Origin of the sequence: Marinovum sp. 2_MG-2023, from assembly GCF_030548265.1 — a bacterium.
Lineage (GTDB): Bacteria > Pseudomonadota > Alphaproteobacteria > Rhodobacterales > Rhodobacteraceae > Marinovum.
The window spans coordinates 54,513-110,106 of record NZ_JAUOSD010000008.1 but is presented as its reverse complement, the minus strand read 5'-3'; the positions used below and the strand labels follow the sequence as shown (position 1 = coordinate 110,106).

At 60.1% G+C, this 55,594-nt stretch carries 58 protein-coding genes (2 of these 58 only partly in view); 34 read left to right on the top strand and 24 right to left on the bottom strand.

The genetic code is table 11. The annotated features are described in order from the left end of the window. Window positions 1–594: the 3' end of an Hsp70 family protein gene (locus tag Q4577_RS11465; RefSeq protein ID WP_303468100.1), read on the top strand. 624 nt of this gene lie to the left of the window's left edge; 594 of the gene's 1,218 nt are visible here — the last part of the coding sequence; the start codon falls outside the window, past its left edge; the stop codon is at window positions 592–594. Window positions 595–642: 48 nt separating this feature from the next. Beyond that, complete coding sequence (locus tag Q4577_RS11460) at window positions 643–1,557, top strand: rhodanese-related sulfurtransferase (protein ID WP_303468098.1); 915 nt, start codon at window positions 643–645, stop codon at window positions 1,555–1,557. Here the strand turns inward: Q4577_RS11460 and Q4577_RS11455 are convergent. From Q4577_RS11455 to Q4577_RS11410, 10 genes are all read right to left on the bottom strand, one after another. Continuing rightward, a complete protein-coding gene (locus tag Q4577_RS11455) occupies window positions 1,554–1,976 on the bottom strand; it encodes a DUF302 domain-containing protein (RefSeq protein ID WP_244691880.1) in 423 nt (140 codons plus the stop codon). The two genes, Q4577_RS11460 and Q4577_RS11455, sit on opposite strands and share 4 nt — an antisense overlap. After that, window positions 1,973–2,968, bottom strand: coding sequence for a c-type cytochrome (locus Q4577_RS11450; protein ID WP_303468095.1), 996 nt, complete (start codon window positions 2,966–2,968; stop codon window positions 1,973–1,975). The genes Q4577_RS11455 and Q4577_RS11450 overlap by 4 nt, the downstream gene beginning before the upstream one ends. Then, the gene (gene soxC, locus Q4577_RS11445; RefSeq protein ID WP_303468093.1) at window positions 2,952–4,223 is read right to left on the bottom strand and encodes a sulfite dehydrogenase; all 1,272 of its coding nucleotides are present in this window, start codon (window positions 4,221–4,223) and stop codon (window positions 2,952–2,954) included. Before soxC ends, Q4577_RS11450 begins: the two co-directional genes overlap by 17 nt. Window positions 4,224–4,282: 59 nt before the next feature. After that, a complete protein-coding gene (gene soxB, locus Q4577_RS11440) occupies window positions 4,283–5,980 on the bottom strand; it encodes a thiosulfohydrolase SoxB (RefSeq protein WP_303468091.1) in 1,698 nt (565 codons plus the stop codon). A 96-nt stretch (window positions 5,981–6,076) separates the two neighbouring features. Next, a complete protein-coding gene (gene soxA / locus Q4577_RS11435) occupies window positions 6,077–6,925 on the bottom strand; it encodes a sulfur oxidation c-type cytochrome SoxA (protein WP_303468089.1) in 849 nt (282 codons plus the stop codon). 87 nt (window positions 6,926–7,012) lie between these two features. Then, on the bottom strand, window positions 7,013–7,342 hold the full coding sequence (gene soxZ, locus Q4577_RS11430) for a thiosulfate oxidation carrier complex protein SoxZ (protein WP_244691891.1): 330 nt from the start codon (window positions 7,340–7,342) through the stop codon (window positions 7,013–7,015). Window positions 7,343–7,362: 20 nt separating this feature from the next. Then, the gene (gene soxY / locus Q4577_RS11425) at window positions 7,363–7,779 is read right to left on the bottom strand and encodes a thiosulfate oxidation carrier protein SoxY (RefSeq protein ID WP_244691893.1); all 417 of its coding nucleotides are present in this window, start codon (window positions 7,777–7,779) and stop codon (window positions 7,363–7,365) included. 47 nt (window positions 7,780–7,826) lie between these two features. Further along, complete coding sequence (soxX, locus tag Q4577_RS11420) at window positions 7,827–8,306, bottom strand: sulfur oxidation c-type cytochrome SoxX (protein ID WP_244691896.1); 480 nt, start codon at window positions 8,304–8,306, stop codon at window positions 7,827–7,829. Window positions 8,307–8,423: 117 nt separating this feature from the next. After that, a complete protein-coding gene (locus Q4577_RS11415) occupies window positions 8,424–9,002 on the bottom strand; it encodes a thioredoxin family protein (RefSeq protein WP_303468087.1) in 579 nt (192 codons plus the stop codon). Between the two features lie 21 nt (window positions 9,003–9,023). Further along, the gene (locus Q4577_RS11410) at window positions 9,024–9,764 is read right to left on the bottom strand and encodes a cytochrome c biogenesis CcdA family protein (RefSeq protein WP_303468086.1); all 741 of its coding nucleotides are present in this window, start codon (window positions 9,762–9,764) and stop codon (window positions 9,024–9,026) included. A 52-nt stretch (window positions 9,765–9,816) separates the two neighbouring features. On the opposite strand from Q4577_RS11410, the gene Q4577_RS11405 reads away from it, so the two are divergent. Both Q4577_RS11405 and Q4577_RS11400 read left to right on the top strand, forming a co-directional pair. After that, on the top strand, window positions 9,817–10,212 hold the full coding sequence (locus Q4577_RS11405) for a hypothetical protein (protein WP_303468085.1): 396 nt from the start codon (window positions 9,817–9,819) through the stop codon (window positions 10,210–10,212). 77 nt (window positions 10,213–10,289) lie between these two features. After that, on the top strand, window positions 10,290–10,637 hold the full coding sequence (locus tag Q4577_RS11400; protein WP_303468420.1) for a helix-turn-helix transcriptional regulator: 348 nt from the start codon (window positions 10,290–10,292) through the stop codon (window positions 10,635–10,637). Window positions 10,638–10,679: 42 nt separating this feature from the next. On the opposite strand, the gene Q4577_RS11395 is transcribed toward Q4577_RS11400, so the two are convergent. The 3 genes from Q4577_RS11395 to Q4577_RS11385 form a co-directional block, all read right to left on the bottom strand. Next, window positions 10,680–12,227, bottom strand: coding sequence for a heme biosynthesis protein HemY (locus Q4577_RS11395; protein ID WP_303468083.1), 1,548 nt, complete (start codon window positions 12,225–12,227; stop codon window positions 10,680–10,682). Between the two features lie 10 nt (window positions 12,228–12,237). Further along, a complete protein-coding gene (locus tag Q4577_RS11390) occupies window positions 12,238–13,725 on the bottom strand; it encodes a COG4223 family protein (RefSeq protein ID WP_303468082.1) in 1,488 nt (495 codons plus the stop codon). Between the two features lie 61 nt (window positions 13,726–13,786). Next, window positions 13,787–14,503 (bottom strand): uroporphyrinogen-III synthase, encoded by a 717-nt coding sequence (locus tag Q4577_RS11385; protein ID WP_303468080.1) that lies wholly within the window; start codon window positions 14,501–14,503, stop codon window positions 13,787–13,789. Between the two features lie 73 nt (window positions 14,504–14,576). On the opposite strand from Q4577_RS11385, the gene tsaD reads away from it, so the two are divergent. The 5 genes from tsaD to Q4577_RS11360 all read left to right on the top strand — a co-directional run bounded on the left by tsaD (window position 14,577) and on the right by Q4577_RS11360 (window position 17,829). Continuing rightward, window positions 14,577–15,671, top strand: a complete 1,095-nt coding sequence (gene tsaD / locus Q4577_RS11380) for a tRNA (adenosine(37)-N6)-threonylcarbamoyltransferase complex transferase subunit TsaD (protein WP_303468078.1) — start codon at window positions 14,577–14,579, stop codon at window positions 15,669–15,671. Beyond that, the gene (locus Q4577_RS11375) at window positions 15,668–16,633 is read left to right on the top strand and encodes an NAD(P)H-dependent glycerol-3-phosphate dehydrogenase (protein WP_303468077.1); all 966 of its coding nucleotides are present in this window, start codon (window positions 15,668–15,670) and stop codon (window positions 16,631–16,633) included. Before tsaD ends, Q4577_RS11375 begins: the two co-directional genes overlap by 4 nt. 1 nt (window position 16,634) lies before the next feature. Next, window positions 16,635–16,904, top strand: a complete 270-nt coding sequence (locus tag Q4577_RS11370; RefSeq protein ID WP_244691909.1) for a YciI family protein — start codon at window positions 16,635–16,637, stop codon at window positions 16,902–16,904. Then, a complete protein-coding gene (locus Q4577_RS11365) occupies window positions 16,904–17,317 on the top strand; it encodes an EVE domain-containing protein (protein ID WP_244691911.1) in 414 nt (137 codons plus the stop codon). The genes Q4577_RS11370 and Q4577_RS11365 overlap by 1 nt, the downstream gene beginning before the upstream one ends. Before the next feature lie 116 nt (window positions 17,318–17,433). Continuing rightward, complete coding sequence (locus Q4577_RS11360) at window positions 17,434–17,829, top strand: DUF1761 domain-containing protein (protein WP_303468076.1); 396 nt, start codon at window positions 17,434–17,436, stop codon at window positions 17,827–17,829. 388 nt (window positions 17,830–18,217) lie between these two features. Here the strand turns inward: Q4577_RS11360 and Q4577_RS11355 are convergent, their stop codons facing one another. The 4 genes from Q4577_RS11355 to Q4577_RS11340 all read right to left on the bottom strand — a co-directional run bounded on the left by Q4577_RS11355 (window position 18,218) and on the right by Q4577_RS11340 (window position 21,399). Next, window positions 18,218–18,559 carry a DUF2853 family protein gene (locus Q4577_RS11355; RefSeq protein ID WP_303468074.1) on the bottom strand — a complete coding sequence of 114 codons (342 nt, stop codon included), beginning with the start codon at window positions 18,557–18,559 and terminating at the stop codon, window positions 18,218–18,220. 272 nt (window positions 18,560–18,831) lie between these two features. After that, on the bottom strand, window positions 18,832–19,368 hold the full coding sequence (locus Q4577_RS11350; protein ID WP_244691918.1) for a hypothetical protein: 537 nt from the start codon (window positions 19,366–19,368) through the stop codon (window positions 18,832–18,834). Window positions 19,369–19,610: 242 nt separating this feature from the next. Then, window positions 19,611–21,002, bottom strand: a complete 1,392-nt coding sequence (ahcY, locus tag Q4577_RS11345; RefSeq protein WP_244691920.1) for an adenosylhomocysteinase — start codon at window positions 21,000–21,002, stop codon at window positions 19,611–19,613. 73 nt (window positions 21,003–21,075) lie between these two features. Beyond that, window positions 21,076–21,399 (bottom strand): hypothetical protein, encoded by a 324-nt coding sequence (locus tag Q4577_RS11340; protein WP_303468073.1) that lies wholly within the window; start codon window positions 21,397–21,399, stop codon window positions 21,076–21,078. A gap of 198 nt (window positions 21,400–21,597) precedes the next feature. Here Q4577_RS11340 and Q4577_RS11335 point away from each other — a divergent pair, with 198 nt between their 5' ends. Further along, entirely contained in the window at window positions 21,598–22,194 is a 597-nt protein-coding gene (locus tag Q4577_RS11335; RefSeq protein ID WP_244691924.1) for an HD family hydrolase, read from the top strand. Further along, window positions 22,191–22,685 carry a GNAT family N-acetyltransferase gene (locus Q4577_RS11330; RefSeq protein WP_303468071.1) on the top strand — a complete coding sequence of 165 codons (495 nt, stop codon included), beginning with the start codon at window positions 22,191–22,193 and terminating at the stop codon, window positions 22,683–22,685. The genes Q4577_RS11335 and Q4577_RS11330 overlap by 4 nt, the downstream gene beginning before the upstream one ends. A gap of 45 nt (window positions 22,686–22,730) precedes the next feature. On the opposite strand, the gene Q4577_RS11325 is transcribed toward Q4577_RS11330, so the two are convergent. Then, window positions 22,731–23,285, bottom strand: coding sequence for an ActR/PrrA/RegA family redox response regulator transcription factor (locus Q4577_RS11325; RefSeq protein ID WP_244691929.1), 555 nt, complete (start codon window positions 23,283–23,285; stop codon window positions 22,731–22,733). Between the two features lie 152 nt (window positions 23,286–23,437). Continuing rightward, on the bottom strand, window positions 23,438–24,061 hold the full coding sequence (locus Q4577_RS11320) for an SCO family protein (protein ID WP_303468068.1): 624 nt from the start codon (window positions 24,059–24,061) through the stop codon (window positions 23,438–23,440). Window positions 24,062–24,156: 95 nt separating this feature from the next. Between Q4577_RS11320 and regB the strand changes: the two genes are divergently transcribed. The 8 genes from regB (at window position 24,157) to trxA (ending at window position 36,146) form a co-directional block, all read left to right on the top strand. Continuing rightward, a complete protein-coding gene (gene regB, locus Q4577_RS11315) occupies window positions 24,157–25,554 on the top strand; it encodes a sensor histidine kinase RegB (RefSeq protein WP_303468419.1) in 1,398 nt (465 codons plus the stop codon). Between the two features lie 118 nt (window positions 25,555–25,672). Continuing rightward, window positions 25,673–27,247 carry a PAS-domain containing protein gene (locus Q4577_RS11310; RefSeq protein WP_303468067.1) on the top strand — a complete coding sequence of 525 codons (1,575 nt, stop codon included), beginning with the start codon at window positions 25,673–25,675 and terminating at the stop codon, window positions 27,245–27,247. Window positions 27,248–27,352: 105 nt separating this feature from the next. Continuing rightward, a complete protein-coding gene (gene tsaE / locus Q4577_RS11305; protein WP_303468418.1) occupies window positions 27,353–27,850 on the top strand; it encodes a tRNA (adenosine(37)-N6)-threonylcarbamoyltransferase complex ATPase subunit type 1 TsaE in 498 nt (165 codons plus the stop codon). Then, window positions 27,847–28,809: an aminoglycoside phosphotransferase family protein gene (locus Q4577_RS11300; protein ID WP_303468066.1), complete on the top strand. Its 963-nt coding sequence runs from the start codon at window positions 27,847–27,849 to the stop codon at window positions 28,807–28,809. Before tsaE ends, Q4577_RS11300 begins: the two co-directional genes overlap by 4 nt. Beyond that, on the top strand, window positions 28,806–29,489 hold the full coding sequence (locus Q4577_RS11295) for a nucleotidyltransferase family protein (RefSeq protein WP_303468064.1): 684 nt from the start codon (window positions 28,806–28,808) through the stop codon (window positions 29,487–29,489). Before Q4577_RS11300 ends, Q4577_RS11295 begins: the two co-directional genes overlap by 4 nt. Continuing rightward, window positions 29,482–32,412, top strand: a complete 2,931-nt coding sequence (gene addB, locus Q4577_RS11290) for a double-strand break repair protein AddB (protein ID WP_303468062.1) — start codon at window positions 29,482–29,484, stop codon at window positions 32,410–32,412. The genes Q4577_RS11295 and addB overlap by 8 nt, the downstream gene beginning before the upstream one ends. Further along, window positions 32,409–35,756: a double-strand break repair helicase AddA gene (addA, locus tag Q4577_RS11285; RefSeq protein WP_303468060.1), complete on the top strand. Its 3,348-nt coding sequence runs from the start codon at window positions 32,409–32,411 to the stop codon at window positions 35,754–35,756. The genes addB and addA overlap by 4 nt, the downstream gene beginning before the upstream one ends. A gap of 69 nt (window positions 35,757–35,825) precedes the next feature. Further along, a complete protein-coding gene (trxA, locus tag Q4577_RS11280) occupies window positions 35,826–36,146 on the top strand; it encodes a thioredoxin (RefSeq protein WP_303468058.1) in 321 nt (106 codons plus the stop codon). Here trxA and Q4577_RS11275 read toward each other — a convergent pair. Then, complete coding sequence (locus Q4577_RS11275; protein ID WP_303468056.1) at window positions 36,143–37,120, bottom strand: aminoglycoside phosphotransferase family protein; 978 nt, start codon at window positions 37,118–37,120, stop codon at window positions 36,143–36,145. The genes trxA and Q4577_RS11275 overlap by 4 nt on opposite strands. A gap of 76 nt (window positions 37,121–37,196) precedes the next feature. Here Q4577_RS11275 and hslV point away from each other — a divergent pair, with 76 nt between their 5' ends. Beyond that, window positions 37,197–37,754 (top strand): ATP-dependent protease subunit HslV, encoded by a 558-nt coding sequence (hslV, locus tag Q4577_RS11270; protein WP_244691746.1) that lies wholly within the window; start codon window positions 37,197–37,199, stop codon window positions 37,752–37,754. A gap of 44 nt (window positions 37,755–37,798) precedes the next feature. Next, window positions 37,799–39,106 carry an ATP-dependent protease ATPase subunit HslU gene (hslU, locus tag Q4577_RS11265; RefSeq protein ID WP_244691748.1) on the top strand — a complete coding sequence of 436 codons (1,308 nt, stop codon included), beginning with the start codon at window positions 37,799–37,801 and terminating at the stop codon, window positions 39,104–39,106. A gap of 59 nt (window positions 39,107–39,165) precedes the next feature. Here the strand turns inward: hslU and Q4577_RS11260 are convergent, their stop codons facing one another. Beyond that, window positions 39,166–40,710, bottom strand: coding sequence for an ABC transporter substrate-binding protein (locus tag Q4577_RS11260; protein WP_303468054.1), 1,545 nt, complete (start codon window positions 40,708–40,710; stop codon window positions 39,166–39,168). A gap of 140 nt (window positions 40,711–40,850) precedes the next feature. Continuing rightward, complete coding sequence (locus Q4577_RS11255) at window positions 40,851–41,606, bottom strand: IclR family transcriptional regulator (protein ID WP_303468052.1); 756 nt, start codon at window positions 41,604–41,606, stop codon at window positions 40,851–40,853. A gap of 216 nt (window positions 41,607–41,822) precedes the next feature. Between Q4577_RS11255 and Q4577_RS11250 the strand changes: the two genes are divergently transcribed. The 10 genes from Q4577_RS11250 (at window position 41,823) to Q4577_RS11205 (ending at window position 50,449) form a co-directional block, all read left to right on the top strand. Further along, entirely contained in the window at window positions 41,823–42,659 is an 837-nt protein-coding gene (locus Q4577_RS11250; RefSeq protein WP_303468050.1) for a cyclase family protein, read from the top strand. A 73-nt stretch (window positions 42,660–42,732) separates the two neighbouring features. Then, on the top strand, window positions 42,733–43,077 hold the full coding sequence (locus tag Q4577_RS11245; RefSeq protein WP_244691819.1) for a cupin domain-containing protein: 345 nt from the start codon (window positions 42,733–42,735) through the stop codon (window positions 43,075–43,077). A gap of 3 nt (window positions 43,078–43,080) precedes the next feature. After that, a complete protein-coding gene (locus tag Q4577_RS11240) occupies window positions 43,081–43,875 on the top strand; it encodes an SDR family NAD(P)-dependent oxidoreductase (protein WP_303468048.1) in 795 nt (264 codons plus the stop codon). A 3-nt stretch (window positions 43,876–43,878) separates the two neighbouring features. Beyond that, entirely contained in the window at window positions 43,879–44,808 is a 930-nt protein-coding gene (locus Q4577_RS11235) for a 3-hydroxyacyl-CoA dehydrogenase family protein (RefSeq protein WP_244691815.1), read from the top strand. Window positions 44,809–44,847: 39 nt separating this feature from the next. Then, window positions 44,848–46,131 (top strand): ABC transporter substrate-binding protein, encoded by a 1,284-nt coding sequence (locus Q4577_RS11230; protein ID WP_303468047.1) that lies wholly within the window; start codon window positions 44,848–44,850, stop codon window positions 46,129–46,131. A 48-nt stretch (window positions 46,132–46,179) separates the two neighbouring features. Further along, window positions 46,180–46,908, top strand: coding sequence for an ABC transporter ATP-binding protein (locus Q4577_RS11225; protein WP_303468046.1), 729 nt, complete (start codon window positions 46,180–46,182; stop codon window positions 46,906–46,908). Continuing rightward, the gene (locus tag Q4577_RS11220) at window positions 46,901–47,608 is read left to right on the top strand and encodes an ABC transporter ATP-binding protein (protein WP_303468045.1); all 708 of its coding nucleotides are present in this window, start codon (window positions 46,901–46,903) and stop codon (window positions 47,606–47,608) included. Before Q4577_RS11225 ends, Q4577_RS11220 begins: the two co-directional genes overlap by 8 nt. A gap of 1 nt (window position 47,609) precedes the next feature. Continuing rightward, the gene (locus Q4577_RS11215) at window positions 47,610–48,473 is read left to right on the top strand and encodes a branched-chain amino acid ABC transporter permease (protein ID WP_303468044.1); all 864 of its coding nucleotides are present in this window, start codon (window positions 47,610–47,612) and stop codon (window positions 48,471–48,473) included. Then, window positions 48,470–49,507 (top strand): branched-chain amino acid ABC transporter permease, encoded by a 1,038-nt coding sequence (locus tag Q4577_RS11210; protein ID WP_303468043.1) that lies wholly within the window; start codon window positions 48,470–48,472, stop codon window positions 49,505–49,507. Before Q4577_RS11215 ends, Q4577_RS11210 begins: the two co-directional genes overlap by 4 nt. A 3-nt stretch (window positions 49,508–49,510) precedes the next feature. After that, window positions 49,511–50,449 (top strand): 3-keto-5-aminohexanoate cleavage protein, encoded by a 939-nt coding sequence (locus Q4577_RS11205; RefSeq protein ID WP_303468041.1) that lies wholly within the window; start codon window positions 49,511–49,513, stop codon window positions 50,447–50,449. Between the two features lie 122 nt (window positions 50,450–50,571). Here Q4577_RS11205 and Q4577_RS11200 read toward each other — a convergent pair whose 3' ends face one another. Together Q4577_RS11200 and Q4577_RS11195 are read right to left on the bottom strand one after the other, a co-directional pair. Then, window positions 50,572–50,964, bottom strand: a complete 393-nt coding sequence (locus tag Q4577_RS11200; protein WP_303468040.1) for a hypothetical protein — start codon at window positions 50,962–50,964, stop codon at window positions 50,572–50,574. Next, a complete protein-coding gene (locus Q4577_RS11195) occupies window positions 50,964–51,695 on the bottom strand; it encodes a DUF599 domain-containing protein (RefSeq protein WP_244691797.1) in 732 nt (243 codons plus the stop codon). Before Q4577_RS11195 ends, Q4577_RS11200 begins: the two co-directional genes overlap by 1 nt. 142 nt (window positions 51,696–51,837) lie before the next feature. Here Q4577_RS11195 and Q4577_RS11190 point away from each other — a divergent pair, with 142 nt between their 5' ends. From Q4577_RS11190 to glcF, 3 genes are all read left to right on the top strand, one after another. Continuing rightward, entirely contained in the window at window positions 51,838–53,286 is a 1,449-nt protein-coding gene (locus tag Q4577_RS11190; protein ID WP_244691795.1) for an FAD-linked oxidase C-terminal domain-containing protein, read from the top strand. A gap of 66 nt (window positions 53,287–53,352) precedes the next feature. After that, complete coding sequence (locus Q4577_RS11185) at window positions 53,353–54,516, top strand: FAD-binding protein (protein ID WP_303468039.1); 1,164 nt, start codon at window positions 53,353–53,355, stop codon at window positions 54,514–54,516. Window positions 54,517–54,518: 2 nt separating this feature from the next. Then, window positions 54,519–55,594 carry the 5' portion of a glycolate oxidase subunit GlcF gene (gene glcF / locus Q4577_RS11180; protein ID WP_303468038.1) on the top strand. 211 nt of this gene lie beyond the right edge of the window, so 1,076 of the gene's 1,287 nt are visible here — the first part of the coding sequence; the start codon lies at window positions 54,519–54,521; the stop codon falls past the right edge of the window.

The following is a 55,594-nucleotide window of genomic DNA, read 5'->3' as shown; positions in this document are numbered from 1 at the left end:
TTTGACCGCAGTCTCAGCCTGGGGCATGTGATGCCGCTTTTGGGCCATGGCGCAGAAATCGGGGCGGAATTTGGTGACAAGGTTCACAGCGCGCCGCGCGCCCTGTTCAACGATCTGGCCAGTTGGGAAAAGATCGCCTTTGTCTATGATCCGGCGACGCTGCGCGAGGTGAAACGCTGGGTGCGGCTGGCGAAAAAACCGGAATTATTTGAACGGCTTGCCGAGGTGCTGGATATGCATCTGGGCCATGACATTGCCTATGCGGTCGAGGCCGGCAAAATCGCGGCCAACGACAGCGAACGTGGCGATATCCGGCTGGATGTGATCGAACGCGGCCTGCATGTGGATCTGTGGAACCTGCAAATGCAGACAGAACTGGCCGAGGCCGCCAATCGCATTGGGGACATGGCGCTGGCCACCCTGCGCGACGCAGATTGCGCCCCGGATCAGGTGGATATGGTGGTATTCGTCGGCGGCTCCAGCCTGTTGTCGGGCGTGCGCCAGGCGCTGGCCAGCCGCATCCCCGAGGCCCGTCAGGAAACCGCCGAAGTGTTCACCGCCGTGGTGCATGGGCTGGCGATTGCCGCGCAATAGCCGCCAACCCCATTGTCCTTTTGTCATGACAGGATTATGCGAAACCCCATGTTTACCGTTGCCGCGCTTTATCACTTTACCCGATTTGACGATCCCGCCGCATTGCAGGGGCCGCTGAAAGATCTGTGTCACACACAGGGCGTCACCGGCACCCTGTTGTTGGCGCAAGAGGGGATCAATGGCACCATCGCCGGCACGCGCGATGGCATTGACGCGGTGCTGGGCCATATTCGCGCCCTGCCCGGCTGTGCCGATCTGGTGCATAAGGAAAGCAGCGCCAGCGCACCGCCCTTTGCCCGGATGAAAGTGCGCTTGAAACGTGAAATCGTGACCATGGGCCAACCCGACGTCGATCCGCGTGCTGGCACGGGCCAATATGTCGATCCGGCGGATTGGAATGCACTGATCCAAAGCCCCGATGTCGCCGTGATCGACACCCGCAACGATTACGAGGTGGCGATTGGCACCTTTGAGGGCGCGGTCGATCCCGAAACCGCCAGTTTCCGGGATTTTCCAGCATGGTGGGAGGCGAACAAGCAGCGTTTTCACAACAAGAAGATCGCGATGTTCTGTACCGGCGGCATACGTTGCGAAAAATCGACCAATTACCTGATGGGTCAGGGGGTCGAGGATGTATTTCACCTGCGCGGTGGTATCCTGAAATACTTGGAAGAGGTGCCCGAAACCGACAGCACATGGCAGGGCGATTGTTTTGTCTTTGATGGCCGGGTTTCCGTGGGCCATGGCCTGCGCGAGGGGCCGCATCTGTTGTGCCATGCCTGCCGTCGGCCGATCCTGCCCGAGGATCGCGACCACGCCGATTACGAACACGGCGTATCCTGTCACCAGTGTATTGATGAAACCAGCGATGCCGACAAGATCCGGTTCCGCGAGCGCCAGAAACAGATCGAACTGGCGCGCAAACGGGGCGAAAAGCATCTGGGCGGGGATTACGGCGTTTAGAACGCCAGCGCCTCTTGCGCAATTGTGTCCAACAGATCCTCGACCGCGTCCATCGGCCCGTCGGGATAGGTGCGATAGCCGATTTCGACGCTGCCGTCGCGGTCGGTGACAAACATCGCATAGGGGCAAAACGCGATCAGATCCGGGTCTTGTTCCATCACCTCGCGCGATACCGTGGCCGAGCAGAACATGAAAATTTCCGCCCCATCAAACAGTTTTGCCCCCCCGACATCCGCGCGGGTGCGTTCCAGCATCTCGCCGGTGTGGCTGCGGTGATCAATCACCAACCCCGCACCGATAATCGCGCTTTCGACGCTGAACAGCGCGTCCTCGAAACTCCCGTCATAGGGATAGGTCACGGCGTAATCGCTGGCCCATGCCGGGGCTGCGGCCAACGCACAGGCAAAAAGCCATTTCATCTGGTGTCTCCTTGGGCCGAATGTGATTTCAGATAGGCGATTACCGCTTTGCGGTCCTCTTGGTTCGTAATTCCGGCAAACACCATTTTGCTGCCGTTCAGATAATCTCTGGGCGCGGCCAAAAACCCGTCCAGGGCACGCTCGTCCCAGATCAGCCCGTCACCGGCCGCGGCTATCAGCGCCTTGGAATATCGGAACCCATCGACCGCGCCCGCCGCCCGGCCAACGATCCCGGTCAGCATGGGGCCACTGCGGTTTTTCGCACCTTCGCCGATTTCATGGCAGGATTTGCATGTGCTGAACAGCCTTTGGCCCTTGGCGATCAGATCGACAGGTGCCGCCGTGGCCACGTCATCCCTGGGGGTCACATCCAGCGCCGTGGCGCGCATGGTGATGGTGACGCTGTCCTTGCATTCCGCCATACAGGGCGCAACGCGCCACACATCATATTCGCGGACGGCACGGTCATCGACGACAAAACCATCGGCATTTGGCATCGTGATCCCGGTGAAATTCGTGGCGTTCAGGCTAAATTCCTCATCCACGATGTCATTAGAATAGAGGATATAGGCGGCGATGGCATAGACCTCATCCGGCGAAAGCGTCTGGGCCGCGCCATAGGGCATCGAGCGGTGGACATAGTCCCAAAGCGTTGACAGATAAGGCCAATAGCTGCCGACAGTTTTGACCGGGTCTTTGTTGGCAAGGGTGCCCTGCCCGCCGGCCACCTCTGGCCAATTGCCCACCCCTTCACCGAAATCACCATGACAGGTGGCGCATTTTTCGGCAAAAACGCCCTCGCCTGTCAGGACATCCCCGGAACCGGGCGGCAGGCCCGTGCCATCGGGGCGGACATCCAGATCCCAGGCGGCGATTTCTTCGGCCAAAGCAGGACGGCCAAGCCCCAGGGTATCGGCGCTGGCGCCCCCAGCCGCCAAAGCCAGACCAAGCCAAAGCATATGCAGCAGGCCGACCTCAGGTGACTTCGACATTTTCGACCTCGCCGCTCGTCGCCACATGCCAGGTCTGGATACCGTTGTTGTGATAGACCGAATTTTCGCCGCGCACCGCACGAAGCTGGTTCTTGGTTGGCTGGACATATCCGGTTTCGTCCATCGCGCGGGATTGCAACAGCATCTCGCCGCCGTCCCATGTCGTATCAAGGTAAAACCGACATAGCGCCTTGGCCTCGCCGGCGCGGTCCAATCGCGCGATTTCCCACGTTTTGCCACCGTCTATTGACACATCGACCCGGGTGATCCGCCCATGCCCGGACCACGCCATGCCAGTAATGACCAGCGGGCCGGTGCCGTACTGGACCGGCATTTGCGGCGATGGGGCGGTGATCACCGATTTCGCATCCATCACCCAGGTCCATTTGCGGGCGGTGCCATCGGCCAGCGTATCGGTATATTTGCTGGTTTCCTCGCGGCTTTCGACCGGGGCATTCGTCACCTCGATCCGGCGCAGCCATTTGATCCAGAGGTTGCCTTCCCATCCCGGCACCACAAGCCGCACAGGATAACCATGTTCGCGGCGCAGCGCCTCGCCATTGGCCTTGAACGCGACAAGAACATCGTCGAGCGCCTTGGCCAGCGGGATCGACCGCCCGTTCGAGGCCGCATCCGCCCCTTCGACATAGATCCACTTGTCCGACAGTTCGCCGCTGATCCCGGCCTCGTTCAGCAGCGCGCGCAGGGGCACGCCGGTATATTCCATATTGTGGATCATGCCGTGGGTATATTGCGCGCCGTTCAACTGGGCCCCGGCCCATTCCATGCCACTGTTCGCAGCGCATTCGCAGAAATAGACGTGATTTTCGCGCGGAAACCGCTCCAGATCCGCATAGGTGAACACCAACGGCCGCTCGACCAGCCCATGCACCATCAGGCGATAGTCGTCTTTGTGCAGGGTGATCGCGCCGGAATGGTGCCGTTCAAAACCACAGCCCTGTGGGGTGATTGTCCCGTCCAGCGCATGAATTGGGGTAAAATTGACCGAAGATTTCGTGTCGGCAGTCAACCAGGGCACATTGCGGCGTCGCACGTCGGCCTCGAATTCGATCGGCAAACCATAAGGCACCTCGTCCACACCGGTGCCCAGCCCGCTGGCCCAATCCTGAACCTCTGTAATCAGCGGGTCCGGGGTTTCGGCCCGCATCGGTCCGGCGGCCACCGCCCCGGCGGCGGCCCCCCCCCCACGCAGAAAGGCGCGGCGCGACGTGCCTTTTGGTCGCTTTTCTGACATCTCGACCCTCCTTTCGACCCCTTCGGAGTGAAACTGGCGAGGCGCGCGTTTGGTCGGCCTCAGCCGCCGACCACTTGCACCGATGTGTTTGGCTCCACTGCGACACTGCCCTTGGCGCGAATGTGGTTTTCCACCACATCCCAGATCGGCGGCCCTTCTGTGCCCTCATTGACCGAGGCCCAGCCGGCCACAACGTAATTGCGCGCTGGATCAATCGCTTCGCCGGTTTTCAACAGCGTCATGTCGCTGATCCGCGAGCCTTGTGGTTTGGTGATGTCGATCCGATAGCCCATGCCACCGACCCGCACCATATCGCCGCCCTGTTGGTAATAGGGATCGGGGTTGAAGATGTTGTCGCCCACATCCTCTAGCACCACTTTCAAGAATTCCCCGGTCATTTCCGTGCGATAGGCGTTAGGATAGGTCATCGACGTGACGTTCCAGATGTCTTCGCGGGTGATGTCCTGACCGGGCAGGATCGACGGCCCCCAGCGCACACCGGGCGACAGGGCAATCTCTGCCTCACGCTCGCTCAGCAATGCGTCGCAAATCAGATCATCCCAGGAACCGTTGAAATTGCCCCGGCGATACAACAGGCTTTCGGACTGGCCGATCACCTCTTCCAATTGCGATTTGAACGGGGCGCGCTCGGCCTCGATCAAGGTCGCGATTTCGGGATCGGGGGTGATGACATCGGAAAAAATCGGGATCAGCTTGTGCCGAAAACCCAGCAAATGGCCATCGCGCACATCCAGATCGACGCGGCTGACAAATTTGCCGTTTGACCCGGATGCGACAATGATCGTGTCATTCACCAACACAGGCTCTGGCAGGGCGTCATGGGTATGGCCGGACAGGATCACATCAATGCCGGTCACAACGCCGGCCATCTTCTTGTCAACGTCAAACCCGTTGTGCGACAGACACACCACCAGCTCGGCGCCTTGGGCGCGCACCTCGTCCACCATCGCCTGCATATGCGCATCGCGAATGCCAAAGCTGTATTCCGGGAACAACCAGCCGGGATTGGCGATCGGCATATAGGGAAAGGCCTGACCAATCACCGCGATTTTGGTGCCGCCACGTTCAAAGAATTTGTACGGCGGAAACAGTTCCGCCGGCTCATCCCATTCGGCGTCAAAAATGTTCTGGCCCAGCGCGGCAAATGGCAGACCTTCGACAATCTCGTGCACGCGATCAGAACCAAGGGTGAATTCCCAGTGAAACGTCATCGCGTCCGGTTTCAACGCGTTCATCACGTTGACCATGTCCTGACCCTGAGTCTGGAAACAGGTGTAAGACCCGTGCCAGGTGTCGCCGCCATCCAGCAACAAGGCATCGGGCCGTGCGGCGCGAATGGAATTGATGACCGTCGCCACCCGATCCAGCCCGCCAACCCGGCCATAGGCCCCGGCCAGCGCCGAAAAATCGCCCGAAGACAGCGCATAATGTGACGCGCTGCCATCTTCGATGCCATAAGCACGGCGGAAATCTGCGCCGGTCAGATGCGGCACCGCCCCCCGGTTTTCACCAACGCCAATATTGACCGAAGGTTCCCGGAAAAAGATCGGTTTCAACTGGGCATGAATATCGGTCACATGGATCAGGGACACGTTGCCGAAGGTATCGAATTCCAGCAATTGATCCTGGGTCAGGCGCTGTTGCGCCGCCAACCGCGACCAATTGCCAAAACCCGAAGCCCCCAGCATCGCAGAGGCCGCCATCGACACCTGAAGAAAATCACGACGAGAGATCATGCGGGGTTCCCTTTGTCAGCAGAGTCACATGCGCATATGTGAATTCATATTGGGCGTCAAACCCCGCGCCACTTCATCCGGCGCGGGGCAAATGGGTTACTGACGCACCGCCGGCGTTTCCAGCGAAAGCCCGTTGCCGCGCGACGCGACATAAAGCTCAAGAGCGCGGAATTCGTCCGAACCTTCGGCAAATGTTTCCGCACGGGTATCGCGGATACAGCCCCGGAACCGGTTGTGCTTGGATATCAGTTTGGCCTGTTTCAAACGATAGACCGGGAAACCATTGGTCTGGCCCTGAGACAGGTGATCGGCGCGGATGTAATTGCCATAATTGTCTTCATGGCAATTGGCGCAGCTCAGCTCCAGCTGGCCATAGCGCGTATAATACATCTCTTTGCCCTGCTCCCAGAACGGGGCCGCTTCACCGTCGATTGCCACGCTCATCGGCATGCCGCGCGATTGCACACCAATCAGCGCCACCATGGCCTGCATATCGGCGCCGGACCATTTCCATGCATCCGCCTGCATCCGATCGGTACGGCATTCGTTGATCAGATCTTCCATCACAACCAGATTGCCATCCGCATCGACCTTGGGCATCGCCGCGGTCAGACCTTTGAATGTTTCGACATCCCCATGACAAGAGGCACAGCTTTCGCCGGCCGCACCTTCGACGACATCATAGGCGTCAATCGCCTGATCGACGAAAATCATGGCTGGATTGTCGAAATCATCCAGTTGCAGCGCCTGGGTTTCATCGGTGCGGAAGTGCCAGCCCGAAATCACCTCGTCAAAGGCATCCGAAAGATGCTCTGGCGCGGCAGTTTTCGATGTCATCTCCAACTCTTCGTTGATCACCAGCTTGTCGTCATCGGCGCCCCCCGCAATCAGCGGTGTCGCGGCGATCAGCAGTGCAGCTATTGCCGTCATTGCCTTGGTTGTCATCTGTTCCCTCCCTTTGGCTGTTCCGCCCCTGTGTCAGGGGTCAGATGGCGCGCCCGCCCCGGCAAATCCCGGAACGGACTGGGGTATTTAGCCGACCGAAATCGACTTGGTTTCTTCATAGACCGAGCCGTCGTCGTCGTACCAAGTGAATTTGAATTCACCGGCTTCGGGAACTGTGGCTTCGAATTGAAAATATGGATTGGTCGAAATCGCCGGTTCCATCGCGATGTCGATCACGTTCTGGCCGTTGAAATCACAGGTAAACCGATTGATGATCGACCGCGGAATGACATTGCCATCGCCATCCTTGCGCTGACCGGATTCCATGATGTGGCTGATCAGGGTCTTGATTTCGATTGTCTCGCCTGCGCTGGCGGATTTTGGTACTTTGACGCGGGGTTTTACACCGTCTGCCATGATATTGCTCCCTTTGTCTCTTAGCCGCCGCAGCCGCCGATAGTGACCTTGACGGTCTTGGAGGTTCGCACAAAGCTGCCGTCGGCCATCTGCGCCACGGCAATCACATCCTGTGTCCCGGCCAGACGAATGCGGGTTGATGCATTCTGGCTTGCGGCCAGCGGGCCGAATTTGAACACGCCCACCGGGGGGGCCGGGTTGCCCGCCGCATAAATCGAAATCGCCACTGCGCCGGGGGCCGACACGGCGATTGGCACCGTATTGCCGTTTTCCGCGATTTCCGGCGCTGTCAGCTCCAGCCCGCCTTCGCCTGTCTCGGCACCGCCGGTGAATTCGGCAATCAGATCGTCCACCGCCGCAAAGGCACGGAACGGCAGGACGGTCAGAAGCGCAGCACCGGCAGCCAGCGCCAGCGTTTCGCGTCGTGTAAAGTCCATTTTTGCTCTCCTTGATCTCTCAGATGCGGCAATTGGCCGATCTGGCGTCATTCGTCTTGCAGCGTCATCAGGAAGGCGACGACATCTTCGATGTCCTGCGCCGTCAGAAGCGGCGGCAAGGGTTCGGTGCCTGCCTTGCCGCTGAACGCGTTACCGGGGCGGATATAGCCGCTGGTTTTGTAGAATGCCGGCATCATTGTGCCGTCGTAGGTCATCTTGGCATTGGCGACGATGCCGCGAATTTCGGCCTCTTCCCAGCGCGACCCAACCCCATCCAGACCCGGCCCGACCTCGCCATGGAAGGGCGCATCGGCCAGTTCCGTGACCGCGTGGCAGGAAATGCAATTGCCCTTGGATTTGGTTTTCATGATCAGCGCGCCATTGGCGGCATCACCGGGCGCACCGGACAAAGAGACCGATATTGCGCCATAGTCGTCATATTGGACATCACCCGGTGCGATCTCTCCGGCAAAGGCCGCTGGCACTGCCAGTGCGGCAATCGCCAGTGTAATGGTCATAAACCTCATGTTCCCTCCCTGGGTCGCTGCCTTGTCGTCTTTATTTCGGCTGGCTGGACATAGCCTAATGTAGAAATCTGCCTTCGCACAACGTCAAATCCACAAGGTCACGCTGCACCGCCGACCTCAGTCAGTAGAGCCGTTGTTGCGTTCCTGAATGCGGCGGGCGTGGTAGCGTTGGAAATCCTCTTCGTTATCAAGCAGGTATCTCTTTTCTACCACCCATGTAAACATGTCCAGCGTTGTTCCGGCCCCAAAAGCCCCCGGCATGACGGCGACGGCGGCGCGCGGGGCGCTGGTGTCTTCGGGCACCTCTTCCGGCAGGAACATCAGCGTCGGGGTGAACAAAAGCCCCCATTTGCGCGCCATGTTCTTTTCGCTCAGAACCTCGCCGTCGAAATCGGTCACTTCGATATCGCCATGCAGGTTCAATTGCACAACAAAGTAATTGTCTTCGATCATCTTGGTGATGTCGTCGCGCGGGAACACCTCTTCATGCATCTTGGTGCAATAGATACAGCCGCGTTGTTCGAACATCAGCACAAGCCGCTTGCCCTCGGCACCCGCCTCTTCCAGATCTTCGCGCAGATCCTTGAACGTGTCGCGCATCCAATCGGCCTTGTGCAGACCATCATCGCCCAGCTCGGCCGCGGCCACCGGCAGCGCCAGCAGCGTGGCGGTCAAAATCGCTATCAGGTGTTTCATGGCTCCCCTCCCCGGCTCGCCTTAGCCGATTTTCATGAAGACCGGAAAGGTCTCCAACATCCATTGGGCAATGTAGCTAATGGAATTGGTGGCGATCAGCACGCCAAAAACAATCAACAACACCCCCATTAGCCGTTCCACCAGCGGCAAATGCCGGCGGAATCGCGCCATCCAGGCCATGAATGGCCCGATGAACATCGCCGCCACGATAAACGGCAATGTCATGCCCAAACCATATACAAACAACAGCATCGCGCCAGTCCCCGCCGTATCCTGCCCCGCAGCGGTGAACAGAATCGCCGCCAGAATCGGCCCGACACAGGGCGTCCAGCCAAAGGCAAAGGCCAGCCCGATCACATAAGCCCCAACAAGGCTGAGATTGCTGGTTTCCCCGGCATCGGCGCGAAATTGGCGATAGAGAATGCCAATGCGGACCACCCCCAGGAAATGCAGCCCCATCACGATGATGACCGCCGCCGCCAACCAGCGCAGAACATCGAAATAGTCGCGCACCACCTGGCCAAACAGGCTGGCGGTTGCGCCCAGCCCCATGAACACCGTGATCACCCCCAGCGAAAACGCCAGCGCCGCCAGAACGGCGCGCAGCCGCACCGCGCCCGACAATTTCGCGTCCGCGCGGACCTGGTTCATACTGACCCCGGCCAGATAGCTTAGGTAAAATGGCACAATCGGCAGGATACAGGGCGACAAGAAGGACAAAAGCCCAGCCAACATCGCCCCCATGATTGTGACGTCGAACATCACCCACCGCCTTGCTTGTAAAATTCACATATTCAAATTATGTTGTTTGTCAATGTTCGGTCAATTGCAACCCTCTGTGATCTTCGGATTTCTATGCGCAATCCTGTCGGCGCTTTGGCTGTCGGCGGGGCCGTTGCGTGCGGACATGTCCCTGATCATGGTCGAAGAGCCGGGGTGCATCTGGTGCGCCCGTTGGAATGCCGACATCGCGCCGATTTATCCCAAAACACCCGAGGGGCGCGCCGCACCGCTGATGCGGATCGACATTCGCGACAATCCCCCCGAGACAATTGAATTTGCCCGTAGCTTTCAGTTCACACCGACCTTTGTTCTGGTGGTCGACGGACAGGAAAGCGCGCGGATCGAGGGTTATCCCGGCGAAGACTTCTTTTGGGGGTTGCTGGGCCGGATGATCCGGGACGCCACGACAACAGAGACCGCAGGATAATGCACACCACAGATCACCTTGGCGACGCCGACGCACCCGCGGATATCAACGGGCTTCCGCCCACGGACCCGGCCGATATGACGGCCAATGCCACCCGCGCGGCAAATTTCCTGAAGGCGATTGGCCATGAGGGGCGATTGATGATCCTGTGCCATCTGGCCACCGGCGAAAAATCGGTGACCGAGCTGGAGGCTCTTTTGTCTGCCCGTCAGGCTGCGGTGTCGCAACAATTGTCGCGCCTGCGGCTGGAGGGTCTGGTCACGCCGCGCCGTGATGGCAAGGCGATCTATTATTCCCTGAGCGATGATCGCCCGCGCAAGATCATGGAAGTGATCTATGACATGTTTTGCAGCCCCCAAACCACCGGGGACCACGCGCAATCTGATACCGCCCGGCCCGCCGGGGGGATCGCCCCCGACGCTTGATCACGACGCCTGACCCCGACGCCTGAGCGGCGCGCCGACCCGTCAGGTCCGCGCGGTATCCTTGGCTGACTCTGTATCGTCCACCGTGCTGGCCTCGATCACTTCGGCATCTTCAGCTTCGGTCATCTCGGCCTCGCTGGCGACAACCGTATCATCCCCAAAACCATCGACCTCATCCGTGGCGGTCATGGCAGCGGCGGACTGATCCTCGATCGCGCCAACGATCAGCGGCAACATGGCACTGTCAGCGCCATTCGACGTTGTGTCCGCCGGCGGTGTGGTCCAGCTGAGCGTATCCAACGCACCGCAATTGCCACAAACCGCTGTCCATTCGCCCTGGATATTCGAGCAGTTTCCGCAGACCCAATGCGGGCCACGTGGTGCGGTCAACGCCCGCGCCAGCCATCCCCGGATCACCGCATCCGACGCGCCCTCGCCACGTTCAATCGCGGCCATCACGGTCAGAACCCGCGCATCGGGATCGTTTTCGGCCAAATCCCCCAATGCACGACGTGCCGCCGGGAAATTCTCATCCGCGATATGCAGTTCAGCCTGCAACAGCTGGGTTTCGCGGTGGTTCGGAGCCAGTTTGAACAGGTGCTGGAACCGCTTGATCCGCTCTGCCGGGGTTTCATCCGGGGCGATGGCGGCAAATGTCGCGGCCAAATCGGGATGCGGCTGGGCCTCCCACGCCTTTTTCAACACGCGCAGGGCATATTTCGGCTTGCCCTGTTCGATATAGCTGCGCGCCGCCATCACCGCCGCCGGGATCAGCTCGGGTGACAAACGGTTGGCTTCGATTGCCGCTTCGCGCTTTTCGATGCTGCTTGCGGCATCGGCAATATCGCGGGCCTCGGACAGCGCCAGAACCGCATCGCGACGACGGTGCACATCCCGTGGCAAACTTCCGTGTTTCAGCTTGGCATTCAATGTCTTGCGTGCCCCGGCCCAGTCCGCTTTTTCCGCCTGCAATTTCAGCAGAATATCCTGGGTTTCCTCGTGGCGCGGCTTGATCGCAAAGGCACGTTCCGCCAGTTTCAGCGCGGTATCGGTGTCGCCATCGGCCAGCCGCTGTTTCATGATGCCACGCACGCCGACAAAGCGTGTGCTTTCGTCTGTGACCAGCTTTTTGTAAACCGCTTCGGCCTTGGCACGGTCGCCAGCCATCTCTGCTGCCTGTGCGGTCAAGAGATTGGTCAATTCCGGCTTCTGCAAATAGCGTTCGGCTTTGGCGGCCTTGGCCATCGCCAATTTCCCCTCACCCGACGCCAGCGCCATCAAACCTTCGCTCAGGGCGCGCACACCTTTGCGTTCGCGATTGCGGTCAAAATACCGCGACAGCGCCGTTTCATCGCCATTCACAAAGCGCAACAGCGCCACAAGGAACGATGCCACTTTCAGCAGCAACCAAAGCACAACCAGTAGCGCCGCCAGCGCCATGACGGCCTGAAGCGCGGTAAAGGTGAATTCCTGGCCGTTGAACGTTACGCGCAGACCCGCGCCGTCGTATTCCAAAAGCCAGCCAGCGCCCCAGGAAATTGCCGCAACAACGGCAACAAAGACGAGAATTTTCAAAAGTGACCACAACATATTTTCGTCCTTATCCCTGGTTCAGGCGCGCAGCAATTTCATGCGCTTCCCCCAGCGCCGCAAGGCGGGTTTCAGCATCCGAGACCCAGCCCGACAATTCCGCTTTTGCCACATCCGGCAAGGCGGCTATTTCATCCAAAGCACGGGCCAGATCGCCGTCCCGCACCGCTGCTTCGGCCCGTGACAGGATCGCATCCGCGCCGTCGCCTTCACGCGGGGCAACAGAGCGGACCTCAAACATTTTTTCCAACACGCCACCAATACCGCCGCTTTCCTCTGCCGGGGTATTGTTGCGCGCAGCGCGCAGCGCGGCGCGGGCGACATCGGGGAATTGTTCGCGCAGGGCCGATTGCGTGACCACGCCTTCGGCGGCAGCGGCCTCCAGCGCCTCCATCGGCATATCAACGTTTTCCGCCAGTTCAGCCAAAGCCGCGCCATAGGCGTCGCCGGTGTCCAGCGCGCTCAGGATACGGGTCATGGCCGAACGCGCCGCCGCCAGACGGCTTTCTTCCAGCGCACGTTCTTCCATCTGGGTGGCATCTTCGGCGATTTTTTCAATCTTGGCTTTTTCAGCGGCGATTGTGTCTTCGATCGCCTGACGCTGATCCTCCATCGAGGCGCGCAGACGTTCCAATTCGTCCTCATAGGCCTTGATCGCTTCGCGCGAGACAGTGTCGGCAATCGGCTTCTTGGCCAATTCGGTCAAACGATCATCGACCGCAGCAATGTCACCCGCGAAGGATTCGACATTGGTAATCCGGTCGCCCAGCGCCGCCAGATCCCCTTGCGCGGATGCAAGCGTGTCCTGCGTCGCCACAATTTGCGCTGACAATTCAGCGATCTGGGCCGTGACGGCCTCTGCTCCGGCGCTCATCTCGCCGGACAGGGCCTCGATACGGCCCGATTGCGCATTCAGGGCGCTGCGTGTCTCGATCTCGAATGAATCGTCATTCATGTTGACGTACCAGGCGGCGGCAAAACCGACGCCAGCCGCAACAACGCCGCCCAGCGCCATGGGCCAAAACCCGCTGCTGCTTTCGCTTTGCTGTGCCGCGACCGGCGGCACCGGCGGTGTTGGATCTGATGTCGCGTCAGAGGCACCCCCAAAAATATCAGCCTCTTTCGGGGTGACATCCGTCGCCCAAAGTTCCTCTGGCGTTTCTTCTAATGTCGCAGTTTCGGCATCGTCCTGCGGATCCTCGCCCAGATCGGCAGTTTTATCGGCACTCTCCGGGGATTCTGCCGCGGCTTCGGCGTTATCTGTAACCTCGTCCGGCGTGTCGGACGCGACTGTATCGGCCCCAGTGCCGTCGGCCCCAGTGCCGTCGGTCCCAGTGCCGTCGGTCCCGGTGTCTTCGGTCCCGGTGTCTTCGGTCCCAGCGTCATCGGTCCCTGTGTCTGGCGCATCCGCACCGGCGGCAACCGTGTCCTCGGCTTTGTCCGGCAAATCTGCCGACGCCTCGTTGTCGGTCTCTTTCGAATTACGAGATTTGGTCACCAGAGATCACCCTTTCCGAATCTTACTTCTGCGGCGCAACATCATTACCTTATGGCAGTGGTCAAGCCCCCTCAAGCGGGGATGGGTTGTGAAAAAGCGCCGCAACTGCGGCACATACGGATATAAGGTCGGGCTGTTCAGCAACCGCCATGCGGCGCGGCCTCATTGCGGCGGCATGTTCGGCGACGGCTTCGCTGATTGCAACCACACAGATTGGCGCAGCAAACGGCCCCTGTGCCGCCACGATATCGGCACTGCGGGGCGAAAACAGGGGAAGGATCACGCTTTGGTCCCCATTCAACAGCTGCCGCGCCTCTGCCGTCAGATCGCGCCTGCGTTGTTCATAGACAACGGCGTCCTGCGCGTTCAGCCCACCGTCCCGCAACCGCGCGGCAACATCGCCACGTGTGTGCCGCCCCCGCAGGTGCAATACCGGCCCCACAGGACCAAGACGCAAAAGTTCCTTCACAAGGCTGTCCGCGTCCACGCCCACCATTTTGGCGGCAAACCCCCGGTTTTCCGCCGCTTTTGTGGTGCGCGCGCCAAGACAATAGGCCAAACGATCCGATGACCCCGCATAGGCCGCAACCGCATTGGCGGAGGTGAAAATCACCGCTGTGGCGTCGGGGATCGGCGCCTGCCCCCCGATGGGCGCAATGTCCAGAACGGGCGCAATCACCACCCGGCCCGGCGTCATCATCCCCTGTAAGACCGACAAAAATCGCGCGGCATCGGCATGCGGACGCGTCAACAGCAGGGCTGGTTTTGCTTCGGTCATCGCGTCGGCCCGGGATTGTTTGCCATGTTGCCAAGTGTTACCTGCCCTGCAACACCTTCGCAACGGAGCCACGATGGCCAAGCCATATACCATCCTCGGGATTGAAAGCAGCTGTGATGATACCGCCGCCGCTGTGGTGCGCGGTGTGCCCGGCGCCGCAGACATTCTGTCCTCGGTGGTCGAAGGGCAAACCGCCCTGCACAGTGCATTTGGCGGCGTAGTGCCCGAAATTGCGGCACGCGCCCACGCCGAGCGGCTGGACACCTGTGTCAAACAGGCGCTGGATCAGGCCGACTTGGGGCTTGGCGATCTTGATGGTATCGCCGTCACCGCCGGTCCGGGGCTGATTGGCGGCGTGGTGTCGGGTGTGATGTGCGCCAAAGGGATTGCCATTGGCAGCGGTCTGCCGCTGATCGGTGTGAACCATTTGGCGGGGCACGCGCTGACCCCGCGTCTGACCGATGGGGCAGAATATCCCTATCTTATGTTGCTGGTGTCCGGCGGGCATTGTCAGTTCTTGATTGCCCGTGGCCCCCAGGATTTCACCCGGCTGGGCGGCACCATCGACGACGCCCCCGGCGAAGCCTTTGACAAGACCGCGCGCCTTCTGGGCCTGCCGCAACCCGGCGGCCCCTCGGTCGAGGCCGAAGCGCGCGAGGGCGACGCCCGCGCCTTCAAATTTCCCCGGCCTTTGCTGGATCGACCGGGATGCGACATGTCGTTTTCCGGGCTGAAAACCGCCCTGCTGCGCACCCGCGATGGCATTGTTGCGCAAAAGGGCGGGATGACCGCCCAGGACCGCGCCGACATGTGCGCCGGGTTTCAGATGGCGGTGGTCGATGTTTTGGTCGAAAAGACCCGCCGTGCCTTGCGCACCTATCTGGATGCCGCGCCGGCCACACCGCTGTTGGCGGTGGCGGGTGGGGTTGCGGCCAATGGTGCGATCCGCGACGGGTTGACCCGCCTCTGTCGCGACATGGGCGTGATCTTTACCGCGCCGCCGCTGCCGCTGTGCACCGACAATGGCGCGATGATCGCCTATGTGGGCGTCGAACACATGCAGCTGGGGCTGATCGACGACATGACGCTGGCCGCGCGTCCGCGCTGGCCGTTGGATCAATCCGCCGCGCCGATGTTGGGCAGCGGCAAAAAAGGTGCCAAAGCATGACGATTGGTGTGATTGGGGCCGGGGCCTTTGGCACATCGCTGGCAATCTCGCTGGCGGCAGCAGGGCGCGACGTGGTGCTTTGGGGGCGGGATGGCGCGGCCATGGCCGAAATGCAGGCCACCCGCGCCAACATCCGGCGGCTTCCTGATGCGACATTCCCCGATCGCCTGACCGCCACCGCAGATGTCACAACCGCAACAGCCCCCGACATCCTGTTGCTTGCAGTGCCGATGCAGCAATTGGCCCCCTTGTTGGAGCCCCATGCAACCACTCTGGCGACAAAATCCCTGATCGCCTGTTGCAAGGGGTTTTCCGTCGCCACCGGCGAAGGGCCGGTCACCCAGATCCGCCGTATCCTGCCCAAAGCAACTGCGGCGATCCTGACCGGGCCCAGCTTTGCCGCCGATATCGCCGCTGGCCTGCCGACGGCGCTGACCCTCGCCTGCGATGACGCCCCCCAGGGCGCGACATTGCAGACCGCATTGACCACCCCCAACCTCCGGCTCTATCGCTCCACCGATGTGACCGGCGCGGAACTTGGCGGGGCGTTGAAGAACGTGATTGCCATTGGCGCGGGCATGGCCATCGGCGCGGGCCTGGGCGATTCTGCCCGCGCCGCATTGATCACCCGTGGCTTTGCCGAGATGAGCCGGATCGCGGCGGCGCTGGGCGCACGCCCGGCAACACTGGCGGGTTTGTCCGGCTTTGGCGATCTGGTGCTGACCTGCACATCCGATCAATCGCGCAACTTCCGCTTTGGCCTGGCGCTGGGCGGCGGGTCCGATTTTGACACCACCACAACGGTCGAGGGCGCGGCCACCGCACGCGCAATGCTCAACGTCGCCAAGACCCATAACATCGAAATGCCGATCACCGCCGCCGTGGCCGCCATTGTCGCCGGTCAGCTTGACCTCCGCACGGCAATGGACCAGCTTCTGGCACGACCCTTAAAGGAAGAATGACATGCTGATAGCCCTGATTGCCCATGACAAACCCGGCGCACTGCAAATCCGCAAGGACACCCGCGACGCCCATCTGGCCTATATCGCCGAAACCGGCGTGGTGGCCCAGGCCGGGCCGCTGATTATCAACGGCGAAATGGCGGGATCGCTGGTGATCCTGGATGTGGCCGATATGGCCGCCGCCGAAAGCTGGGAGGCCAACGACCCCTACGCCAAAGCCGGATTGTTCGAAAATGTCGAACTGGTGGAATGGAAAAAGGTCATCGGCTGATGCGCTATTGGCTGTTCAAATCGGAACCGGCCACCTGGGGCTGGTCGGATCAGCTGGCCAAAGGTGACGCGGGCGAGGAATGGGATGGCGTGCGCAACTATCAGGCGCGCAATTTCATGCGCGAGATGGCGCTGGGAGATCGCGGGTTTTTCTACCACTCGCAAAAGTCGCGCGCCATCGTCGGCATAGTCGAAGTCTGTGCCGAGGCGCATCCCGACAGCACCACCGATGACGACCGCTGGGACTGTGTCGATATTCGCGCGATTGCCCCGGTGCCCAATCCGGTCACGCTTGATCAGATCAAGAGTGACCCGGAATTGTCTGACATGGTGCTGGTGAAAAATTCACGGCTTTCGGTCCAGCCGGTCACAGCCGAGGAATGGCAGCGCATTTGCACGCTCGGCGGGGTCTGACCGCCGGGTGATCCTGCGGTCGACGCAATTTGGCTAAAATGGACCGCATGTCGTACATTCCAAGGTAAGGTTAATTTTCCCCGAATATCCCGCAGCGCCGACAAGGAGAGAGACACATGGAAATCATCAATGTCATCATTGCCGCCGCCGCCAGTTTCGCGCTTGGCGCGGTCTGGTACATGGCGCTGGCCAACCCCTGGATGGAGGCCGCAGGTATCGAACGCGACGCCGATGGCAAACCCAAGGGCGGCCAGGATCCAAAGATTTTTGCCCTGACCTTTGTCATGCAACTGCTGGTCGCCGGCATGATGCGGCATACCTTCGAACTTTCGGGTGTGGATAGCTATGGTAAAGGAATCGTTGCCGGAATCGGCATCGGGCTGTTCTTTATCAGCCCCTGGATCGTGATCAACAATCTCTACGGAAATCGCCCGTTGCAGCTGTCTGTGATTGATGGCGGCTATGCCACGCTGGCCTGCGGGCTGATGGGTCTGGTGCTGACCCTGTTCTGAAAAAACAAGAAAGGCCCCGACTGGATCGCAGTCAGGGCCTTTGCTCACCCCAGATGCTCCCACACATCTTCGATGAATTCAATTTCGGCACTGACCTTCTGGTCGGTAAAGAATGAATAGCTTAATGCCCCCTGTGATCCAAATCATAAAAAGATCAGTTTTTGTCTATTTCCTTAATACGTCCGCCAGCCTTAGTAAAAATCGAATTAACGCAATTGGCCAAGGTGGTTGCAGAGTCAATGAAATAAGGGGCTTGGCGCGATGTTATGATTTTGGCAACCAAAACCGGGACTTGGGCATTAAGCCAGCATTAGTAATGAAAAAAGACGCCCCCCGGGCGAGGGCGTCTCTTGCACGTCTGTCTAGTGGCATCTTTCGCAGCCGGAAATCAGCCGTAGACCGATTCCTTTTTGAAGTGTTTGGTCAGCAGGTAGTACACGACGGCGCGGTATTTGTTGCGCTCGGACTTGCCATAGACCTCGATCACCGACTGGATCGCCTCCATCAACTCTGGTCCGTCTGACAGGCCAAGTTTCTTGATCAGGAAATTCTTCTTCACGGTTTCAAGTTCGCCGGCCTGTGTTGCCGCAACGGTCGACGCGTCGGCGTTATAGATCGCCGGGCCACAGCCGATGGTCACCTTTCGCAGCAATTCCATGTCCGGCTCTGTGCCGCATTTGGTTTTGAGATCTTCCGCATATTGCGCGATCAAATCGTCGCGTTTACCCATCCTGGTTTCCCCTGTTTTTCCCCGCCCCCGCGGGTTTTGATGCTGGTGCGGCCAACTCTACCGCCAAATCGGAGTCTGACAACGGTAAATCCCGCGGGGTTTTTCCCCGTCATGCTTTCACCCTGTGCTCGCTGAATGTCACCACCGCGAAAAAATGGGCGCAGCATAAAGCAATGCTGCGCCCGTCGAAGACCAAGGGGTCAGGTTACGGCCCGCTGGCGGCCCCGGCAGAAACCCGCCGACGCCCAAAGAGCGGCCTGAAAATGGTCGGCTTACGACCCGCTTTCCACCTTTGGCGGCATCGTATCGGTTGCGGTCGGCGCCGTGGCGTCCGGCGTATCCGTTATCAGAGACGACACCAGAAGATCATCGGGCAGCCCCTCTACCCCGCTTTCGTCAAATTCCGGAAGGGCTTTTAGCGATTCCTTGTCTGCGCCAAGCACCAGGGACGCGCCGTCATCACCCAGCTGGAATTCCTCAAGCGCGATGGCGACGGTGTATTCGCCGAGGCCAAGGAAGCCGCCAATGCCGATCACGCCCGCCGCGCCGTCAGCCTGGGCCACGACATAGTCGATCTCGCCAATGTCATTGCCTTCGCGGTCATGGACATTCAGCCCAACAACATCGCCAACCGTCATATCCTGCAGGCTAGTGAACATCGGCGTTTCCGCCATGGTTTCCGGCATTTCAGTGACCGACTCGGCCACCGGATCATCCGTGGGATCCATTGTAGTTTCCTGGGCGAACGCAGCACCGGACATCAATGCAAAAACGGCCGCGCCGGTCATCATTTTCTGTGTCAGTTTCATAGCTTTCTCCTTTGGTTGTCACTACCGAAAGACTTTGATCCGTTTTGGTGCAGATGTTGTTCCGTACCGCCGGGATCGCCGCCTCTGTGCCAAAGGATTTATGCCATGCCTGAAAAAGGACAATGATCAGAATGGGTTCGCTCGGCGCACCGGCAAAGGTGCGCCGAAAACCATCATGAGACTGCGCAAGAAATTGCAGGCTCAATTCATTGTGTAACGGGTGTCAGTGACCCGGTTTCGACCTAGTAGCGGTAGTGTTCCGGCTTGAACGGACCTTCGGGCGTGACGCCGATATAGGCCGCCTGATCCGGGTCCATCACCGTCAGCTTGGCACCGATCTTGTCCAGATGCAGGCGCGCGACCTTCTCATCCAGATGTTTCGGCAGGATGTAGACCTGATTGTCATACTCATCGCCCTTGGTCCAAAGCTCGATCTGCGCCAGAACCTGGTTGGTGAACGACGCCGACATCACGAAGCTGGGGTGCCCGGTGGCATTGCCAAGGTTCAGCAAACGGCCCTCGGACAGAAGGATAAGACGGTGCCCATTGGGCATCTCGATCATGTCCACCTGTTCCTTGATGTTGGTCCATTTGTGGTTCTTCAGGTTGGCGACCTGAATTTCATTGTCGAAGTGGCCGATGTTGCCGACAATCGCCATGTCCTTCATCGCGCGCATATGCTCGATACGGATCACGTCCTTGTTGCCGGTGGTGGTGATAAAGATGTCGGCGCTGTCGACCACATCTTCGAGAACAACCACTTCAAACCCGTCCATTGCCGCCTGAAGCGCGCAGATCGGATCAACTTCGGTCACTTTGACCCGTGCACCGGCACCGCGCAGCGAAGCGGCAGAGCCTTTGCCAACGTCGCCGTAACCGCACACAACCGCAACCTTGCCTGCCATCATGGTATCGGTGGCGCGGCGGATGCCGTCGACCAGCGATTCCTTGCAGCCGTATTTATTGTCGAACTTCGACTTGGTCACGCTGTCATTGACGTTGATCGCCGGGAAGGGCAGCTGGCCCTTTTTGTGCAGATCATAAAGACGGTGCACGCCGGTGGTGGTTTCTTCGGACACACCCTGGATCGCTTCGCGTGTTTTGGTGAACCAACCGGGGCTGGCGGCCATGCGTTTCTTGATCTGCGCAAAAATCGCCTCTTCCTCTTCCGAGGTCGGCACTTCGATCAGATCGGTTTCGCCGGCTTCGACCCGCGCACCCAAAAGGACATAGAGCGTCGCATCTCCGCCATCGTCAAGGATCAGGTTCGCGCCTTCGGGGAACATGAACGACCGGTCAAGATAATCCCAGTGCTCTTCCAGCGACTGGCCCTTGATCGCGAACACCGGTGTGCCACCGGCGGCAATCGCCGCTGCCGCATGATCCTGGGTCGAAAAGATGTTGCACGACGCCCAGCGCACATCCGCGCCCAGCGCCACCAGTGTTTCGATCAGAACCGCAGTCTGGATCGTCATGTGCAGCGAACCGACAATGCGCGCGCCGGCAAGCGGTTTGGCTTCGCCGTATTCTTCGCGCAGCGCCATCAGACCCGGCATTTCGGTTTCGGCAATATCAAGCTCTTTGCGGCCAAACTCGGCAAGCGAGATGTCCTTTACGATATAGTCACTGGTCATGTCCGGCATCCTCGCGGCATTTCTGTTTCGCCCGCAGATACCACCGCCACGCCAGTCGAACAACACGCGAAAGCTAACCCGCGACGCCGCCGGGATCCTGCGGGGCGTCATGCCAATACGCGCCGGTTGCCAGAACACAGGCGACACCGTTGGGCTGGGTCAGGATAAGGGTGAAACTGCCGCTTTCCGTCGAGCGCCAAACCTCGATCAGGCGGGTGCCCGATTGCAACCCGCCACCGGCCAGTGTTTCACCGAATTTGCCCCGCAGCTCGCCAACAAGCGCGTCGCGCGGCATACAGGCCAGGGTTTGGGTTTGGGACAAGTTTTGAGCGGGCGCCGGGGGCGCAAGCGCCGCCGCACCAAAGATCAGGGCCGCCGCAAATAGTCGTTTGAACATGGAACCTCTCCTTGAAAAGGGCCCCATGCCAACGGGACGTGAGGCCCGGTTTGCCATGTTCCATATATGGGGGCAGCCCCCGGATATTGCCACAAACGCCATCACACATTTCGGGGATATTGCCCGCCCCAGAGCCGTCTTTGCATTTGCAGACTCCGGGCAACCGGTCTAGGAACATTCCCGGAACGGAGAACGACAATGCCCCCCAAACCATCCCGCGCCTGGCAAAGAATGCTTTCAGGTCGCAGGCTTGACCTGCTGGACCCGACCCCGATGGATATCGAGATCGAAGATATCGCGCATGGGCTGGCCTTTGTCGCCCGTTGGAATGGCCAGACCCATGGTGATTTTGCCTATTCAGTGGCCGAACATTCGCTGCTGGTCGAGGTGCTGTTTGCCCGGATGAACCCACGCGCACCGGTGCGTTGGCAATTGGCGGCACTGCTGCATGATGCGCCGGAATACGTGATCGGCGACATGATTTCCCCGGTCAAGGCCGCGATTGGCCCCAGCTATGGCGTGCTGGATGACCGGCTGTCGGCGGCCATTCACATTCGGTTTGGTCTGCCGGCCGCGCTGCCGGTGACAATCAAGAAACAGATCAAGAAAGCCGACCGTATCAGCGCCTGGATGGAGGCGATCCAGATCGCGGGCTTTACCGAAAAAGAGGCTGATGGCTTCTTTGGCAAGCCAAACAAGGCGCTGATCGAAGATCTGCACATTGCCCTGCGCCCACCGCGCCAGGTGCGCGATGATTTCACCGCACGGTATCATCAATTGATGGAGACCCTATGACCGACGTTTTTATTGCCCCGGCCTGTTCGGCCGACGCGCGCGAGATGGCGGATCTTTTGAATGAAATCATTGATATCGGTGGCACAACGGCCTTCCTGACCCCGCTGGGCAGCGCCGATATCCGCGATTGGATGGACCGCGCCGGGCCGCGTTTCACCGGCCATGTGGCCCGGCTTGACGATGGCACCCTGGTCGGGTTTCAGATGCTCAATCCCCTTCCGGGGCATGGTGCAGAGGTGGCGCAGATCGCCACGTTTGTGCGGGTTGGTCAAACCGGGCTGGGGGTCGGCAGCCGACTATTTGCCGCCACCCGCAAATCTGCCGCCGCGCTAGGCTATGAATGGATCGACGCCACCATCCGCGCCGACAACGAAAGCGGGCTGACCTATTATCAGTCGCGCGGATTCGAAACCTACAAATCCGACCCCGAGGCGCGGCTGTCCGACGGCCGCCGGACCGGGACGATCAGCAAGCGTTTCGATCTTCCTTGATCTGGCTTTGACCGGGCCTTGATCGGACCCTGATCGCGATTTCCGTCAGCGCGGCGAGCGTTTTGCCAGAATCCGCTGCAATGTGCGGCGGTGCATGTTCAATCGCCGCGCGGTTTCCGAAACGTTTCGATCACAAAGCTCGAACACCCGCTGGATATGTTCCCACCGCACACGATCGGCGCTCATCGGGTTTTCCGGCGGCGGCGGCAGATCATCGCCATTGGCCACCAGCGCATTGGTAATGTCGGTGGCATCCGCCGGTTTGGAAAGATAATCGGTTGCGCCGATCTTGACCGCGGCCACGGCAGTGGCAATCGCGCCATATCCGGTCAGCACCACAATCCGGCTGTCGGGGCGGCGTTCGCGCAGCACCTCGACCACGTCGAGCCCATTGCCATCCTCAAGCCGCAGATCAACCACCGCATAGGCCGGGGGACGTGCCGTGGCAATCGCCCGGCCCGCCGCCACAGATCCGGCGGTTTCCACCGCAAAACCGCGCTTTTCCATCGCTTTGGCCAGACGTTTCAGAAACGGTTCGTCGTCATCAACCAGCAAAAGCGATTTGTCTTCACCCAAATCCGGGAGCGTTTTTTCAGGCACGTGATACCTCCTGCGAATGTGAGCTTGCGCAATTGGGGGATTATTCCCAACGCCAAGCGCAGTGTCAAACCGTAGCGCGAAATATATTTGCGCCTATGCGGTCCGGATCGGTCGGAAAATTACCCGGCACGACCGACGTGCCGATTGCGCGGTTATCCGGCTGCGTTGACAAAACAGGCTGTGGTTTCGGCCACCTGTTCCGGTGTCGCATCCCGGCGAAAGTATTCGACAAACCCCTGTTCCGGCAGCACCAGATAGGAAAATGTCGAATGGTCGATGAGATAATAGTCATCTTCCTTGTCCTGCGCCTTGTAATAGGTGCGATAGGCCTTGCTTGCGGCTTTGACCTGTTCTTCCGATCCAGTCAGGCCAATCGCCTTTTCATGGTTGTTGAAGGCAAAATCGCCGACCACTTCGGGGGTGTCCCGCTCTGGGTCAAAGGAAATGAACACCGGCGTTGCGCTGATCCCTTGTTCGGCCAGCACCTCGACCGCTTGTGAATTGCGGGCAAAGTCCAGCGGGCACACATCCGGGCAAAAGGTGTAACCAAAATAAAGGATAGAGGGTTCGGTGATCACATCCTTGTCGGTGACGGTTTCGCCGTCACTGTTGACCAGGGTGAAAGGCCCGCCAATCGTGTCGGTGCCACCGGCAATCGCCGCAGTGCGGCATTGGGCAAACGGGTCAGCGCCTTCTGTTGGTTGCGACACATACCAAAGCCCCCCCACAAGAGCGACAACAGACACAGAGGCGACAAGAGCGACAGTGCGGACCATAACGGCTTTTCCAATCCATATTGCGATGATTGTTGATCGTCTGACGCGTGACACGTATCAATCTGAAATCCGGTAGCAAGAGGCGAAAACGCCACATGTCAGAATTGGGGTCAGAGTTCCTGACCGAACACCGCCGCGGCAATTGGGTCCGGCTGCGCACCATGATCATGCTGCGCTGGGCTGCGATTTTTGGCCAATTGACGGCTTTGATCGTGGCGCAGCGGTGGTTCAACCTCTCGTTGGAAATGGGATTGTGCTATCTGGCAATCAGCCTGTCGGTGGTTGGCAATCTGGTGGCCATCGCGATTTTTCCGCAAAACAAACGGCTCAGCGCGACGGAAAACATGCTGATGGTGCTGTTTGACCTGCTGCAACTGGCGTTTTTGCTGTTTTTGACTGGCGGGCTGCACAATCCATTTGCCATTCTGATGCTTGGCCCGGTGCTGGTGTCCGCTGCGGTTCTGACAACCCGACCGACAATTGTGATCGCCGGAATTGCCATTGTTCTTGTCTCGGTGTTGGCGTTGTATCATCTGCCTTTGCTGACGGATGAGGGGTTTGTGTTGCGCACGCCCAATGTGTTTGTCTTTGGCAAATGGGTGGCGATGGTGATTGCCATCACATTTTTGTCAGTCTACTCGCGGCGCGTGACCAGCGAGCTGCACGCCATGTCCGACGCGGTGACCGCCACGCAAATGGCGCTGGCGCGGGAACAGAAACTGACCGATCTGGCCGGGGTGGTGGCCGCTGCGGCGCATGAATTGGGCACACCGCTTGCCACCATAAAACTGACCAGCGCCGAAATCGCCGAAGAGCTGGACGACCGCCCCGATCTTCAGGAAGACGCGCTGTTGATCCGAACCCAGGCCGACCGCTGTCGCGACATCCTGCGATCCATGGGACGGGCGGGCAAGGAAGACATGCAGGTCCGCCGCGCGCCCCTGAGCGAAGTGGTGCGCGAGGCCGCCGAACCGCATGAAAACCGGGGCAAGGTCCTGCATTATGACCACAGCGCCGGCCCCAATGGGGAAAAGACGGTTCCAACCATCAACCGCCAGCCGGAAATCATTCACGGTCTGCGCAATCTGGTGCAAAACGCGGTGGATTTCGCACGTGGCAATGTCTGGATCGACACGATCTGGACAGATGACCTCATCACTGTGCGGATTGTCGATGACGGCACCGGATATCCACCACAGTTGATTGGCCGCATTGGCGATCCGTTTGTGCGCAAACGGCGCAGTGAAACGGAAACCCGGAAACGTCCGGGATACGAAGGCATGGGGCTGGGCCTGTTCATTGCCAAGACATTGTTGGAACGTTCAGGCGCAGAGCTGAGCTTTACCAATGCGACCGGGCCTTATGCCAACCCCGGAAGGCGCGGCGAACGCTGTGGCGCGCTGGTCGAAGTGGTCTGGCCGCGCAAGAATTTGGGGTCCCTGGCCGGGTCTGATTCCGCGCCGCTTGGTGAAAACCAGGTGATCCAGATCTGAGCGCCGCGCCAACGTTGTTGGGCTGGGCCGCGACGTCCACGCAACCTATGGCAGATTGCTTTTTAGGTTAAACAATTGTTAACCTCCTTGACCCAGTGTCAGATCAAGGGGATGGAAGATGTTGTCAGAGCTTTCTTTGTTGCAAATCATTGTCTTGGTCGGTGCTGCACTGTTGGGCGCGACCATGGCATTGGGCTTTGCCATTCTTCCCGGGCGAAAACGGACCACCGCCGAAGAGACCGGCGTTCAACGGGACGACGCCGTCAGCTATCTGTTTCGCGATACCGATCTAATTGATGCCACCGATCCGGCCGCCGTCCTGACGACGCTGGCGGATGATTTTGAAGAAAACGCCTGGCAGCAATTGTGCCGGATTTTCGAACCGCGTTTTGGCACCTTGCCGCTTACGCCCGATGCGGCCTTTTCAACCCGCGCCGAGCGAAGCCGATCATATGGCGCGCTGAAACCCGATGATCGCGGACAGCTGATTTTTGTGCGCGCGGATGACCGGGTGCGGGTTTCCTTGGTCGATGATGCGCCGGCGGAAATCGACCGGCAAATCGCCTTTGATGTCAGCCGCGAATTGCGTTTCCTGCGCAGCGCCATTGCCGATGCGCCCAATGCCATCTGGTCGGTCAATCCAGAGGGGCGGGTCGCCTGGCACAACCGCGCCTATGGGCATCTGGCGGCGCGGATCAACCCAAATGATTCTTCGGACAATCCGATTTTCGCGATTGAGCGCAAGGACGTGGGCAAAGCCCCGCTGCGCCTGCCGCTTCAGGTCGGCGACAAGGACAGCCGAAACTGGTTCGAAATTTCGACCCGCGCCACCGCGGACGGCTTTGTCGCCTATGCCACCAGTGTCGATGCGGTCGTGCAAGCCGAACAGGCGCAGCGCAAATTTGTCCAGACCCTGACCAAAACATTTGCGCATCTGTCGACCGGGTTGGCGATTTTTGACCGCAACCAGCGGCTTGCTCTGTTCAATCCGGCATTGATCGACCTGACGGCGATGCCCGCCGAATTTCTGACATCGAAACCCAGTCTTGCGGCCTTTTTCGACTATCTTCGCGAACATCAGATCATGCCGGAGCCCAAGAATTATTCGAACTGGCGCGAAAAGATGAGCGCGCTGATCGCCGCCGCCCGCGATGGCCGATATTCCAAGACCTGGAATTTGCCGTCTGGTCTGACCTATCGTGTCACCGGCAAACCGCATCCCGATGGCGCGGTGGCCTTTCTGTTCGAAGACATCAGTGCAGAGATTTCCCTGACCCGCCGTTTTCGCGCCGAGCTTGAGACCAGTCAGGCCGTTCTGGACCGCCAGAACCGTGCGCTGGCGGTGTTTTCGCAGATGGGCATTCTGACCTTCTCGAACCAGGCCTTCCGCACCATGTGGCGATTTGATCCCGACAGCAGCTTTGCCGAAACCACCATCACGGATGTCCTGCGGATTTGGCAATCAGAATGTGCACCCAGCCCGGCCTGGGGTGGTTTGCCCAAGTTTATTGCCAGTTTCGGCGAACGCGCCCCGCGCCGGGCCGATTTGATACATGAGCGGGTGGGGCAGATGGAATTTCTGGCCGAACCCCTGCCGGGCGGCGCGACATTGATTTCCTTTTCGGCCCAGGATGCCGCGCTTGTTCTTGACCGGACGACGGCGAAACAACAGCATGACGATGGGTCCACCTGACCGGACACGCCCCTGAACTGCGCGATTACACTGTGCGATTTCACTGTGCGATCCGTCACGGAACGGTCTTGCGCGGAATGGCTGGCGCGGTAATGTCCGAATATGATGATCGACCATAGCTATCCCGCCGCAACGGCTCAGATTCTTGCGCTCAGCCTGCCATCACCGGAGGCAACCTGCGAGCTGGCAGCCCGCATCGCGCCCCGCCTTGCCGCGGGCGACGTGTTGTTGCTGCGCGGCGATATTGGCGCCGGAAAAACCCATTTTTGCCGCTGCCTGATCCGGTCACTTTTGACCGAAGCCGAAGATGTGCCGTCGCCGACATTCACATTGGTGCAAACCTACCCTGCCCCGGTCTGCGAAATCTGGCACGCGGATCTCTATCGACTGGGGGATCTGTCCGAGGTTGACGAACTGGGCCTGACCGAGGCTTTTGACACCGCAATCTGTCTGATCGAATGGCCTGATCGGCTTGGGTCCGAGGCCCCGGCCAATGCGCTCACGCTGGAGTTTTCCACCGACGCCGACCCGGACACCCGACACCTTACCCTAAGCTGGTCAGCACCACGTTGGGATTCCTTGCCAAAAGTCATTGCCGCATGACACGCCAAGAAACGATTGCAACGTTCCTGGACGATTTGGGCCTGGGCGGCTGGAGGCGCGTGCCTTTGGTCGGCGATGCATCCGCGCGGCGATATGAACGGCTGCACAACCCCGAAGGCGGCAGCCTGATCCTGATGGATGCCGACCCGATTGTCTGTGGCGATCCCGGACCCTTTCTGGACATACGCACGCATTTGTACCGCTTCGGATTTTCCGCCCCCACGTTGCATGCCGAAGACCCCGATGCCGGGCTTTTGTTGATCGAGGATTTCGGCGACGCCCTGTTTGCCCGCATCATGGCGGATGACCCGAGCCGCGAGTTGCACCTTTATACCCTGGCGGCCGAGCTTTTGGCGCGATTGCACAGCAAACCCTTGCCCGAGGGCATGACCGCGATGACCGCGACGGCGCTCGCGGATATGATCGCGCCGGCCTTTGACTGTTACGCCCCGCAACATTTGGCGGATTTGCCCGCCGCCAAAGCGGCCTTTGCCCGGCTTCTGACGCCGGTGGCCGACGTGCCCGCGGTATTGGCGCTGCGCGATTTTCATGCCGAAAACATGATTTTCCTGCCCGACCGCAACGGCGACCGCCAAATTGGCCTGTTGGATTTTCAGGACGCTTTTGTCACCCATCCCGCCTATGATCTGGTCTCCATGCTTCAGGACGCGCGCCGCGACCTGACACCGGGGATCGCGGACAGCGTGCTGCGCCATTTCATTGCCAAAACCGGCGCCGATGACACCGCTTTCCGCACCGCTTATGCCGCCCTCGGCGCGCAACGAAACCTGCGTATTCTGGGGGTTTTTGCCCGGCTCGCCGCCGACCGGGGTAAACCACAATATCTGGCGTTACAGCCACGGGTCTGGGCCCACCTCCAGACAAATTTGACCCACCCCGCATTGGCCGAAGTACGCGACGCGCTGGCCAATTTGCCGGCGCCGCAGGCTGTGACATGACCGGGCCACAGGCCGCTTTGCTGTTCGCGGCCGGGTTGGGCACCCGCATGAGGCCGCTGACCGACAGCCGCCCAAAACCACTGATAAAGGTGGCTGGCACCCCGCTGATCGACCATGCCCTGGCCCAGATCGCACCGCTGCGACTGCCCCGCGTGGTGGTCAACAGCCACTATCGCGCAGAGATGCTGGCGGATCACCTGGCGGGCCGCAACATCGCATTGTCGCACGAAACACCAGAGGTGCTGGAAACCGGCGGCGGATTGAAAAACGCCCTTCCGCTGCTTGGCCCGGGTCCGGTTTTCACGCTGAACACCGACGCGGTATGGCGCGGGCCAAATCCGGCAGAGGCGCTGCGCGCGGTCTGGGATCCAACCCGGATGGACGCGCTTTTGCTTTGTGTTCCACCAGAAAACGCCTTTGGCCATAAGGGGTCTGGCGATTTCCTGCTGGATGCACAGGGCCGGATCAGCCGCGGGCCGGGCATGGTGTATTCCGGGCTTCAGATCATCAAAACCGACGGGCTGGCCGCAATCCGGGACCGCGCGTTTTCAATGTGGGCGCTGTGGCAGGACATGTTGGCCGCCGGGCGCATGTTCGGGCTGTCCTATGACGGGCAATGGTGCGATGTTGGCTATCCTGATGCCATTGCCATTGCCGAAGGAATGCTGGCCGATGTTTGAACGCATGGATGCACCGCGCCTGTTCGGGCTGGCCCCCGGCATTGATTTCCCTCAGGCGTTGGTTGACGGTCTGCTGCACCGGGTACAAGGGCACCCGCCCGAGGCCCTGGCCCGCGTCGAATTGATCGTCAATACAGAGCGGATGCGCCGCCGCATTCGCGCGATTTTCGATGCGGGGCCACCACGTGCGCTGCCCCGTATCCGGGTCTTGAACGATCTTTCCCCACCCTGGACCGCCGATATTGCCGATGCCGTGCCGCCCCTGCAAAGACGGCTCGAACTGGTGCAATTGGTGTCCGGGCTGCTGAATGCGCAACCCGACATGGCGCCGCGTGCCGCGCTTTTTGATCTGGCGGATTCGCTGGCGGGTTTGATGGATGAAATGCAGGGCGAAGGCGTGACCCCCGCCGACATCGCCGACCTGGATGTGAGCGATCAATCGGGCCATTGGCAACGCGCCCGTGCCTTTTTGAACATTGTTCAGGGGTATTTCGACCCCGACACCAGCGCCCCCGACGGCACAACACGTCTGCGTCGCGTGGCCGAGGCATTGGCGGCACATTGGAAGACCAATCCCCCCGATCACCCGGTGATCATCGCGGGCTCGACCGGCTCTCGCGGTGCGGCGGCATTGTTGATGGAGGCCGCGGCCCATCTGCCGCAAGGCGCGCTGGTCCTGCCGGGGTTTGACTTTGACATGACGGCCGCGAACTGGGCCGCATTGGACAAGGCGATGGCCAGCGAGGATCACCCGCAATACCGCTATGCCCGGATGATGCGCGCGATGAATATCGACCACGATGCGGTGCATCATTGGCACAGACTCGCCGCGCCCTGCCCGCCGCGCAACAAATTGGTGTCGCTTGCCCTGCGCCCCGCGCCCGTGACCGATGCCTGGCTGAGCGAGGGGCCCAACCTGGCCCATCTGGATCAGGCCACCAAAGATGTCACATTGGTCGAAGCCCAGGACCGGCGCGAAGAGGCTCTGGCCATTGCTCTGCGCCTGCGCGAGGCGGCGGAAGCCAACCAAAGTGCGGCGCTGATCACCCCCGACCGCCACCTGACACGGCAGGTCACTGCGACGCTGGACCGCTGGAATATCGTCCCCGATGACAGCGCCGGCATTCCGCTGCAATTGACCGCGCCGGGGCGGTTTTTGCGCCATGTCGCGGCCTTGTTCGCGGCCCCGCTCAGCGCGGCGGCGCTTCTGACCCTGCTGAAACATCCGCTTTGCCATTCTGGCGGGACGCGCAACACCCACCTGCGCCTGACCCGTGATCTGGAATTGCGCCTGCGCCGCAAAGGTCCGCCGTTTCCCGACGCTGAAATGTTGACCGCCTTTGCCGAAGACCGCGAAGCGCCGGAATGGGGGGCCTGGTTGTTGCAGGTCTGTGGACAGGATGAATTGCCGGCCATGCCGCTGGCCGATTGGCTGGCACAGCACCGGGCGTTGGCCGAAACATTGGCGGCCGGCGCCGAACAGACCGGCGCAGGGCAATTGTGGGTGCAGGTGGCCGGGATTGAAACCCTGGCGCTGATCCGCAAACTGGAAGACGCGGCGCCCCATGGCGGCATATTGTCGGCCCGCGATTACGTCGATCTGTTTGGCGCTGTTCTGTCGCGCGAGGAACAGCGCGACCGCGATCTTGGCCACCCTTTCATCCGCATCCTTGGCACGTTGGAGGCGCGGGTCATGGGATCGGATCTTCTGATTCTGGGCGGATTGAACGAAGGCAGCTGGCCCGAACCGCCAAGCCCCGATCCCTGGCTCAATCGCCAAATGCGCCATGACGCCGGTCTGTTGTTGCCGGAACGGCGCATCGGCCTTTCGGCGCATGATTTTCAACAGGCGATAGGCGCGCAAGAGGTCTGGTTGACCCGGTCGGTGCGGTCGGATGATGCCGAAACCGTGCCGTCGCGGTGGCTTAACCGGTTGTCGAACCTGCTGCGCGGGCTGGGGGCGGATGGCAAATCCGCCTATGAGGATATGCGCGCGCGCGGCCAGGACAGGCTGGCGCTGGCCCATGCGGTCGAAGCGGTGACACCGGTGCCCGCCGCGATGCGGCCCTCGCCCCAACCACCCCGATCAGCGCGCCCAAAACAGCTTTCGGTGACCGAGATCAAGCGGCTGATCCGCGACCCCTATGCCATTTACGCAAAACATGTGCTGCGGTTGCGGCCGCTCGACAGTCTGGCCAAGGCCCCGGACGCCCTGCTGCGCGGGATTTTGGCGCATGATGTGCTGGAACGGTTTGTGCGCAGCAGTGTGGATGACCCGTCAAAGCTGACCCGCGCCGATCTTTTGGCAACAACCGCCACGGTTCTGGCGGACAATGTGCCCTGGCCCTCGGCCCGCGCGATGTGGCAGGCGCGGATGGAACGGGTTGCCGGGACATTTGTCACGGACGAGATCGAGCGGCGCCAGAATGCCCAACCGCTGGAGTATGAGGTCAACGGGCAACGCGACATTGCGGCGCTTGGATTTCGTCTGATTTGTCAGGCAGATCGGATTGACCGCCAGAAAGACGGCCGATTGAACATCTATGACTACAAGACCGGCAAACCGCCGGGCCCGGATGAACAGAAATACTTTGACAAGCAACTGATGCTGGAGGCCGCAATCGCCGAAGTCGGCGGGTTCAAGGACATTGACCCGGGCGAGGTGGCCAATGCGATTTACATCGGCCTTGGCTCTGCCCCTGAAAACCGCCCCGCGCCCTTGCAAGAGACGCCAGCGGACGTGGTGTGGGAGCAATTTGAAACCTTGATTTCCCGCTATATGGAGCAAGATCAGGGATATACCTCGCGCCGGGCGATGCAAAAGGCCAAGGATGTCGGTGATTATGACCAGCTGGCACGTTTCGGGGAATGGGAATTGACCGACGATCCAACCCCGATGCCGCTATCGGAAAAAACCCCATGACCCAACGCAACGAAGCCACCCTGCGCCAAATCGCTGCCGCGGATCCAGAGCGGTCGACCTGGCTGGCGGCCAATGCCGGATCGGGCAAAACCCGCGTGTTGACCGACCGGGTGGCGCGATTGTTGCTGCAAGATGTGTCGCCCGAACACATTCTCTGCCTGACCTATACGAAGGCCGCCGCAAGCGAGATGCAGAACCGGCTGTTCCAGCGGCTGGGGGATTGGGCGATGAAGGATGATGCCGCGCTGCGCGCTGCGCTGCATGATCTTGGCATCGAAGGCGCAATCCCGGCAGAGGCGTTGCGAAACGCGCGCACCTTGTTCGCCCGCGCAATCGAAGCGCCGGGCGGATTGAAAATCCAGACAATCCATTCGTTCTGCGCCGCTATTCTGCGCCGTTTCCCGCTAGAGGCCGGGGTGTCGCCGCAATTCAAGGAAATGGAAGACCGCTCTGCCGCGCTTTTGCGGGCTGAGATCGTCGATCAAATGGCCGATGGCCCCGATGCGCATTTGGTGGCCAATCTGGCGAGCCACCTGACGGACATGGATTTCGACGACATCACCGCCGAAGTGTCGCGCAATCGTGTGGCTTTGGCCGAACCGCTGGACGAAACGTCGATCAAGGAATTGTTCGGCCTGTCGCCGGACATGGATGAAGCCGGGCTTTTGAGCCGTGTTTTTCTGGGCGGAGAGATGGAATTGCTGTCAGAGGCGGCGGTGCTTTTGTCCGGCAGCGGCAAGAACGACCAAAAAGCGGCAGCGAAACTGAACAGCATCACCGCCCCGAATTTGGCCGCCCTTTCGGTGTTGGAAAATGTGTTGCTGAATGGCGCATCGGCCAAAGCCGGGCCGTATTCGGCCAAGATCGACAGCTTTCCGACCAAAGGTCTGCGCCAGGGGGCAATGGCGCCGTTGATGGACCGGCTGGAGGATCTGATGCGCCGGGTCGAGGATGGCCGCAACATCCGCTGTGCACTGGCCGCCACCCAGAAAACCCGCGCCCTGCAAGCCTTTGCCGGGGTTTTCCTGCCACGCTATGCGGCAGCGAAACTGGCGCGGGGGTGGTTGGATTTCGACGATCTGATTCACAAAACCCTGGCGTTGATGACAGACCGCAAAGTGGCGCAATGGGTGCTGTATCGGCTGGATGGCGGCATCGACCATATCCTTGTGGACGAAGCCCAGGACACCAGCCCGGTGCAATGGCGCGTGATCGAAGAGCTGGCACGCGAATTCACCAGCGGCGAAGGTGCACGCGCCGATGTGGCACGCACGATCTTTGTTGTCGGCGACAAGAAACAGTCGATTTATTCCTTCCAAGGGGCCGATCCGGCGGAATTTGACCGGATGAAGGCCGATTTCGCCGAACGATTGCGCGCGACGGATCAACCGTTGCAGGACACCACGCTGCAATTTTCCTTTCGCTCGTCCGAGGCAATCTTGCGGTTGGTCGATACATTGTTCGAGGCCAAGGCCCGCTCCGGGTTTTCGCGCGAAGAAACCCACCGCGCCTTTAAATCCGACATGGGGGGGCGCGTCGATCTTTGGCCCTGTGTCGACAAGATCAGCGAAGCGGAAAAAGGCGAATGGGATGACCCCGTCGACCTGCCCGCCGACACCCATCACGATGTGATCCTCGCGCGGCGCATTGCCCGTGAAATCAAACGGATGCTGGACACCAAGGCCACAATCCCCTGGAAACAGGAACCGCATGGCTGGGCCGGGCGGACGGTGACGGCGGGGGATTTCCTGATCCTTGTGCGGCGGCGTTCCGACCTTTTTGCCGAGATCATTCGCGCCTGCAAGGAGGCGGATTTGCCGATTGCGGGTGCGGATCGGCTCAAGGTTGGGGCGGAACTGGCGGTGCGCGATTTGGCGGCATTGTTGTCATGGCTGGCGCTGCCCGAAGATGATCTGAGCCTTGCGGTGGTGCTGAAATCGCCGCTGGTCGGCTGGGACGAGAGCCAGCTTTATGACCTCGCGCAGGGGCGCGAACAGAAATACCTGTGGCGCGAATTGGCGGCGCGGCAGGGCGACTTTGCCGAGGTTTGGGCCATGCTGACCGACCTTCAGGCCAATGCCGATTTCATGCGGCCCTATGATCTTATCGAACGTATTCTGACCCGGCATGAGGGACGGTACAAACTGTTGGCCCGGTTGGGAAATGAGGCCGAGGATGGCATCAACGCCCTGCTGTCACAGGCGCTGGCCTATGAGGCGACAGAGGTGCCCAGCCTGACCGGTTTCCTGATCTGGATGGAAACCGACGATCTGGAGATCAAACGCCAGATGGACAGCGCCGGCGACCGCATTCGGGTCATGACGGTACATGGTTCCAAAGGTCTGGAGGCGCCGATTGTGATCCTGCCGGATACCGGCAAATGGCCGTTGCAGCATCGGGATGCCTTGCTGGCGATGGATGACACAATGGTGTGGAAAACCGCCGCCGGCGACAGCCCCGCCGCGATGGCCGAGGCGCTGGAAGAGGCCAAGGAAAAACAACGGCAGGAACGTGACCGCCTGCTCTATGTGGCGATGACCCGTGCCGAAGTCTGGTTGATGGTGGCCGCTGCGGGCGATTTGTCAAAGGATGATCCGACCTGGTATCAATCGGTGGAGGCGGCAATGAAATCCGCCAATGCCGAACGCCATGATTTTGGCTTCGGTGAGGGCCTGCGGTATGAAAGTGGCGATTGGCCGACACTTGCCACGGTGCGCGACGTCCCAGAGGAGGCCCGCCCCGCGTCGCTGCCCGACTGGGCCACCCGGCCCGCAACGCCGCCACCGCCCCTGCCGGTGACGCTGTCGCCCTCGAAACTTGGCGGGGCACATGCCTTGGCCGGTGAGGCCGGACAGGATGAAGAGGCTGCAAAACGCTATGGCACCCTGGTGCATGACGCGCTGGAACGGCTGGCCGACCTGCCGCCAGAAGCCCGCAAATCACGCAGCGAAGACCCGGAACAGGCCCGCGCAATGGACGAGGCTTGCGCGGTACTGGACGCTCCGGCGTTGGCGCCCCTTTTTGCCCCCGGAACGCTGGCCGAAGTGGCGGTCAGCGCCGATGTCGCGGGATTGGGGCGAATGCATGGGGTGATTGACCGGCTGATTGTCGAAGAATCGCGCATTCTGGCGGTGGATTTCAAAACAAATGCGGTTGTCCCGACGCGCGCCCAGGACACGCCAGAGGCCCTGTTGCGCCAGATGGGCGCCTATGCTGCAATGCTTAAGCAACTCTATCCAAACCATGAAATCGCCACGGCGATCCTGTGGACCGCTTCGGCCGCCTTGATGCCACTGCCACACGATCTTGTGACGGCGGCCTTGGGGCGCACAACATCGCCTTGACGCGCTGCAGCGTGATACCTAGGTTTTCCACCCAAGCCCCCGATAGACGACTCACTCAGGAGAAGACCAATGGCCACAGTTGCCGTAACCGACGCGACCTTTGACGCGGAAGTCAAAGAATCCGATGTCCCCGTAGTGGTGGATTTCTGGGCCGAATGGTGTGGCCCCTGTAAGCAAATCGGCCCCGCGCTCGAGGAACTTTCGGCGCAATACGGCGACAAGATCAAGATCGCCAAGGTTGACGTAGACAGCAACCCCAACACCGCCGCCGCAATGGGCATCCGGGGCATTCCCGCGCTGTTCCTGTTCAAGGACGGTCAGGTTGTGTCGAACAAGACCGGCGCCGCGCCCAAGGCCGCGCTGCAAAGCTGGATCGACGAATCGCTCTAAGCTGAGGTCGCGCCAAACGCGCGTTCTGCAATGATTTTGAGGCGCTCAAACTCGACAAGAGCTTGGGCGCCTTTTCTGTTTGACGTGCGGTTCCAATCGGTAAGCAGCTGAATACGCAACAGGAATTGCACGCCCGGATCGTCGGGACCGACGAAATCATACCCGTCGAAAAACGCTGTGATCGCTTTGGGTGGCAGCAGGTGACCATCGGGAATCGCCGTCAGGTCCGCCGCCGTTACCGCATAATTCAGCAGCAACCGGGCAATATCATATCCCACCGGCGCGTGGCTGATGGGCATGAAATCATAGCCGGTAACGTCTTTGCCATCGATCAGGATGTTGTGGCAGTTCATATCGCCGTGTTTGGCCGCAACCCGGCTTTCGCGACCTTCGTGATCGGCGACAAAATCCTGAACAAGATGTGCCAGCTGGATAAATCTGTCTTGGCCGCGAATGCGCCGTTCGCCCGCCGCCATCTGGCCCGCAAGGTGCAACATATGCTTGGCCATGAAGCGGGGTTGAAACCGGCGGTTTTGTTGAAAAGTGCCGCGATGATACGCGGCAAGCCAACGCCCGGCCTGGCGCAGATAGGGCTGGTGATCTTCGTGGGTCAGGCAAAGATCGCGCAGGGTGTCACCCGGTTGAAATGTCATCAAACAGGCCTTGATGTCGCGATCTTCCGCCAAAATACGCGGCACCGTGACACCCGGCACGGGGTCCACCGCCCGTTGCGCCAAATGCTGCGCATCCAGCATGCCATTGAATTCGCTGGGATCTTCGGGTCGAAACACCTGTTTCAGGATCAAGGGCGCCTGCCCCGGCGCATCAAACCGCATCACCAGATGAAGCCGATCAGGATTGTCCTTCATCCAATGGCGCGTATGGGCATAGGCCCGCGCATCAAATCCGGCTTGCTCGGCGAGATGGTTGAAAACCTCTTGCGCCAGCTCTTGCAGATCAGAAAACGCGTTCAATTCCGGTCCTTTCCCCTGTACACCCTTGCGAAGCCTCAGGCCCATTCACAAGTACTGGCTAAACGGAGATCTATCCATGCAAGAAAACGAGTTCCCCGGCTGGCACGGCACCACCATCATTGGCGTCAAAAAGGGCGGCAAGGTGGTGATTGCCGGTGACGGCCAGGTCAGCCTTGGCCAAACCGTGATCAAGGGCACCGCGCGCAAGGTGCGCCGCATTTCGCCCGGTGGGTCTGATGTGGTCTGTGGCTTTGCCGGATCGACGGCGGATGCCTTTACCCTGCTCGAACGGCTGGAGGCCAAGCTGGAAAGCACCCCCGGCCAACTGGCGCGCGGCTGTGTCGAACTGGCCAAGGATTGGCGCACCGACAAATATCTGCAAAAGCTTGAGGCCATGCTGATCGTCAGCGATGGCGAACAGATGTTTGTCATCACCGGCGCGGGCGACGTGTTGGAACCCGAACATGACGTCACAGCCATCGGATCGGGCGGCAATTACGCGCTGGCCGCCGCACGCGGGCTGATGGAAACCGATTTTTCCGCCGAAGAAATCGCGCGCAAGGCGATGGCGATTGCCGCCGACATCTGCGTCTACACCAATGGCAACCTGACGGTTGAAACGATTGGGGGCTGATCGGGTTTTCACCGAAAACCCGCCCCTCAAACGAAAGGACCCCCATGACCGACCTCACCCCCCGCGAAATCGTTTCCGAACTCGACCGGTTCATCATTGGCCAGGCCGACGCCAAGCGCGCCGTTGCCGTGGCGCTGCGCAACCGCTGGCGGCGCAAACAGCTGTCGGATGATCTGCGCGACGAAGTGTACCCCAAGAATATCCTGATGATCGGCCCCACCGGCGTCGGCAAGACCGAGATCAGCCGCCGTTTGGCCAAACTGGCGAAAGCGCCGTTCATCAAGGTCGAGGCGACAAAATTCACCGAGGTCGGCTATGTCGGTCGCGATGTTGAACAGATCGTGCGCGATCTGGTGGATGCCGCCATCCTGCAAACCCGCGAAATGATGCGCGAAGACGTCAAGGCCAAGGCTCATCAGGCCGCCGAAGACCGCGTGATCGCCGCAATTGCCGGGGAAGACGCCCGCGACGGCACCCGCGACATGTTCCGCAAAAAGCTGAAGGATGGCCTGCTGGATGATACAATCATCGAGCTGGAACTGACCGACACCTCCAATCCGATGCCGACAATGGACATCCCCGGCCAGCCCGGCAGCCAGATGGGCATGATGAACCTCGGCGATATCTTTGGCAAAGCGTTTGGCGGCCGTACCGTGCGCAAACGCATGACGGTGCGCGAAAGCTATGACATTCTGATTTCCGAAGAGGCTGACAAGCTTCTGGATGATGAAACCGTGACCAAGGCCGCGCTGGAATCGGTGGAACAGAACGGCATCGTGTTCCTGGACGAGATCGACAAGGTCTGCGCTCGCAAGGAAGCCCGCGGCGGGGATGTTTCGCGGGAAGGTGTGCAGCGCGATCTGTTGCCATTGATCGAAGGCACAACCGTCAGCACCAAACATGGCGCGGTCAAAACCGACCATATCCTGTTTATCGCGTCCGGCGCATTCCACATTGCCAAGCCATCGGATCTTTTGCCCGAATTGCAGGGCCGTTTGCCGATCCGGGTGACCCTGCGCGCCCTGACCGAAGACGATTTCGTCCGCATCCTGACCGAAACCGACAACGCCCTGACCCTGCAATATACCGCGCTGATGGGGACCGAAGAGGTCACCGTGACCTTCACCGATGAAGGCATCGCCGCGCTGGCAAAGATCGCCGCAGAGGTCAATGAAAGCGTGGAAAACATCGGCGCCCGCAGGCTCTATACCGTGATGGAACGGGTGTTCGAGGAGCTGAGCTTTCATGCCCCTGATCGCAGCGGTCAATCGGTCACGGTGGACGCGGAATTCGTGGAAAAGAACCTCGGCGAATTGACCCGATCCACAGATGTCAGCCGCTACGTGCTCTGATCACGACCGATGCCCCGTCACAACAGTCACAACTGGCGGGGCATCTTTTGATCGGCGCGTTACACCGCCGACCAGCGTTCCGCCATCCGGGCATTGTCCATCCCCCAGAGACCGCCAATGCGGTCCGGCGTGGTGATCCGGCTGGACACCGCCTCTACCCAATTGGCAAACATCGGGATCACAACCCCACCATCGTCGCGCAGCATCATCTGCATCTCGCCATACATCGCATTGCGCTTGCCACTGTCGATCTCGGACCGAGCGGCCAGTAGAAGCTGTTGAAAACGTTTGTCTTCCCACTGGCTTTCATTCCACGGCGCGCCAGATGCATAGGCGGTCGCGAACATCCAATCCTCCGTTGCGCGCCCCGACCAGGCCCCGGCACAGAACGGCGTGTTCCGCCAGACCTGCGCCCAATAGGCCGTTGGCGGATGATCCACCACATTGATATGTATGCCCGCCGACCGCGCCGCCCCCTGATAGAGCCGCGCCGCATCAACCGCGCCGTCAAAAGCCGCCGTCGACACCGTCAGGTCGATATTCAGCGAGGTCAATCCGGCCTTGGCCAGATAAAAGGCCGCCTTGTCCGGATCATACGGCAATTGCGCCAGATCAGCCGCGAAATACTGATTTGCCGGGCCAATCGGGCTGTCGTTGCCAATATGGCCATGCCCCAACAGCACGCGATCCACCATGTCCTGGCGATCAATCCCATATTTCAACGCCCGGCGCAGATTGACATCATCAAACGGCGCGCTGCCGCTGCGCATGGGAAAGGTGAAATGCCGATTGCCGGTGGTTTCGATCAATCGCAGCGCCGGGTTATTTGACACGCGCGCCGTATCCGCCAGATCGACACGGTTGATCGCATCAACCTGACCGGACTCAAGCGCATGCATCCGCGCCCGCGCATCGTTCAGCGCAATGAACTCGACCTCATCAAACCAACCGGCCTTGCCGTCCTTGTAATGGCTGTCCACGCGTTTTCCGATGAACCGCACGCCGGGTTCGAACCGCACCGCCCGATACAATCCGGTGCCAATACCCTGCGCCATCGCCAAGTCGATTTGGCCCGCCGGATAAATCAGCAGGTGATAATCTGAAAGGAGATACGGCAGATCGGCATTGCCGGTCGCCAGGGTAAACTGCACCTGATGGCTGCCCAGTTTCTTGATCTCGGTCATCGCCGCAACAATGGGTCGCGCTGCGGAATCCGATCCCGGCGCAACATGCAATTGCAGCGATTGAATGACATCATCGGCGCCAAATGGCTTGCCGTTATGGAACGTCACGCCCCGGCGCAGATTGAAGATCCAGCTGCGGGCATCTGTGCTGGCCTCCCAGCTTTCGGCCAGTTCGCCAACCAATGTGCCGTCGGCGCGCACCTCGGTCAGGGTGTCAAACACCGCGCCCTGCCCTGCGGCCTGCATGAAGATGTCGTTGTGGCGCCGCCCGTCCCAGCCATCGGTCGGATCCGCGCCCGCCAGCCCAACCCGAAGCCGCCCGCCACGCCGGGTTTCCGCCTGCAACGACAGGCCAGACGCCGCAAGCACACCGGCGGCGGCCCCCTTGCGCAGCAATCCCCGTCGCGTCAATCGTGTCATGTCAATCTCTCCAGGGCGGGCCCCGGCCAAATCTGCCGGGTGACAGCGGCCAGCATGACAGCGGCAAGAAGATTTGACCAGCAAAGCCTTGCGGCGCGCGGCCCTTGATGGGTATTGCCGGTTAAAGTTGCTCGCAGAAGCTACTCGAATGTGCGCTGAATGTTGGCGCTGGTGTCGATAAGCGCATTTTCAATCGTCTTCATTTGGTCGCCAAAACGCGTTGATGGCACCGGAACCGATATGGCATGCAGGTCGCCGCCCCAATCCCGGAAGGCAAATCCAATAGCCGAAACACCAGAGGCATGTTCGTCAAGGTCATAGGCCAGGCCACAGTTCTGGATCTCTTCAAGCTGGGCAAGAAACTGCGCCAGATCCTGTGTCACCCCATTGCGATCCCATTCATTGCGGATCAGCTTGATGGCGTCTTCCTGATCCATCATCGCAAGGCAGGCTTTGCCATTGGCCGTTGTGGTCAGGGGAAAAACCTCGCCAACCTTGGAAACCGTGGTCAGCCGATGCGTTCCCGGCACCTGATCCAGGAACACCATGCCGATGCCGCGCATGACCGCCAGATCAGTCGTTTCTCCTGTTTTCTGTGTCAGTTCGGTCAAGAGCAGACGGCAATGTTCGACGATGTTGTAATGCGCCGCCCCCGCCAGCGTGCTGAGCTCTGGACCCAGCCGCAGCCCACCCCCCTGCATATCGCTGATGACAAAGTTTTCCTCTGCCAATGCGCCGGTGATTCTCTGTACCGTAGAGCGGGGCAAATCGGCGAGCTCGGCAATTTTCCCCAAGCTCATACCCGATTGAGCATCCTTCAACACCCGGAGTATCGAGGCCGCGCGGGCGATCACCTGGATGCCGGATCTATCATTTTTCGTCTTGTCTTCAGACATATACAGGGTGTCCCCATCGGTAATTGCGGCGCGGGTTGCGGGATGTGATTGCTCAATCAGTGTCCCACTATGCGATACATGTCAACCGCATCGTGAATATTTTTATTGACCGCAATGCGGTGCACGTGCATCAATATGCGGGACAGGTGGAGGAGCCATCCTGACAGTTTAAAATCGAAAACGCCGGGATTCCGGCGAACAGAGGAGATGTGTCCAATGGTTGAAATCCGTGGCATCGAGTTCCAATCGAACACCGACAACGACATGGGACTGGAGTTCTACAATCTCAGCCACCGCTTTGGGTTCCAGAACCCGAACTGGCCTTATTTTCAGGACACCAAGATCGAGCGCATCCACTACATGGCGAAATCCGGTGTGCTGAGCCAACGCATCACCACCACGATGCACGCCACCACCCATATCGACGCCCCGGCGCATGTGGTGCAGGGCACGCCGTTCATCGACGAAGTGCCGCTGCCGCATTTCTTTGGCACCGGGCTGGTTGTTTCGATCCCAAAGAAGAAATGGGAACAGATCACCGCAGATGACTTGGAAAAAGCCTGTGGTCACGCGATCCGCAAGGGTGACGTTCTGATCATCAACACCGGCTGGCACCATGACTATGAGGATGGTGACTACTTTGCCTATTGCCCCGGGCTGGTGCCGTCAGCGGCAGAGTGGATGGTGGAAAAGGGCATCAAGGTTGTCGGCCACGACACCCAGGCCAATGACCACCCGCTGGCCACCGCCATCGGCCCACAGCGAAACGGCCCGCTGTTGCCGCATCTGGAGAAGGAATACCTCGAATGGTCCGGCGGCATTCCGTGGGACGTCGCCTTTCCAGAATGGGAGCCGGTCCATAACATCCTGTTCAAAAACGGTATTCTGGGCATTGAAAACGTCGGCGGTGACCTTGATGCCGTGACCGGCAAGCGCTGTACCTTTGCGTTCTTCCCCTGGAACTGGGACCGCGGCGACGGCTGCATCATTCGTCTCGTGGCGATGATGGACAAGAGCCAGGGCTTCCGCATCGACGATGGCGCCGACTTCTGATCCTCCCTGACTGGTCGCCGGGGGACCGGCGGCCATTTTCAGCCCCACTTCCGACACGCCCGAGGAGATTTCCATGCACCTTAAACGCTTTCACGATGCCCAGCCTTATGAGGCCGCAAATCATTTCGGCTGTCACGGACTTCGATTGCAGGGGTTTGAGGAAGGCGGGCCAACCAACCAATGGGTTGGGTTCAGTCAATTCCTTCCCGGTGGCGGCGCGGGGCCGGATTCCACACCGTTCGAAAAGGTTTACGTCGTGCTCGAGGGCGAGATGACAGTGACCATCGACGGCGAAGCGACCGTTCTGGGCCCATTGGACAGCTGCACCATTCCAGCCGGCGAAATCCGCCTTTTGGAAAACCGGACGAACCTGACCAGCAAGATGCTGGTTGTCATCCCCTATCCTGCGGAGGCCTGACTTATGAATGTCATGCAAAACCCACTGTCCATGTTCGACGTCAAAGACAACACCGCCTTGATCACCGGGGCCTCTGGCGCATTTGGGATGGTCGCGGCGCGCATTCTGGCCGGTGCCGGCTGCAAGCTGGTGCTGGTTGCGGGCAACCAGACCGCACTGGACGAGATTGCCGACGAATGCCGCAGCATGGGCGCAGAGGTGACCGCCATCAACACCCGCCCCACGGATGAAGACATCTGTAACGGGTTGGTCGCCCAGGCGGTCGAAGCTTATGGCCGGTTGGATATTCTGGTGGTGGCCTCGGGGATGAACAAAGTCGCGCTGATCAACGACATGACGCCCGAAACCTTTCAATCGGTCATGGATGCCAACGTCAATCAAACCTGGCTGTTGTCCCGTGCCGCCGCCGGACAGATGAAACAGCAGGGCAGCGGCAAGATTGTTCTGGTCTCCTCTGCAAGGGGGCTTTTGGGGCATCCGGCCGGCTATACCGCCTATTGCGCGTCCAAGGCCGCGACCGACGGTCTGACAAAGGCGTTGGGATGTGAATTGGGGCCGTCCGGCATCACCGTGAATGCCATCGCGCCGACCGTGTTCCGGTCGCCTTTGACCGCCTGGATGTTCGCCGACACGGACGAGGCAAAGAAGGTCAGGGATGGTTTTCTGGCCCGTGTGCCCAAGGGCCGTCTTGGCGAACCAGAAGACCTCGCCGGCCCCTTGTTGTTCCTGGCCTCAAAAGCCTCTGATTTTTACACCGGGCATATTCTGTATGCTGACGGTGGCTATACGGCGGGTTGAAGCATGGTTGCCAAGAAACAGCAGATCGCGGTGATCGGTGCCGGCCTTATGGGGCATGGCATTGCGCTGACCCTGGCCAAGGCCGGGCAATATGTGGCCATCACCGATCCTTTCGAAGAGGCCCGCGCATCGGTTGTCGATCGCATCCTTCAGAGTATGGAGGCCATGGGCGACGACGAAAAGACCGCCGCCAAGGCAATGAAGATGATCGAGGTGTTCAACTCGACCGCGGGTGCGGTGCGGCAGGCGGATGTCGTGTTCGAAGCTGCGCCGGAAAAGCTGGCGCTGAAGCAACAGATCTTTGCCGAAGTTGAGCAGCACGCGCCAGACAGCTGTATCCTGGCGTCGAACACATCTGTCATGCCGATCACGCAGATCATGTCGAAGCTGCGGTTGAAAAACCGCGCTGTGGGCACCCATTGGTGGAATCCGCCGCATATGATCCCCTTGGTCGAGGTGGTCAAAACCGAATGGACCGACCCCACCGTTGCAAAGACCATCTTTGATCTGCTGGCGGATGCCGGCAAAACGCCGGTGATGGTCGAAAAAGACGTGCCCGGGTTCATCGGAAACCGGTTGCAGCACGCCCTCTGGCGCGAGGCCGTGAGCCTGGTCGAAAACGGGATCTGCGAAGCAGAAGATGTCGATACGGTGGTAAAGTCCTGTTTTGGTCGCCGCCTTGCCGTTCTTGGCCCGTTGGAAAACGCCGATCTGGTTGGCACCGACCTGACGCTCGATATCCACGAAAACGTTCTGCACGACCTCGAAAGCCGCAAAGGACCGTCACCCTATCTTGCAAAGCTCGTCGAAGACGGGCGCCTGGGGATGAAATCGGGCGAAGGTTTTCGGAAATGGACCAAAGAAGACGCTGATGCCGTGCGTGCGCGTGTTGCCAGCCATCTGAACAAATTGGGGACCATTCTCGACGATTAAACGATTGGTCGGCGAAAAGCCGATGAAAGGGAGGAAGAAATGTCAAAGATCATCAAACAACGCCCAACCCGGCGCGGTTTCCTGGGAGGGGCCGCAGCCGCATTGGCCACCCCGGCATTGCTGAGCGCCACGCGCGCCTATGCCGCCAACCCCACGTTGCGCATCGGCCACGTCAGCCCCCGCACCGGACCCCTGGCAGGATTTGCCGAGGCCGATGATTATGTGCTGGCAGGCATCGAAAAGGTGTTTGCGGGCGGCATCGAAAACAACGGCAAAAGCTGGAATGTCGAGATCATCTCGAAGGACAGCCAGTCGAACCCGAACCGGGCTGCCGAAGTGGCCGCAGACCTGATCCTGGGGGATGAGGTCGATATTATCGTCGCCGCCTCGACCCCGGATACGGTCAACCCGGTCAGCGATCAGGCCGAAGTGAACGAAGTGCCCTGCATCACCACCGATTGCCCATGGCAGCCTTATTTCTTTGGCCGCAATGGTGTCCCGGGAGAGGGGTTCGCCTCGACCTATCATTTCTTCTGGGGGCTTGAGGACGTGATCGGCGCGTTCCTTGATATGTGGGGGCAATCGGGCGCGGCCAAGACCGTCGGCGGGCTGTTTCCGAACGACGCGGACGGCAACGCCTGGGGCCATCCAGAGCTGGGCCTGCCCACGCCGCTGGCCGCAGCGGGCTATGACCTTGTTGATCCGGGCCGTTATCAGCCGCCGTCGGATGATTTTTCGAACCAGATCGCCGCATTCAAATCGGCGGGCTGCGAGATTGTCACAGGCAATATGATCGCCCCCGATTTTGCGACCTTCTGGAGCCAGGCCGCGCAACAGGGGTTCACCCCCAAAGTTGTGACAATCGGCAAGGCGCTGTTGTTCCCGTCGGTGATTGAATCGCTTGGGGATCGGGGCGACGGTCTGTCGTCCGAGGTTTGGTGGTCCCCAAACCATCCCTTCTCGTCCTCGTTGTCGGGGGCATCGTCCAAGGCACTGGCCGAAGGCTATTCTGCCGCTTCCGGCCGCCCCTGGACCCAGCCGATCGGCTTCAAACACGCGCTGTTCGAAGTGGTGGCAGATGTAATGAAGCGGTCCGAAGATCTGGAAGATCCCGAGGCCATCGTCGCGGCCATCGCCGGAACCAACCTCGACACCATTGTTGGCAATGTGAACTGGGCAAATGGCCCGATCAACAATGTCACCAAGACGCCGTTGGTTGCTGGCCAATGGCAAAAAGAGGGCGACTCCTTTGATCTGAAGATCGTGGCCAATTCGGCGACGCCGGACATTCCGTTGACCGGCGATCTGAAATTGCTTGGCTGATGCGTATGAGCGGTGCGGTTGCACCGCTCACCACCCAAGGGGACTAGAATGAACACCATTCTGAAACTCGACAACCTTTGCAAAGCTTACGGCGCCGTAAAGGTTGCCGATGGGCAAAGCTATGAAGTGGCCGAAGGCGAAGCACTGGGCGTGATCGGCCCGAACGGGGCTGGCAAGACGTCGATGTTCAACCTGATCACCGGAACCGTGTCACCCGATGCCGGGACCGTGGAATTTGCCGGGCAGAACGTCACCGGCTGGAGCGCGGCAAAGCGCAGCCATTCCGGCATTGCGCGATCCTTTCAGGTGCCACAGCCGTTTTCCAATATGACCGTGTTTGAAAATGCGATGATTGCGGCCACCCAATCGGCTGGCCTGCGCGGCCCAGAAGCAGAGCGGCTTTGCCTTGAGGTTCTGGAAAAGACCGAGCTTTTGTCAAAGGCCAATACCATGGCCGGCGGTCTGACGTTGCTGGGGCGCAAGCGGCTGGAACTTACGCGGGCGCTCTGTGCGAAGCCAAAGTTGCTGTTGCTTGACGAAATCGCCGGTGGGCTGACCGAGGCCGAGTGCCGGTCGCTGGTTCAGACCATCAAGGACATCCATGCCTCGGGCGTGACCATCATCTGGATCGAACATGTGGTGCATGCGCTGCTTGCCGTGGTCGACCGGCTGATCGTGATCGACTTCGGCAGAAAGATTGCCGAGGGCGACCCACAGGCGATCATGGACAGCCCGGAAGTCAAAGAAATCTATCTGGGGATTGAAGCCGATGCCTGAACCCATTCTTCAGATGCAGGGGCTTGATGCCCATTACGGGGATTTTCAGGCGCTTTATGGCGTCGACATGGCCGTTTCCGAAGGCGAAATCCTGGCCATCATCGGCGCAAATGGCGCGGGGAAAACCACCCTGATGCGGTCAATCACCGGGCTTTTGCGCAACGGTCCTGGCCAGATCAAATATTACGGCACGGACATCAGCCGTCTGCGGGCAGACGAGGTCGCCGCGCGGGGGCTGGCGATGGTGCCGGAGGGGCGGCAGCTTTTTCCATCGCTGTCGGTGCGGGAAAACCTGATGATTGGCGCACAGGTCGGGCGCAAGGGGCCCTGGGACATTCACGCGGTCTACAAGCTGTTTCCGATCCTCGAAGAACGCAAGGATCAGGCCTCGACCTCGCTCTCTGGCGGGCAACAGCAGATGGTGGCCATTGGCCGTGCGCTTATGGCGAACCCCGATCTGATCCTGTTTGACGAGATCAGCCTCGGGCTGGCCCCGATCATCATCAAGGACATCTACGACGCCCTGCCGGGCATCATCGGCGAGGGCATGAGCGCCATCATTGTCGAACAGGACATCACCAAGGCGCTGTCCGTCAGCAGCCGGGTGTATTGCCTGCAAGAGGGTCGTGTGTCGCTGGAAGGCGACGCGGACAAGGTTTCGCGCGATGACATCTCTCGCGCCTATTTCGGGATAGAATGACATGGACTGGCTGAATGCAATTGTACAAGGCACCCTGCTTGGCGGTCTCTATGCCCTGTTTGCGGCGGGGTTGTCGCTGATCTTTGGTGTGATGCGTCTGGTCAACATTGCCCATGGCGATCTGATCGTTCTGGCCGCCTATCTGGGGCTGACTGTCACCACCGCCACCGGTCTGCATCCCTTGCTGGCCTTGGTTCTGGTCGTGCCGACCATGGCGCTGATCGGATATGCGCTGCAACGCGGGTTGCTGAACAAAACCCTCGGGGATGACCTTTTGCCACCGCTTCTGGTCACTTTCGGGCTAAGCGTGATCCTTCAGAATGCCCTGCTCGAAGTCTATTCCGCCGACCCCCAGAAGATGGCTGCCGGGGCGCTTGAAACGGCCAGCTTTTCGGCCGGGGGGCTGACGCTGGGTGTGCTGCCGGTTCTGACCTTTGCGGTGGCCATCTTGGTGATCTGGGGCCTGCAATGGACCTTCTATCACACCGCGCTTGGCCGTGCCTTTCGCGCCGTATCCGACAATCAGGATATCGCACAGCTGATGGGGCTGAACCGGCGGCATATCTTTGGGCTGGCCATGGCGCTGGCGCTTGGGGTCACCGCAATTGCCGGAATTCTTCTGGGCATCCGCACCAGCTTTGACCCCTCGATCGGCGGCGGGCGTCTGATCTTTGGCTTCGAGGCCGTGATCATCGGCGGGCTTGGCAATCTTTGGGGCACATTGGCCGGGGGTGTCATTCTTGGCGTGGCACAGACCATCGGCGCCAAAATCGACCCCGGCTGGCAGCTTCTGGCCGGGCATATCGCCTTTCTCTTAATCCTCGCCGTTCGTCCCAACGGCCTTTTCCCAAGGATCGCGGCATGAATATTCAGGATTACCACGTCACCCGAACCTCCGGGGCCGCCCGCATGGCCGCGATCCTTGGTGCGCTTGTCCTTGTTGTGCTTATCGCGGCCCCATGGTGGGCGGGGCGCGCCGACATGCGCCTGTTGGGCGAGATGTTTCTTTATCTGGCGCTGGCGTCACTGTGGAACCTGATGGCGGGATATGCCGGGCTGGTTTCAGTTGGGCAGCAGGCCTTTGTCGGATTTGGCGGCTACATGCTGTTTGCCCTGACCATATTCGCAGGCCTGCCTCCGATTGCGGCCATTGCGATGGCCGGTGTGCTTGGTGCGCTGATCTCGGTGCCTGTTGCTGTGCTGATCTTCCGTCTGCGCGGGGCCTATTTCGCCATCGGAACCTGGGTAATCGCCGAAGTCTTTCGGTTGGGCTTTGCCCAGATTTCGTCACTGGGGGGCGGTTCGGGGTCGTCCCTGCCGGTGGCGATCGTGAAATCCCTCGCTTCGAAACGCGCGATGCGTGAATCCTTGAGCTATTGGCTGGCGCTGGGCGCGGCTGTTTTGGTCATCAGCGCTGTTTATCTGTTCCTGCGCTCGCGCAAGGGGCTTGCCCTGACCGCAATCCGGGACAATGAATTGGCGGCCGGCAGCCTCGGGATCGACATCTGGCGCACAAAATTCACCGTTTATGTGGTCACCTCGGCGCTGACGGCCATGATCGGCGCCCTGATCTTCCTGCAAAAGCTGCGTATTTCGCCCGATGCCGCCTTTAGCGTCAATGACTGGACTGCCTTTGTGATCTTTATCGTGGTGATCGGCGGCATTGGCACAATCGAGGGCCCGATCATCGGAACGCTTGTGTTTTTCGCGCTGCGCGAAACGCTTGCTGACCTTGGCACCATTTATCTGATCGTTTTGGGGTTGGTGGCCATCGTGATGATGCTGAAAGCGCCCAAAGGGATCTGGGGTCTGATCCGCAGCCGTTTCGATCTTCAACTCTTTCCGCTGGGATACCGCGTCATTGCGCCGGCCAACACAGACAAAACCAAAGGAACCTGATCCATGGCACGCCAGAAAAAGACGGTCATCACCTGCGCCATCACCGGGGCAATCCATACGCCAACCATGTCAGACGCGCTGCCCTATACCTATGACGATATCGCAACCCAGGCGATGGAAGCGGCAGAGGCCGGGGCGTCCATCCTGCACCTGCATGCGCGGAACAACGAAACCGGCGCGCCGTCGGTTGATGTAAAGGATTTCGCGCCTTTCCTGCCCCGGATCAAGCAAGCGACCGACGCGGTGGTGAATATTTCGACCGGCGGTTCGCTGACACTGTCGATCCAGGAGCGTATCACTCCGGCCAAGACCTTCAGCCCGGAAATGTGCTCGATGAACATGGGCAGCATGAACTTCTCGTTCCATCCGTTGGCGAAACGCTACAACGAAGATGATTGGAAATTTGATTGGGAAAAGGACTATGTCGCCAATTCCGACGGCAACATTTTCCGCAACACCTTTCGCGATATCAAGGAAGCGGCCGAAACCCTGGCACCGCATGACATCAAGTTCGAACATGAATGTTATGATGTGGGCCATCTCTATAACCTGAAATTCTGTATGGATATCGGGCTGTTCAAGGCGCCGGTGTTCATTCAGTTCATCTTTGGCATTCTGGGCGGTATCGGCCCCGAGATTGATAACCTGATTTTCATGAAACGCACCGCTGACCGTCTGTTTGGCGACGATTACCGTTGGTCGGTTCTGGGCGCTGGCGGATCACAGATGTCGCTGGGCACCACCGCCAGCCAGATGGGTGGCAATGTGCGTGTCGGGCTTGAGGACAGCTTGTTTATCTCGCGCGGGAAACTGGCGGAAAGCAACGCCCAGCAAGTGGCCAAAATTCGCAAGATCGTCGAGGCGCTGGGATGTGAGGTCGCGACACCGGATGAAGCGCGCGAAATGCTTGACCTGAAAGGTGGCGACAGGGTCGCGTTCTGATCTGACCAGCCGTTATTTCCGGCAGATGTGCCAATAAATTGGTGAACAGCGCGGATGCAACGGCGCTGTTTGCTACGGACAATGGCATCAAATGACCGGAAATCGGGGAAACGGGCGACCGGCTAGTAGCTGCCGCGCCCGGATGGGGACAGTTTGACCTCAACCGGGTTGCTGGACCAGCCATGTTCGGAACAATGTGCCCGCACCAACACAACGCGAATGCCATCCGGGATCATCAGGCCGCGCAAAGAGCGGGTGAACGGTTGCTCATGCTCATGCGGGTGGTGCAATTTGCGATAGCCAAGCCGCTTGCCGTCAAGGTCGGTCACCTCCCACGCGTCGGCATAGTGATCCCATCCGGCGTCATCGTGGCGCACAGTCACCTCAAAACGCCAGCCCATGTCGGGTTTGGTCACTTTGACTTTGACGATTTCAGGGTCGCCCGCCATCGCCACCGCAGGAAAGCAGAGAGCCGGAAAAACGAGCAGGGCCAGGGTCGGAAGAAAACGAAACATCAGATCTCCGGGTGTTTTGCCGGTTTCGGTTCAGGGCCGGTTTCGGGCAGCAATAGCGCCTCGCGAGAGTTCGAGGCAAATTCGCGCCGGTACAAAACCGCCAGAGTGAATAATACCGCCAGTATGAGCGGAATGGCCCCCAAAAGCCATGCCGTGGCCGCCATCGCGAAGTAAATTGATCGTAATCCCCTGTTATATGCCCGTGCGCCAGAGATGTTCAGCTCTGCCGCCTTGTGCGCGCGTGTCGGGGCGGCGGGATGGTTGGGGTCGTTGGGAACCGCGGCCATGACCACAGCGCAATAGCCAAAAAGCCGGTGTGACCAGACAAAGCTGAGGAAGCCATTGATCGCCAGCAGGATGACGGCAATCAGCTTCAATTCCCAGACCACAATCGGGTCGGATTCCAGGGTCAGATCCTGTGCCAAACCCGCCAGCCGTTCGGCATTGCCGATCAATGCAAGCACACCGCCGATGGCAATCATGCAGGTCGACGCAAAGAATGCCGTCCCTTGGCGAAGGATGCTCAGAATCTGGCTGTCAAAGATGCGCGGATCGCGGGTGAGCATCTGTTTCATCCATTCGCGCCGGTATTCGGTGGTCAAGGTCGAAACTGATGGATGTTTGCCCGGATTTTCGATCCTCAATCCAATGGCAATCCAGCTCACGATCAGGACCGCAACAGCGATGTAGTCGAGGGGTTCAAACAGAGTAAGGCGATCAGTCCATGTCATTCGGGCACCCTAGGCGGGAAAATTTCCCGGCGAAAGAGGTGCTTCTTCAAGCCTTTGTATACTTTCTTTGCCGCGCGCCAGACGCGGCTTGCATGATTTTCCGAAATTGGTTATATTTTCTTACCAATCTTGGAGGGACGCAATGCAGATGCCTGATCCACGGCCAGAGCGGCTGGCACGGAAATCCGCCTTGGTGCGGCAATTGCAGCAATGTTTGCCGCAGGGTGCGGTGATTTCGGACCCGGCGGAGCTGCGCGCCTATGAATGTGATGCGCTGGCGGCCTATCGCTGTGCGCCGATGCTGGCGGTGTTGCCGTCGAGCACCGCTGAGGTGTCCGATGTGTTGCGGATTTGTCATGAGATGTCGGTGCCGGTGGTGCCGCGCGGGGCGGGCACATCGCTGGCCGGTGGCGCGCTTCCCAGTGCGGATTCGGTCATTTTGGGCGTGGCGCGGATGAATGCGGTGCTCGACACCGATTACGAAAACCGCTTTGTCCGGGTGCAGACCGGGCGCACCAACCTTTCGGTGACCGGAGCCGTCGAAGAGAACGGCTTCTTCTATGCGCCCGACCCGTCGAGCCAGCTGGCCTGTGCCATTGCGGGCAATATCGCGATGAATTCCGGCGGGGCGCATTGTTTGAAATATGGCGTGACCACCAACAACCTGCTGGGGGTCACACTGGTGTTGATGGATGGCCGCGTGGTTGAAATTGGCGGCGCACATATGGATGCGGCGGGTCTGGACCTGCTTGGGGTGATCTGTGGCAGCGAGGGGCAATTGGGCGTCGTGACGGAAGCGACCCTGCGCATCCTGCCAAAACCCGAAGGGGCGCGGCCGGTGCTGATGGCGTTTGACAGCAACGAAGTGGCGGGGGCCTGTGTGTCCGATATCATCCGGGCGGGCATCCTGCCGGTGGCGATCGAATTCATGGACCGCCCCTGTATTCGCGCCTGCGAGGCCTTTGCCCATGCGGGCTATCCCGATTGCGAGGCCCTGTTGATCGTCGAGGTCGAGGGGTCAGATGCCGAAATCGACGATCAGCTGGCGCGGATCATGGCGATTGCCCGGAAACATGACCCGCTGGAGCTGCGCGAGGCGCAGGATGCGGATGAAGCCGGCCGCATTTGGCTGGGCCGCAAGAGCGCCTTTGGCGCGATGGGGCAGATCAACGATTATATGTGCCTGGATGGCACCATCCCGGTGACCGCCCTGCCCTTGGTGCTGCGGCGCATTGGCGAGTTGAGCCGCGACTATGGCCTGGATGTCGCCAATGTTTTTCATGCCGGGGATGGCAATATGCACCCGCTGATCCTGTTCAACGCCAACAAGCCCGGCGATCTGGAACTGTGCGAGCGGTTTGGCGCGGATATCCTCAAGCTTTGTGTCGAGGTGGGTGGCTGTCTGACCGGCGAACACGGCGTTGGCATCGAGAAGCGCGATTTGATGGGGCATCAATATGCTCCGGCGGATCTGGAGGCACAGATGGCGGTCAAGGATGTGTTTGATCCCGGTTGGTTGTTGAACCCGGCCAAGGTGTTTCCGCTGGAGGTGTCCGAGGCCCGCCGCGCTGTGGATGTGGCAGCAGAGTAAGGGGGCCAGCCCCCGTCACCTTTGGTGACTCCCCCGAGATATTTTTGAACAGAAGAAGATCTGGATATGCGACCGACAAGCGAAGCGGAATTGGCGGAGATGATTGCCGGGGCGGATGGGCCGCTGCGGATTTGTGGCGGCGGGACGCGCGCCGTAGGCTGTCCGGTGGCAGGGGATATTCTGGAAACCGGCGGGCTGTCCGGGATTTCGTTATATGAACCGGGCGCGCTGACCATGGTGGCCGAGGCCGGTACGCCTTTGGCCGACGTTGAGGCGGCATTGGCCGCAGAGGGTCAGAGGCTGGCCTTTGAGCCGGGGGATTGGCGCGGCTTGCTGGGCACCGAGGGCGTGCCGACGCTGGGCGGTGTGGTCGCGGCCAACGTCAGCGGGTCACGCCGGGTTGTGGCCGGCGCGGCGCGGGATTTCATGTTGGGGGTGCGGTTTGTCGATGGCATGGGCCAGATCGTCAAAAACGGTGGCCGGGTGATGAAGAATGTCACCGGCTATGATCTGGTGAAATTGTTGTCGGGGTCCTGGGGCACCTTGGGGGTGATCAGCGAGGTGTCGTTCAAGGTGATGCCGGTGCCAGAAATGGAAACGACGCTGGTCTGTGACGGATTGGATGCCGAATCCGGCGTCCACAGCCTGTGTGCCGCGCTTGGCACGCCGTTTGAGGTGACCGGCGCGGCGCATCTGGATGCCGGGGCGGCTGGGGGTGCATCGCGTACCTTGGTCCGGATCGAAGGATTGGCGGCCTCGGTTTCTTATCGTGCGGAGCGGTTGCAAAACGGCGTCCTGACCGGGTTTGAGGCACGCGAAGGCGCGGCAAGTGCCGCATTGTGGCGTGAACTGCGCGATGTGACGCCCTTTGCCGGGCGGGAGGGCGCGGTTTGGCGCGTTTCGGTCAAGCCGAGCGACGGACCGGTCCTGACCGCTGGATTGGCAGAGCGGGGTGTCACGCATACGGCGATTTATGACTGGGGCGGCGGATTGGTCTGGTTGTTGATGCCGGAGGCCGGTGTTTCCGGGGTTGGTGTTTCCGGGGCTGGGGCCCTTCGCCAACAGGTGGCGGCGCTGGGCGGACATGCGACATTGTTCCGGGGATCGCAGGATCTGCGCCGGGCCGTGCCGGTGTTTGAACCGCAACCCGCGCCGCTGGCCGCATTGCAAGCCGGTCTACGGGCGAAATTCGATCCGCGCGGTATCCTTAATCCGGGGCTTATGGGCTAATCATGCAAACGACATTTACCGAAGACCAACTGCGCGATCCTGGCACCAAGCGGGCCAACGAAATTCTGCGCGCCTGTGTGCATTGTGGATTTTGCACTGCGACATGCCCAACCTATCAGGTGCTGGGCGATGAATTGGATAGCCCGCGTGGGCGGATCTATCTGATCAAGGACATGTTGGAAAATGAACGGGTGCCGGATGAAACGACGGTCAAACATATTGATCGTTGCCTGTCCTGCCTGGCCTGTATGACCACCTGCCCCAGCGGGGTGCATTACATGCATCTGGTGGATCATGCGCGCGAATATATCGAACAGAAATACGACCGCCCCTGGTCGGATCGGGCGTTGCGCTGGCTGTTGGCGCGAATCCTGCCCTATCCGGGGCGGTTCCGGCTGGCGCTTTTGGGGGCCAAGATCGGGCGGCCTTTTGCGCGTTTCATGCCGGATCCGCGTCTGCGCGCGATGCTCGAGATGGCCCCGAAGCAGATCCCGCCGGTCAGCCGCAATGACGATCCACAGAGCTTTGCCCCCAAGGCCGCCCCGAAGATGCGGGTGGCGCTGATGACGGGGTGCGCCCAAAAGGCGTTGAATACCGACATCAATGATGCCACCATCCGCCTGTTGACGCGGCTGGGATGTGAGGTTGTGGTGGCCAAGGGCGCAGGATGCTGTGGCGCGCTGACCCATCACATGGGCAAAACGGCCGAAAGCCACGGCGCAGCGGCCAGGAATATTGCGGCTTGGACCACCGAAATGGACACCAAGGGGCTGGATGCCATTGTCATCAACACCAGCGGCTGCGGCACCACGGTCAAGGATTACGGCCATATGTTTCGCAACGATCCTCTGGCCGCGGATGCCGCGCGGGTGGCGGCGGTTGCGATGGACATCAGCGAAGTGCTGATGAAACTGGACCTGCCCGAAGGGGCGGACAAGGGGCTCAAGGTGGCTTATCACGCGGCCTGTTCGTTGCAGCATGGGCAAAAGATCAAGACCCACCCCAAGACCCTGTTGAAACGCGCCGGGTTCACCGTGGCAGAGCCGGCCGATAGCCATTTGTGTTGCGGATCGGCGGG

What these genes read in the sequence shown, in the direction of transcription:
- Q4577_RS11250 (WP_303468050.1), top strand. Translation starts at nt 41,823, where the DNA reads ATGGTTGAAATCCGTGGCATCGAGTTCCAATCGAACACCGACAACGAC.
- Q4577_RS11235 (WP_244691815.1), top strand. Translation starts at nt 43,879, where the DNA reads ATGGTTGCCAAGAAACAGCAGATCGCGGTGATCGGTGCCGGCCTTATG.
- tsaD (WP_303468078.1), top strand. Translation starts at nt 14,577, where the DNA reads ATGGCCAAGCCATATACCATCCTCGGGATTGAAAGCAGCTGTGATGAT.
- Q4577_RS11190 (WP_244691795.1), top strand. Translation starts at nt 51,838, where the DNA reads ATGCAGATGCCTGATCCACGGCCAGAGCGGCTGGCACGGAAATCCGCC.
- Q4577_RS11335 (WP_244691924.1), top strand. Translation starts at nt 21,598, where the DNA reads ATGCCCCCCAAACCATCCCGCGCCTGGCAAAGAATGCTTTCAGGTCGC.
- Q4577_RS11350 (WP_244691918.1), bottom strand. Translation starts at nt 19,368, where the DNA reads ATGAAACTGACACAGAAAATGATGACCGGCGCGGCCGTTTTTGCATTG.
- Q4577_RS11395 (WP_303468083.1), bottom strand. Translation starts at nt 12,227, where the DNA reads ATGTTGTGGTCACTTTTGAAAATTCTCGTCTTTGTTGCCGTTGTTGCG.
- Q4577_RS11225 (WP_303468046.1), top strand. Translation starts at nt 46,180, where the DNA reads ATGAACACCATTCTGAAACTCGACAACCTTTGCAAAGCTTACGGCGCC.
- Q4577_RS11370 (WP_244691909.1), top strand. Translation starts at nt 16,635, where the DNA reads ATGCTGATAGCCCTGATTGCCCATGACAAACCCGGCGCACTGCAAATC.
- soxA (WP_303468089.1), bottom strand. Translation starts at nt 6,925, where the DNA reads ATGACAACCAAGGCAATGACGGCAATAGCTGCACTGCTGATCGCCGCG.
- Q4577_RS11365 (WP_244691911.1), top strand. Translation starts at nt 16,904, where the DNA reads ATGCGCTATTGGCTGTTCAAATCGGAACCGGCCACCTGGGGCTGGTCG.
- Q4577_RS11400 (WP_303468420.1), top strand. Translation starts at nt 10,290, where the DNA reads ATGACGGCCAATGCCACCCGCGCGGCAAATTTCCTGAAGGCGATTGGC.
- Q4577_RS11300 (WP_303468066.1), top strand. Translation starts at nt 27,847, where the DNA reads ATGACACGCCAAGAAACGATTGCAACGTTCCTGGACGATTTGGGCCTG.
- Q4577_RS11210 (WP_303468043.1), top strand. Translation starts at nt 48,470, where the DNA reads ATGAATATTCAGGATTACCACGTCACCCGAACCTCCGGGGCCGCCCGC.
- Q4577_RS11405 (WP_303468085.1), top strand. Translation starts at nt 9,817, where the DNA reads ATGTTCGGTCAATTGCAACCCTCTGTGATCTTCGGATTTCTATGCGCA.
- addA (WP_303468060.1), top strand. Translation starts at nt 32,409, where the DNA reads ATGACCCAACGCAACGAAGCCACCCTGCGCCAAATCGCTGCCGCGGAT.
- soxZ (WP_244691891.1), bottom strand. Translation starts at nt 7,342, where the DNA reads ATGGCAGACGGTGTAAAACCCCGCGTCAAAGTACCAAAATCCGCCAGC.
- Q4577_RS11415 (WP_303468087.1), bottom strand. Translation starts at nt 9,002, where the DNA reads ATGAAACACCTGATAGCGATTTTGACCGCCACGCTGCTGGCGCTGCCG.
- soxB (WP_303468091.1), bottom strand. Translation starts at nt 5,980, where the DNA reads ATGATCTCTCGTCGTGATTTTCTTCAGGTGTCGATGGCGGCCTCTGCG.
- Q4577_RS11195 (WP_244691797.1), bottom strand. Translation starts at nt 51,695, where the DNA reads ATGACATGGACTGATCGCCTTACTCTGTTTGAACCCCTCGACTACATC.
- Q4577_RS11320 (WP_303468068.1), bottom strand. Translation starts at nt 24,061, where the DNA reads ATGGTCCGCACTGTCGCTCTTGTCGCCTCTGTGTCTGTTGTCGCTCTT.
- soxC (WP_303468093.1), bottom strand. Translation starts at nt 4,223, where the DNA reads ATGTCAGAAAAGCGACCAAAAGGCACGTCGCGCCGCGCCTTTCTGCGT.
- soxX (WP_244691896.1), bottom strand. Translation starts at nt 8,306, where the DNA reads ATGAGGTTTATGACCATTACACTGGCGATTGCCGCACTGGCAGTGCCA.
- hslV (WP_244691746.1), top strand. Translation starts at nt 37,197, where the DNA reads ATGCAAGAAAACGAGTTCCCCGGCTGGCACGGCACCACCATCATTGGC.
- Q4577_RS11260 (WP_303468054.1), bottom strand. Translation starts at nt 40,710, where the DNA reads ATGACACGATTGACGCGACGGGGATTGCTGCGCAAGGGGGCCGCCGCC.
- Q4577_RS11330 (WP_303468071.1), top strand. Translation starts at nt 22,191, where the DNA reads ATGACCGACGTTTTTATTGCCCCGGCCTGTTCGGCCGACGCGCGCGAG.
- hslU (WP_244691748.1), top strand. Translation starts at nt 37,799, where the DNA reads ATGACCGACCTCACCCCCCGCGAAATCGTTTCCGAACTCGACCGGTTC.
- addB (WP_303468062.1), top strand. Translation starts at nt 29,482, where the DNA reads ATGTTTGAACGCATGGATGCACCGCGCCTGTTCGGGCTGGCCCCCGGC.
- trxA (WP_303468058.1), top strand. Translation starts at nt 35,826, where the DNA reads ATGGCCACAGTTGCCGTAACCGACGCGACCTTTGACGCGGAAGTCAAA.
- Q4577_RS11360 (WP_303468076.1), top strand. Translation starts at nt 17,434, where the DNA reads ATGGAAATCATCAATGTCATCATTGCCGCCGCCGCCAGTTTCGCGCTT.
- Q4577_RS11255 (WP_303468052.1), bottom strand. Translation starts at nt 41,606, where the DNA reads ATGTCTGAAGACAAGACGAAAAATGATAGATCCGGCATCCAGGTGATC.
- Q4577_RS11220 (WP_303468045.1), top strand. Translation starts at nt 46,901, where the DNA reads ATGCCTGAACCCATTCTTCAGATGCAGGGGCTTGATGCCCATTACGGG.
- Q4577_RS11200 (WP_303468040.1), bottom strand. Translation starts at nt 50,964, where the DNA reads ATGTTTCGTTTTCTTCCGACCCTGGCCCTGCTCGTTTTTCCGGCTCTC.
- regB (WP_303468419.1), top strand. Translation starts at nt 24,157, where the DNA reads ATGTCAGAATTGGGGTCAGAGTTCCTGACCGAACACCGCCGCGGCAAT.
- Q4577_RS11385 (WP_303468080.1), bottom strand. Translation starts at nt 14,503, where the DNA reads ATGACCGAAGCAAAACCAGCCCTGCTGTTGACGCGTCCGCATGCCGAT.
- Q4577_RS11410 (WP_303468086.1), bottom strand. Translation starts at nt 9,764, where the DNA reads ATGTTCGACGTCACAATCATGGGGGCGATGTTGGCTGGGCTTTTGTCC.
- Q4577_RS11185 (WP_303468039.1), top strand. Translation starts at nt 53,353, where the DNA reads ATGCGACCGACAAGCGAAGCGGAATTGGCGGAGATGATTGCCGGGGCG.
- tsaE (WP_303468418.1), top strand. Translation starts at nt 27,353, where the DNA reads ATGATCGACCATAGCTATCCCGCCGCAACGGCTCAGATTCTTGCGCTC.
- Q4577_RS11450 (WP_303468095.1), bottom strand. Translation starts at nt 2,968, where the DNA reads ATGTCGAAGTCACCTGAGGTCGGCCTGCTGCATATGCTTTGGCTTGGT.
- Q4577_RS11355 (WP_303468074.1), bottom strand. Translation starts at nt 18,559, where the DNA reads ATGGGTAAACGCGACGATTTGATCGCGCAATATGCGGAAGATCTCAAA.
- Q4577_RS11230 (WP_303468047.1), top strand. Translation starts at nt 44,848, where the DNA reads ATGTCAAAGATCATCAAACAACGCCCAACCCGGCGCGGTTTCCTGGGA.
- Q4577_RS11245 (WP_244691819.1), top strand. Translation starts at nt 42,733, where the DNA reads ATGCACCTTAAACGCTTTCACGATGCCCAGCCTTATGAGGCCGCAAAT.
- Q4577_RS11340 (WP_303468073.1), bottom strand. Translation starts at nt 21,399, where the DNA reads ATGTTCAAACGACTATTTGCGGCGGCCCTGATCTTTGGTGCGGCGGCG.
- Q4577_RS11205 (WP_303468041.1), top strand. Translation starts at nt 49,511, where the DNA reads ATGGCACGCCAGAAAAAGACGGTCATCACCTGCGCCATCACCGGGGCA.
- Q4577_RS11240 (WP_303468048.1), top strand. Translation starts at nt 43,081, where the DNA reads ATGAATGTCATGCAAAACCCACTGTCCATGTTCGACGTCAAAGACAAC.
- Q4577_RS11375 (WP_303468077.1), top strand. Translation starts at nt 15,668, where the DNA reads ATGACGATTGGTGTGATTGGGGCCGGGGCCTTTGGCACATCGCTGGCA.
- Q4577_RS11295 (WP_303468064.1), top strand. Translation starts at nt 28,806, where the DNA reads ATGACCGGGCCACAGGCCGCTTTGCTGTTCGCGGCCGGGTTGGGCACC.
- soxY (WP_244691893.1), bottom strand. Translation starts at nt 7,779, where the DNA reads ATGGACTTTACACGACGCGAAACGCTGGCGCTGGCTGCCGGTGCTGCG.
- ahcY (WP_244691920.1), bottom strand. Translation starts at nt 21,002, where the DNA reads ATGACCAGTGACTATATCGTAAAGGACATCTCGCTTGCCGAGTTTGGC.
- Q4577_RS11215 (WP_303468044.1), top strand. Translation starts at nt 47,610, where the DNA reads ATGGACTGGCTGAATGCAATTGTACAAGGCACCCTGCTTGGCGGTCTC.
- Q4577_RS11460 (WP_303468098.1), top strand. Translation starts at nt 643, where the DNA reads ATGTTTACCGTTGCCGCGCTTTATCACTTTACCCGATTTGACGATCCC.
- Q4577_RS11455 (WP_244691880.1), bottom strand. Translation starts at nt 1,976, where the DNA reads ATGAAATGGCTTTTTGCCTGTGCGTTGGCCGCAGCCCCGGCATGGGCC.
- Q4577_RS11310 (WP_303468067.1), top strand. Translation starts at nt 25,673, where the DNA reads ATGTTGTCAGAGCTTTCTTTGTTGCAAATCATTGTCTTGGTCGGTGCT.